This window comes from Hydrogenophaga sp. (genome assembly GCF_030651625.1).
Lineage (GTDB): Bacteria > Pseudomonadota > Gammaproteobacteria > Burkholderiales > Burkholderiaceae_C > Hydrogenophaga.
In genome coordinates this window covers 112902-168158 of the sequence record NZ_JAUSCF010000023.1, presented here as the reverse complement: position 1 = coordinate 168158, position 55257 = coordinate 112902, and the positions used below count along the sequence as shown (strand labels likewise).

Sequence of the window (55257 nt, the reverse complement as noted above, 5' to 3'; positions counted from 1 at the left end):
CCCCGGCCGGTGTTTCAGGTCGATCATCCCGTACAGGCAGAACACCTCGGTGAGGGCCATTGGTTCTTCGATTTTGGACAAGCCCGATTCGGACAGGCCGTGATCGTCTGGCCCGAAGCGCCCGCTACCACCGTGCGCATGCACCTGGGCGAAATGCGCAGTGCACAGGGACAGCTGGAACGCCAGCCACCCGGCACCGTGCGCTACCAGGCGCACGATCTTGTGCTGGAGCCTTCCCCCACCCTGCGCCAGCCGGTGCTCCAGTGGCAACCGCCGCCCTGGCTCAAGAGCGGCTTCATCGCCACGCCGCCCGGCACCGGCGAAGTGATGCCCTTCCGCTTTGTGGAGCTGGAAGCTGCGCCAGCGGGTTTTCGCCCTGAATACCTGCGGCGACACGCACTCGCCCTGCCCCACGATGCAACGGCGGCCCACTTTCGCTCGTCGTCGCCAGATCTGGACGCCGTCTGGGACCTGAGCCGCCACACCGCGCTGGCCACCACCTTTCTTGGCATCTACGTGGACGGCGACCGCGAGCGCCTGCCCTACGAGGGCGACGCCCACATCCACCAGCTCTCTCACTACAACCAGGACCGTTCCTACGCCACCGCGCGGCACACGCTGGAGTTCCTGCTGCAACAGCCCACCTGGCCGCTTGAATGGCAGGTGCACCCTTTGCTCATGGCCTGGGAAGACCTGCTGCACACCGGCGATACCGCATTGATCTCAGTGCACCAGGAGCGGCTTGCGGCCAGCACCCTGACCGCACTTGCCCGATCGGACGGACTGATCGTCAACAGCGCCGAGCGCCAGACCGCAGCATTCAGAGAAAGCCTGGGCCAGGGCAGACGTCTCCATACACTGGTGGACTGGCCACCGGGCGAGCGCGACGGGCATGTGATCACACCGGTGGACGCGGTCGCCAACGCCTACCACCACCGGGGACTGGTGCTCATGGGTCGCATCGCTCTGGCCCTGGGGCAGATGGAGGAGGCCGAGCAATGGCAGGCCAGGGCCGAAAAGGTCCGCAACAGCTTTCACCGCGTTTTTTTTGACACCGAAATGCAACGCTACCGGGATGGTGAGGGCGTGGACCACCATTCGCTGCACGCGAACCTGTTTGCCTTGCGCTTTGGTCTGGTGCCCGAGGCCCATCGGTCCGCCGTGCTGGGCTTCGTCCACTCACGCGGCATGGCCGCCAGCGTGTATGGTGCACAGCACCTGCTGGACGCCCTGTACGAACACGGCGAAGCACAGACTGCCCTGGACCGCATGCGCGCCAGGGGCCCTCGCACCTGGTTGAACATGCTGGAACAGGGTTCGACCATGACCCTGGAGGCCTGGGACCTCTCAGCGAAGTCCAACCTGGACTGGAACCACGCCTGGGGCAGCGCGCCAGCCAATGTGATTCCCCGGCGCCTGGTGGGTGTCAGGCCTTTGTTGCCAGGGGCTCGGCACGTCCTTGTGCAGCCCCAGCCGGGCGACCTCGACTGGTTTGACGCACGGGTTCCCACCCAGCGTGGCCCGGTGGATGTGCAGTGGCAACGCCGCGTCGATGGCCATCGGCTGATGGTTCAGGTGCCCGCCAATACCCGTGCCGAGTTGCACTTGCCTGCGAGCACGGACGACACGATCCGCACCCAGGAGAGCACCCTGCAGGAGGTGCCGGACATTCGCGTGCTGCGCCGGAACAACAGCGCGGTTGTGCTGGATCTGCCGGCGGGGCGGCATGAATTTGATGTCTCGCGACGCTCTGGCGATTGAGAACGCCAGCGAAAGCCACGGGTCGATTGGTCTTTCACGCCGAAGCGACGAAAAAAAAGCCACCTTGCGGTGGCTTTTGAAAGTCCTTGGAAGGACGTCGTTGGGAGATCGGTTTCAAATGATCGTTTGCAAGAACGATTGCTGGCCCTGAATTCAGGCTTGCTGTGACAGCAGCGCGATTCGATTGTCAGACGTGGCCCGTCTCAGGCACATCCCCCAAATGGGGGATGCGATTCCGAAGTCAGGCGAATCGAACCCTCGCGGCCATCCGTGCCTGAAGCCAAACATCGTCAGATCGGCAATTCCACGACAAATCGGGCGCCACCCCCGTCCCGAGCCTCGCAGCGGATCTGCCCGCCATGCCTTTCCACGATGGTCTTGACCAGCGACAAACCCAGACCAACGCCCCCCTCGCGCTCGCTGGCACCGGGCAAACGGTAGAACGGCTCAAAAATGCGGTCTCGCTGATCCGGTGGAACGCCGGGGCCGCGGTCTTCCACGCTCACGATCGCCATCGCACCACTGGCAGCGGGGTTTCTGTCCGACCGCCTGCCTGCGGGCGCCATGGAGGCGACCGAAATGTGCAGACGCACCTCGGCAGCACGCTCTTCCACCCCCTGCGTGCCATAGCGTCGTGCGTTCTCCAGCAGGTTGCGCAGCACGCGCCGCAACAGGCGGGCATGCCCCTGAACCAATACCGACGGCGCGCCCGGCTCGATGTCCAGATCGGCACCGGAGCGCGCACATTCTTCGGCTGCGAGTCCCACGAGATCAACCTCCTCCTTGGGCCCCAGGGCAGAGGCGTCACTGGCGTCGCGCATGTCGAGCCGGCTGGCCAGCAGGATTTCGTCGATCAGCTGGTCGAGTTCGTCGATGCTTCGGACGATCTCGCTGCGCTGGGCGGCCGACGCGCTGTCTCGGCCCAGCAGTTCCAGGCCCATGCGAATGCGCGCCAGTGGCGAACGCAGCTCGTGCGACGCATTGGCCAGCAAGGTCTTGTGGGACTGCAGCAAGGTTTCCACACGCTCGGCGGCGGCGTTGAAACGTGAAGCCAGAAAAGCCACCTCGTCCTGCCCCTGAACCGGCAGGCGGGTCGAAAGGTCGCCGCTGCCCCAGCGTTCGACGCCCTTTTGCAGACCTTCCAGTCGTTTGGTCAGACGGCGGACAATGGGATAGGCGCCCATCGCAACCGCCAGCGCCACCAGTCCGAGCAGCCAGGCGAATCCCGTGGGGGAAGTCAGCCAGGCCGAAGCACCTCGGTTGTTTCTCCGGCTGGCGCCATCGGGCCGGTTGGAACGGGGCAACTGCACATAGAGCGTCTGCCCATCCTTCATGGTGACCTGAAACTCCAGCCCTTCGCCAGGCACCCGCACGGCCATGGCGGGCGCCTGACCCAGAATTTCGCCGCCGCTGCTGCGAATCACGATCGAACGGCTGCTGCGGTTGGCGTTCTGTTCGCGCTCCTGATCCAGCGCCATCTGCCAAAGCCACCCCACCACCAGCGTGATCAAGGCCACCGCAGCCACCACCGCCAGCCAGATGCGCAGATAGAGTTTCTGGCCCAGCGGACTCATCATGACCCGCTGGCCGCCGCAGCGAGCCCTAGGAGCCTGCGCGGCAGAAGGCATCGAAGCGAAACGCGTGGGAAAAGAGCCCAGTTCGGCGCCGATTTTGAGGACTGTGGCCGTAGCCACAGCCGGAAAAACGGGGGCGAAGTGGGACTTTTCTCCATGCGTAGCAGCCGATGTCGTTCTGCCGCGCAGGCTCCTTGGGGTGCAAAACCCAGTGTCAAGGAAAGAAATGCGCAGGAAAGGTTCAGCAACATGCTTCAGTCCTGCTGCTTGGCAAACACATAGCCCACACCACGCACCGTCAGTATGCGCTTGGGGTCCTTGCTGTCTGCCTCAATGGCGTTGCGGATGCGGCCGATGTGCACGTCGATCGAACGGTCAAAAGCCTCCAGCTCCCGGCCGCGAACGGCCTCCATGATCTGGTCCCGCGTGAGCACACGACCGGAACGCTCGGCCAGTGCCACCAGCAGGTCGAACTGGTACGAGGTGAGCTCACAAGGTTGGCCGTTGACCTGCACAGTGCGGGCGTCGCGGTCGATCTCCAGCGAACCGAAACGCAAAGCCTGCGATTCGCGCACCGCGCCCGCAGCACCGTTGTCGCCCCGGCGTCGCATCACCGCACGCACGCGCGCCAGCAGCTCACGCGGCTCGAAGGGTTTGGGCAGGTAATCATCGGCGCCAATCTCCAGACCGATGATGCGGTCCATGGGGTCGCCCTTGGCGGTGAGCATGATCACGGGCACGCGCGCCATATCGCCCTGCATGGATCGGATGCGGCGGCACACTTCCAGGCCATCCATGCCTGGCATCATCAGGTCGAGAATGACCAGTTCGGGCTGCAGGATCTGCAACTGCTCAAGGCCCGCCTCGCCATCGGCGGCGTGGGTGACCTTGAAGCCCGACTGACCAAGGTACTCCACCACCATCGACGCGAGTCGACCGTCGTCTTCAATCATCAGCAACTGGGATGTCATGGAATTCAGTGTAGCGGTGTCCTTCATGTCCGTCATGGTGGGGCCGGTGCATGAAGTCTCGGTGAGGCTGGCGTAAAGTTGCGTGAATGTCGTCGCTCACTCCCCCGCCCTGGCCCGTACCGGCCCCGCTGCCCGCCCTCCCGGCTGAATCTTTCGATGAGCTCCTGGCCCTCATCGCAGAGAAGCGCCCATGCTTGCCCGTGCTGAGTGGGAGCGAATCGCAGGACTTTGAACCCCGGTGGACATATCTGAGCGGGCGCGATCTGCAACAACAGGTCTATTCGGTGGCAGCCCTGCTCGGACAGCATCTGGGCGTGGTGCCGGGCGATCGTGTCGCGTGGCTGGGCCTGAACCATCCGACCCAGATTGTGCTGCTCTTTGCCCTGGCCCGGCTCGGTGCCATCTTCGTGCCGCTGAATCACCGCCTTTCGCCGGACGAATGGGTGGCGGTGATGGACGACTGCACCCCCAGCGTGCTGGTGTGCGACGAAAGCCTGCAAGACCCTGCCCAGGACATGGCGGGCCGCTGTGCGTGGTTGCCCCTCGTATTGCCGGTGCAGGTGTTGCAGGTGGGCGAGCGGCTTCCATTGCCACCGCCGTCTGAAACCGTTCAAAAAGCACTGCTAAACGCGCTGCAAACACCCCTTTTGCTGGTCTACACCTCCGGCACCACCGGCAAGCCCAAGGGCGCGGTGCACACCCAGGGCAATCTGCTGGCCAACATGGCCATCGCCGCGCAGGTGCAGGGCATCACGCCAGACGATGTGGTGGTCACGGTGCTGCCCCTGTTCCATGTGGGCGGGCTTTGCATCCAGACGCTGCCCGCCCTGTCGGTGGGTGCCCAGGTGCTGCTGTTCGACCGCTTCGACCCGGGCGCCACCTTGCGCTGCTTCGAAACGCAGCGCCCCACCCTCACCCTGCAGGTACCAGCGACCTTGCAGGCGCTCATTGCGCATCCTGGCTGGACGGAGACCGATCTGTCGAGCCTGCGAGCGGTGTGGGCCGGATCCAGCCTGTTGCCGGCGCAGCCGGTGCAGGCGTTTCATGGGCGCGGAATCCCTGTCTGCAATGTGTACGGCAGCACCGAAACCGGTCCGTTTTCCATTGCCCTGCCGCCCACACATGCGCTCAGCCACGATGGCTCTTGCGGCTGGCCGGCGCCGGGTGTTGAAGTGCGGCTGTGCAGCCCCCAGGGCACCGAGGTGGCGTCAGGCGAGGTGGGCGAGGTCTGGGTGCGCGCGCCCAATGTGGTGACACGCTACTGGCCCGATCAACCCACCTGCGACGCCGAGGGCTTTTTCCACAGCGGAGATCTGGCGCGGCAGGCGCCCGACGGCAGCCACACCGTGGTGGGACGGTCCAAGGACATGATCATCTCGGGCGGCGAGAACATCTACCCGGCCGAGATCGAGAACCTGCTGATCCAGCACCCCTGGGTGGCCGAGTGCGCCGTCGTGGGCATGCCCGATGCGCGCTGGGGCGAGACCGTGGTGGCGGTGCTGGTGTTCACGGAAGCAGCGGCACCCGATGAAAACTGGGTGCAGCAACTGCGGGCGTTTCTGGAAGGGCGCCTGGCGCGCTACAAATGGCCGCGCCAATGGTTGCAACTGCCGGCCTTGCCACGCACAGCACTGGGCAAAGTGCAAAAGCCGGAACTCCAGCGCCAGATCAGCGCCCGACCGGCAACAACCGCTTGGCCAGGAGCACCAGCACCAGAACCGGCAGGCCCATCAAGGTCGTGAGGGTGAAAAATCCAGGGTAGCCCAGCACATCCACCATGCCCCCCGAATAACCGCCCAGGCTCTTGGGCAGCAGCGTCATCAGCGAGCTGAAGATGGCGTACTGCACGGCGGTGAACGATACGTTGGTCAGGCTGGACAAGAAAGCCACGAACGCCGCGCTGGCAAACCCTGCGGCCAGATTGTCGGCCGCGACCACGGCGTACATCAGGTGCAGGTCGTGCCCGGCGAACGCCAGCAACACAAAGCCCAGATTGGTCAGCGCAGCCAACACCGCACCCCAGAACAACGAGCGCATCACGCCAATGCGCGTGGTCAGCAAGCCCCCCACAAAACCGCCGGCAATGGCCACCACCACACCAAAGGTCTTGACCGCGTAGGCAATCTCGGTCTTGGAGAACCCCATGTCCTGGTAGAACACGTTGGAGATCACACCGAGCACGATGTCCGAAATGCGATACAGGCCAATGAGTGCCAGCAGCAGCCAGGCGGTCCGGGTGCCGTAGCGGCGAAAGAAATCCAGCACCGGCATCACCCAGGTCTGGCGCGCCTGCTCCCGGCTGGCCAGGCCGGCATGCACCATCAAAGCGCCCACCCCAAAGGCCGCCCCCAGGGCAGCCCCCATGCGCAGCGCCTCCACCAGCAGGCCCAGAAAGGGGCCTGGCGCGGTCGGCGACAGCCAGTGCCCCCAGGCCCAGAACACGCCCACAAAAGCCAGCACCGCGCAAACAAACACCGCCAGCAGGCGGGCGTGAGCACCGGAAGGCTCCGGCTCTCGCTCAGCCACAACCGGCTCGCGAACCAGAAAGGTGGTGATTACCCCCACACCCATGGCCAGGGCCATCACCAGGTAGGCCTGCTGCCAAGCGGTGTACACATACACATCGCGCGCAGACCCCCAATGCGCAGCCAGAAACAGCGCGCCCGCACCGGCCACGATCATGCCGATCCGGTAGCCCGCGATGTAGGCCGACGACAACACACCCTGCTGCTCGGGCGGCGCGATCTCGATGCGGTAGGCATCGATCACGATGTCCTGCGTGGCCGACATGAAGCCCAGCATCACCGCGAACAGGGCCATCGCAGTCAGGCTGGCACCGCCGCTGGCCGGGTCGGTGCTGGCCATGCCGACGATGGCCGAGATCACGCCAACTTGCGAGAGCAGCAGATAGGCGCGGCGCCTGCCCAGCCAGCGCGTGAGCAGTGGCAGCGGCAGCCGGTCCACCAGCGGCGCCCAGATGAACTTGAACGAATAGCCCAACGCCGCCCAGCTGAAAAAGGTGACCGCCCTGCGTTCCACCCCGGCCTCCACCAGCCACAGCGACAGCGAAGAGAAGATCAGCAGGATCGGCAGACCCGCCGTGAAGCCCAGGAAAAGCATGGCCAGCACGCGGCGGTCCCACAAGGAACGCAAGGTTTCGCGCCACGACGGGCGGGCTGGCTGGCTGTTGGGCTCGCCCTCGATGCCGGCGACGGGAGCGTTGGGGGAGTTGTCGGCGACAGCACTGGAAGTGGGTGGGGACATGCCGCCATTGTGCCCACGCGCAAGCAGCATCGCCCTATCATCCTGTAACGGCGTTCGAACTCGCGAATTGACGCAAAGACTGCCGGAAACAGGGCGAACTTCGCCAGGAAGAGGGCCTCTCAGGAGGAACTGCTCCAAAGTCTTCGACCCGCTTCCGTTTTCTGGATCATTGCGCCATGTGCCTTCTCTGCGATCTCAAATCAGCCCATGCGTCCGGGTCTGCGGAAAGCTCCAGTCATGTCTGGTCGTCCCGCCGCGCCTTCGTGCTGGCCGGCGCAGCGGCCGCTGCAGGCGCTGCCCTGCCAGCAGCCGCACAGGTGGAGGTGGGCAAGTCATCGTCTCTGCGGAGACTGGTGCCGGCGGACCAGCTTGAAGCGGCCGCCAGCCAGCAGTATCTGCAGGTGATGCAGGCAGCCCAGAGCAAACAGGTGCTGTTGCCCAACAGCCACCCGCAGGTGCAGCGCCTGCAGACCATTGCACGGCGCATCATCCCGCACACGCATGCGTGGAACCCCCGCGCAAAGGAGTGGAAATGGGCCGTGAATCTGATCCAGAGCGATCAGATCAATGCTTTCTGCATGCCCGGCGGCAAGATCGCGTTCTACACCGGCATTCTGGACAAGCTGCAGCTTACCGACGACGAAACCGCCATGATCATGGGTCACGAGATGGCCCATGCGCTGCGCGAGCACGCCCGCGAACGCATGGCCAAGAGCGGCGCCACGAATCTGGGTTTGCGCCTGGGGGCGCAGCTGCTCGGCCTGGGTGATCTCGGCGATCTGGCCGCCGGCATGGGCGCCCAGCTGCTCACACTCAGATTCAGCCGCGAAGACGAGTCCGAAGCCGACCTGGTGGGGCTGGAACTGGCTGCAAGGGCCGCCTACCTGCCCCGGGCCAGCGTGAGCCTGTGGCAGAAAATGACCAAAGCCGGTGGTGGCGCGGGCCCGGGTTTTCTGTCCACCCACCCCAGCGGGCCGAACCGCATCCGCGAACTGGAGGCGAATCTGCCGAAGGTGCAGGGGTTGTACGAAGCGGCCAAGCGGGGCTGAGGACTCAGCGCACAGCGCACAGCGTGGAGCGTTCAGGCTTTCACATACGGATTGGACCGCCGCTCCTCACCAAACGTGCTCTCCGGTCCATGCCCTGGAATGAACACCGTCTCATCCCCCATGGGCCACAGCCGCTCCTTGATGCTGCTGATCAGTTGGGCGTGGTTGCCTTGGGGGAAGTCGGTTCGCCCAATGCTTCCCGCGAAAAGCACGTCGCCCACAAAAGCGCGCTGGGCTTCGGGCGAGTGAAACACCACGTGACCGGGTGTGTGGCCCGGGCAGTGGCGCACGTTGAGCGAGCTGTGGCCAATCTGCACTGTATCTCCGTCGGCCAGCCAGCGGGTGGGCGTGAAGTGGCCGGCGGGTGGGAAGCCGAACATGGCGCTTTGCTGGGGCAGACCGTCGATCCAGAACTGGTCGCCGGGGTGCGGGCCAATGATCGGCAGGTCGAGCTTTTCAGCCAGCTCGGCCGTGCCGCCAGCGTGATCGATGTGGGCGTGGGTGAGCCAGATCGCCTTGAGGTTCAGCCGCAAGCGCTGCACCTCCGCCAGCAAACGATCCAGATCACCGCCCGGGTCGATGATGGCGGCGTCAAGCGTTTCATCGCACCAGACGATGGAGCAGTTCTGGGCGAAGGGCGTGACGGGGACGGTTTGGTACTTCAGCATGGTCGAAACGGCAAAGGGGACTGCCAGGGATTATCCCCAAGGCCACCCCATGCGCCCGGGAATGCCAGATGGCACTAAAGTGGGCAACCCAATCTCAGGACACCACATGAACCGACCTGTGCTCGAAGCGCCGTTTCTCCACCCCGCCATCCGAGACAAGGTGGCCAACCTCCACCGCGACGTCCTGGACCAGGTGCAGGGCGCCATCACCAGCCACCCTGTGGTGGTGGTGGGGATGGCAGGCAACCCGTTTGTTGCCAAGGCCCGCAAGGCACTGGCACGGGCGGACATTCCGTTCCAGTACCTGGAGTTCGGAAGCTACATCTCGCAATGGCGCCGCCGCAACGTACTGAAGATGTGGACCGGCTGGCCCACATTGCCCATGGTGTTCGTGCGCGGCGTGTTGATTGGCGGGGCCGAAGACCTGAACCGGCTCCTGGCTTCTGGCGAACTGAAAGAACTGCTGGCGACATGACGAATCGATCCGGAGGCCCTCAGGTGGCCGAGCATTGGCGCTGCGATGTCGGCGGCGCTTCGGTTGCCGTCATCGACGTTCCCGCATCGCTGGACCGGCGTCGCACATTCGATGTGGATGTCACGCTGGTGGTGCGCGCGCCGCTGGAGCATCCGCAACCCTGGCACGAGCTCACTGTGGAGCTCGACGGCAAGCGCCAATGGCAGCGCCGCGTGCCCAGCCACAGCCCCGGTCAAACCGACGGTCTGGACTACCACTGTCGCGTGCAACTGGAGTCAGGGCGGGCGCTGCGCATCCGTGCCGTGGCTGCCACGCAGGGGGCTGTCGTGCAGCAGTTGCTCATTGAAGCGCGGAAAGAAGTGGCGGCCTGAAGGCGCTCAGAGACTGAAGTCGTACTCGATGGTGATGGGCGCGTGGTCAGAGAACTTCTCCGCCTTGTAGATCGCTTCCGAACGCGCCAGCCCAGCCAGTGCCGGGGTGGCCAGGTGGTAGTCCAGGCGCCAGCCCACGTTGTTGGCGTACGCCTGACCGCGGTTGCTCCACCATGTGTAGCAGGCGTCAGTGGTGTCGGGTCGCAGATGGCGGTAAACGTCCACCAGGCCGCCGTCGGTCAGCAGCTTGGTCATCCAGGCGCGCTCTTCGGGCAGAAAGCCGCTGTTTTTCTGGTTGCTGCGCCAGTTTTTCAGGTCGATCTGCTGGTGCGCGATGTTGATGTCACCACACAGGATGAAGTCGCGCTGGGACTTGAGGGCCGTCAGGTGCGGATAGATCAGGTCGAGGAAGCGGTACTTGGCCAGCTGCCGTTCCTCGCCAGACGACCCGCTGGGGAAGTAGGCACTGATGAGGCTGAACTTGCGCTGCGGCGTGTCGAAGCGCAGTTCGAGGTAACGTCCCTCGCCGTCGAACTCTCCGCGATCAAACCCCACCAGCACCTCACTGGGTTCGTGCCGCGTGTACACACCCACGCCCGCATAGCCCTTTTTTTCAGCGCAGTGAAAATGGCCTTTGAGGTCACCGATTTCCTCGAACCGTCCCGCCATGTCTCCCGCCTGGGCCTTGATTTCCTGCACGCAAATACAATCCGGCTGGTGTGCGGCCAACCAGGGTTCCAGCCCCTTGTTGCTGGCGGAACGAATGCCGTTGAGATTGAGGCTGGTCAGTTTGAACAAGGAAATCCCCATGGTTTTGGAAGTGGGCGCAAAAGGCGCCTCTGCAGGAGTGGTTGCCGGCGAGGCACTGGCACAGGACTTCGTGCAGTTCTGTGTCGACTCTGGCGTGCTGCGATTCGGCGAATTCAAGACCAAGGCCGGACGGCTTTCGCCCTATTTTTTCAATGCCGGCCTGTTCGATGACGGTGCCAAGCTGAGCCGGCTGGCGCAATTCTATGCAAAAGCACTGATCGACAGCGGCATCGAATTCGACATGATTTTTGGCCCGGCCTACAAGGGCATTCCCCTGGGTGCAGCGGTGGCGATCGAACTCGCCCGCCTGGGCCGCAACGTGCCTTTCGCCTACAACCGCAAGGAAGCCAAGGACCATGGAGAAGGCGGTTCACTGGTGGGCGCACCACTCAAGGGCCGGGTTCTGATCGTGGACGACGTGATGTCGGCTGGCACGGCGGCACGTGAGTCGATCGCGCTGATCCATGCGGCAGGTGCCACGCCCTGCGCCGTGGCCATTGCCCTGGACCGGCAGGAAAAGGCCACCGAGGCAGGCCCGGGCGGCCAGGTGCGTGATGTAGACCACAGTGCGGTGCAGTATGTGCAGCAGCAATTGGGCCTGCAGGTCTGCGCCATTGCGAGACTGGCCGATTTGCTGCAATATCTGACACAACACACCGGGGCGGAACTCGACGCGCACCGCCAGCGCGTGCTTGCATACCGCGAGCGCTACGGTGTTGCCTGAAGAGTCTTAACGTGCCCCTTGCTGATCAACCGTCTTCGCGAAGCCTGCTGTCATGGCGCTCGGTGAGCCTTTGCGTGCTGCTGGGTACCGCCGGATCGCTGGGCGCCCAGACGCCGCCCGCCACCCAGAGCATCTTCACCTGCGTCGACGGTACCGGTCGGCGCATCACCTCGGACCGCCCGATCAAGGAATGCCTGGACCGGGAGCAGCGCGAACTGGGCAGCAGCGGTACGGTGCGCCGTGTGGTGCCACCGAGCTACACCGCAGAAGAACGTGCGCGCCTGGCCGCTCAGCGCAGGGCCGAAGAACTTGAAATCTCGCGAGCCAATGAAGAGCGTCGTCGAGAACGGGCGTTGTTGGTCCGCTACCCCAACCAGACCGTGCACGATCGGGAACGGGCTGAAGCCCTGGCGCAAGTGGACGATGTGATGGGCGCTGTGAAAAAGCGGGAAGAGACGCTTGTCGATCAGCGCAAGCAGATCGATGCCGAAATGGAGTTTTACCAGGGCGATCGCGAGAAGGCGCCCAGCTGGCTGCGCCGCAAGCTCGAAGACAACGAGGAACAGGTGTTCGTCCAGAAGCGCTTTCTGGACGAACAGGCCAAAGAAAAGCAGCGCATCAACGCGCGCTTTGACGAAGAGCTGGGCAAGCTGCGCCAGCTCTGGGCCACCGGCAGTACCTCCGGCAGCGCCACGCTGTCGCGCTGACCCGCACCCAGCAACCGATCACTGCAGCTTCTGCCGCAGCACGTCGTTCACCTGCTGGGGGTTGGCCTTGCCCTTGCTGGCCTTCATCACCATACCCACCAACGCGTTGAAGGCCTTGTCCTTGCCGGCGCGGAACTGCTCGACCATGGGGGTGTTGGCGGCCATCACCTCGTCGATGATGGCTTCCAGAGCGCCGCTGTCGTTCATCTGTTTGAGGCCTTTGGCTTCGATGATGGCGTCGATTTGTGCAACTCCGGAAACGACGGCACCCTGACCTACGGCGTCGCCCGAAGCTACATGCACCACCGGCCCTCTTGGCGCTGATTCAGACCACATAAGCTCAAACACTTGTTTGGCTGCGTTGTTGGAGACTGTTCCGTCTGCAATTCTCTGCAGCAGGGCTGCAAGTTGCTCTGCGCTTACCGGCGCGTTCTCGATTTCACGATCTTCAGCATTAAGCCGTCGCGAGACCTCGCCCATGATCCAGTTGCTGGCCATCTTGGCCTGCCCGCTGGCCTTGGCTGCGATCTCGAAGTAGGCCGCCATCGCGGGGCTTTGTGTCAACGTGGTCGAGTCGTATTCCGGCAGTGTGTACTCACGCACAAAACGCTCTGCCATCTGGCGGGGCAGTTCGGGCATGGTGGCCTTCACCTCCTCCACCCACTCCTGCGCAATCACCAGCGGCGGCAGGTCGGGGTCAGGGAAGTAGCGGTAATCGGCTGCGTCTTCCTTGGTGCGCATGGCACGGGTCTCGCCGGTGTCGGGGTCGAACAGTACCGTGGCCTGCTGGATGCTGTGGCCGTCCCCGATCTGCTCGATCTGCCAGCGCACCTCGTAGTCGATGGCCTGCTGCATGAACTTGAACGAATTCAGGTTCTTGATCTCGCGCCGCGTGCCCAGCGGCTCGCCAGGCTTGCGCACCGACACGTTGGCATCGCAGCGGAAGCTGCCTTCCTGCATGTTGCCGTCGCAGATGCCGATCCAGGTCACGATCTTGTGGAGTTCTTTCGCGTAGGCCACGGCCTCGGCGCTGGAGCGCATGTCGGGCTCGGTCACGATCTCCAGCAGCGGCGTGCCGGCGCGGTTCAGATCGATACCACTCTGCCCTACAAAATCTTCGTGCAGGCTCTTGCCCGCATCTTCTTCCAGGTGCGCACGCACGAGGCGCACCGTCTTCTTTTCTTCACCCAGAAAAAACGACACCTCACCGCCCTGCACCACCGGTATCTCGAACTGGCTGATCTGGTAGCCCTTGGGCAGGTCGGGGTAGAAGTAGTTCTTGCGCGCGAACACGCTGTGTTCGGCAATGTGGGAGCCCAGTGCCAGGCCCAGCCGAATGGCGTGCGCCACCGCTTCGCGGTTCATCACCGGCAGCGTGCCCGGCAAGGCCAGGTCCACCGCGCAAGCCTGCGTGTTGGGCTCGGCGCCAAAGGCGATGGGCGCTCTGCTGAAGATCTTGCTTTTGGTCGCCAGCTGAGCGTGCGTCTCAAAGCCAATGACGACTTCATAGCCTTGCACCAACAGCGACGCTTCTTTTTTGACTGTGTTCATCTCAAAAACCTCTTTCAATTCGCGATGCAAGAGCGCGAGACGCCTTATTCGCGAGTCACCGCGGAACTGGCTTCGCCAGGCCGCTGGTGACGCTCCCTTGAGGGGGCGACGCCGAAGGCGGCGCGGGGGTGTTCTTCAGTACCCCTCCGGCGACTTCTTGTGCCAATCCGTCGCACGCTGAAACGCGTCGGCTGCCTGCAGCAGCTCGGCCTCCTTGAAGTGATTGCCGATCAGTTGCAGGCCCACCGGCAATCCGCCCTCACCAAAGCCGGCCGGCACGCTCATGCCTGGCAAGCCAGCCAGCGAGCCGGGCAGCGTGTAGATGTCGGCCAGGTAGTTGGCGACCGGGTCGTCGCTTTTTTCGCCGATCTTCCAGGGCACGGTGGGCGCGACGGGGCCGGCGATCACGTCGCACTGCTCAAAGGCGTTCTGGAAGTCCTGCGCAATAAGGCGGCGGATTTGCTGCGCCTTGAGGTAGTAGGCGTCGTAGTAGCCGTGGCTCAGCACATAGGTGCCGATCATGATGCGGCGCTGCACTTCGGGCCCGAAACCTTCGCTGCGCGACTTCTTGTACATGTCGGTCAGGTCGTCGTATTGTGCGGCGCGGTGGCCAAATTTCACACCATCAAAGCGGCTGAGGTTGCTCGACGCTTCGGCGGGCGCAATGATGTAGTAGACGGGGATGGCGAGTTCGGTTCGCGGCAGGGAAATGTCGACGAGCGTGGCGCCGAGCTTTTCGTACTGATCGAGCGCGGCGCGCACCGCAGCGATCACATCGGGCGCACAGCCTTCGCCGAAAAACTCCTTGGGCAGGCCGATGCGCAGCCCCTTGAGCGGCTGCGCGGCTGTGGCACCCTCGCGGGGCTGGCCCAGCAGACGGGTGTAGTCCTCGGCGGGGTGGTCGAGACTGGTCGAATCCCGGTCGATATCCGGGCCAGCCATCACGCTCAGCAGCGTGGCGCAGTCGGCGGCGCTGTGCGCCATGGGGCCGGCCTGGTCCAGGCTGGAGGCGAAGGCGATCATGCCGTAGCGCGAGCATCGGCCATAGGTGGGCTTGATGCCGGTGATGCCGCAGAAGCTGGCAGGCTGCCGGATGGATCCGCCGGTGTCGGTGCCGGTGGTGGCGGGCACCAGGCGCGCTGCCACGGCCACGGCCGAACCGCCCGACGACCCCCCAGGAACGCGCTCGACATCCCAAGGGTTGCGCACCACGCCATAGGCGGAGTTTTCGTTGCTGCCACCCATGGCAAATTCGTCGCAATTGAGCTTGCCCAGGGTCACGGCGCCTGCCGCCGCCAGCTTGCTGACCACGGTGGCGTCGAACGGACTCTGGTAGCCCGCCAGCATCTTGCTGCCAGCGGTGCTGGGGAAGCCCCGGGTGACGAAGATGTCCTTGTGCGCCAGCGGCACGCCCAGCAGCGGCCCACGCCCCCCGGCGGCAATGCGCGCATCGGCGGCTTTGGCCTGGGCGAGCGTCTGCTCTTCATTGAAGGCGAGGAAGGCACCGAGATGGTCGTGCTGCTTGGCGCGAGCCAGCAATGCCTCAGCGACTTCAACAGACGAGGTTTTCTTCTCGGCAATGGCGGCGGCCAGGTCGGCCACGCCCAGGCGGTGGAGGTCGTTCATTCAATCACCTTGGGCACCAGGAACAACCCGCGCTCCACCACCGGGGCACTTCGCTGGTTGGCCTCTCGGTTGTTCGGCTCGCTGACCACGTCCGGGCGCAGACGCAAGCTGACGTGGTCGATCACGGCGGTGGGGTGGGCCAGTGGCTCTACGCCGGTGGTGTCCACCGCGTTCATCTGTTCGACGATGTCGAAGAAGCCATTGAGCTGGGTACGCATGCGTTCGCTCTGGGCTTCGGAAAGCGCCAGACGGGCGAGGTTGGCGATGCGCCCGATGTCGGACAGGGTCAGGGACATGACAAGAACCGGTGGCGGTTGCGGTTGCAGATGGGGAGTAACGGGAAAGCTGGGGAAAGCCTGCCGGATGCCGCACAATGCGCGCTGAAACGGGAGGTAACCGCCTGATTTAGCCCCATTTCACAGGCTGTTGCGTACAGGGGATACGGTATTATCCAAGGTTTGGCGACAGTGCCCGTGCACACGCGGTTTTTTTGCCATCGAATCAAATACTTAGAACCGGCCACCACCCACGCCGCCCAACATTGGCGACGACCGCACGAGGCGGCGGATCGTGCCACACAGGATTTTTGCACCATGTTTGAAGCGTTTCGTCGCCAGTTCTCCACCGACCTGGCCATCGACCTCGGCACCGCCAACACCTTGATCTACGTTCGACACAAAGGCATCGTGCTGGACGAGCCTTCGGTTGTGTCGATACGCCATGAAGGCGGTCCTCAGGGCAAGAAGACCATCCAGGCGGTGGGCCACGAAGCCAAGGCCATGCTGGGCAAGGTGCCTGGCAACATCGAAGCCATCCGCCCCATGAAGGACGGCGTGATCGCCGACTTCACCGTGACCGAGCAGATGCTCAAGCAGTTCATCAAGATGGTGCACCCGCGCTCGATGTTCAAGCCGAGCCCGCGCATCATCATCTGTGTGCCCTGCGGCTCCACCCAGGTCGAGCGCCGTGCCATTCGTGAATCGGCCCTGGGCGCTGGCGCCTCCGAGGTCTACCTGATTGAAGAACCCATGGCCGCAGCCATTGGCGCCGGCCTGCCGGTGTCCGACGCCTCGGGTTCCATGGTGGTCGACATCGGTGGCGGCACCACCGAAGTGGGCGTCATCTCTTTGGGTGGCATGGTCTACAAGGGCAGCGTGCGCGTGGGCGGTGATCGCTTCGACGAAGCCATCATTGCCTACATCCGCCGCAACTACGGCATGCTGATCGGCGAGCCCACCGCCGAGGCCATCAAGAAAGAAATCGGTTCCGCCTTCCCCGGCTCCGAGGTCAAGGAAATGGAAGTCAAGGGCCGCAACCTCTCCGAAGGTGTGCCGCGCAGTTTCACCATCTCCAGCAACGAGATCCTGGAAGCCCTGACCGATCCGCTCAACAACATCGTGACGGCGGTGAAAATGGCGCTCGAACACACGCCCCCTGAACTGGGCGCCGACATTGCCGAGCGGGGCATGATGCTCACCGGCGGCGGTGCGCTGCTGCGCGACCTCGATCGCCTGCTGGCCGAAGAAACAGGCCTGCCAGTCCTGGTGGCCGAAGAACCGCTGACCTGCGTGGTACGCGGTTGCGGCATGGCTCTGGAGCGCATGGAGCGCCTGGGCACGATCTTCACCAGCGAATGATCCTGCGCCGGTCGCAGGCCTGATCACAGGCCCGTTCAAAAGCGTTTGCCGACATGCCACTGGGCACCCTGGACCGGACCCCACCGCCCTTCTTCAAGCAGGGTCCGTCGGCCCTGTCCAAGCTGCTTGTGTTCAGCGCCATGGCGCTGTTTCTCATGGTGGCCGACGTGAGGTTTCAGGTCACCGGACCAGTGCGCTCGGCCATGGCGACCGTGCTTTACCCTGTTCAATGGCTGGTGATGCAGCCGATTCAGGCCGCCTCCACTGCGGGCGGCTATCTCACCACGCTGCACGAGGCCCGGCGCACCGAACGCGAGGCACTCGAGCGGCTCTCCGCTCAGGCCGCGCGCAGCCTTCAGGTGGAACAGTTGCTGCAGGAGAACCAGCATCTTCGCGAGATGCTGACCATGCGCGAGCGCAGCCAGTCGGTCGCCACCGGCGCACAGGTGTTGTACGACACCGCCGACCCGTATTCACGCAAGGTGGTGATCGACCGCGGCCAGGCCCACGGCGTGGTGGCCGGCTCGCCGGTGATCGACGAGCATGGCGTGCTGGGGCAGATCACCCGGGTGTACCCGCTGCTCTCGGAGGTCACGCTGTTGATCGACCGTGACCAGGCCATTCCGGTCGTCAACGCGCGCACCAGCCTGCGCGGCGTGGCCTTCGGGCAGCCCTCGGCCAGCGGAGACGCACTGGAGCTGCGTTACACGCTGGCCAGTGCCGACATCGAAGAAGGCGACCTGCTGACCACCAGCGGGGTCGACGGCGTCTATCCGCCGGGCCTGCCGGTGGCACGGGTGACCCGGATCGAGCGTCGCTCTGAATCGGCGTTCAACCGGGTGGAATGTGAACCGGTGGCACGGGTGCTGGGCGCCTTGCATGTGCTGGTCCTGACCCCCGTGGGCCTGACCCAGCCGCCCCCCCCGGAGCAGGAGCCCACGGGTGTGCGGCCACGGCAAGGCGGCCGGGGCGACCTGCCTGGCAGACGGGGTGCAGCGCCATGATCATGCGCCCTGGCCAGCAGTTGCTGCTGCCCGCCAACCCGGTCTTCATCTGGTTCACCCTGCTGAGCGCGCTGGCCATCAACATGTTCATGAACATGGGGCTCTTTGGGCGTGAGGCCTGGACACCGGACCTCCTGGCCGTGGTGCTGGTGTTCTGGAGCGTGCATCAGCCCCTGCGCATCGGTGTGGGTGTGGCGTTTGCATTCGGGCTGGCCATGGATGTGCACCAGGGCGCCCTGCTCGGGCAGCACGCGCTGGCCTACACCGTGCTGGGATTTTTCGCGATTTCCATGCACCGCCGACTGCTCTGGTTTGCGGTGCCCACCCAGGCGTTGCAGGTGCTGCCCCTGTTCGTGTCCGCTCATGTTTTACTGATGCTGGTGCGCCTCATCTCTGGTGGGGTGTTTCCGGGTTGGGCTTACTTCCTGGCACCCGTTCTGGAGGCGGCGTTGTGGCCGGTGGTGAGCGTGTTCCTGCTCGCGCCCCAGCGCCGTGCGCCGAATCCTGATGACAACCGGCCGCTGTGAGCACGTGCCCCCACGCTCCGCCGTTTCACGGGTCGCTGCCCCCCGAGGGGGCTGACCTTGCTTGGGGCGGCCCTGCGCTGCAGTCTCCTAGAAAGGAAGCCCGATCCTGCCCCCCGCCGTGTGGCCGGGCTGAGCAGCGCAGGGGCGCGGGGATTAGAAATTCGCATGTCCGAAAGCCGCGCAGCGGACAAGTTTGCGATTTTCCCCCACGACGCGAGCAGCGCAAGGAAGCCCGAAGGGCCCCGGACTTCGGCTCGCCTTTCTTTGGCCTACGTTTCTTTGGCGAAGCAAAGAAAGGTAGGTCGGCCGCCGGGCCGAAACCCGGCCAAATCAAGCTTCCGGAGAAAAAGGTGTACGCGGGGAGAGACCCCTCACCCCAACCCTCACCCCAACCCTCTCCCCAGAGGGGCGAGGGAGCAAGAGGGAGCCCGGCTCACCTGTGTGGTCGTGCCTGGGAGAGGGGAAGTCCGCTTTCGCCCCTGCTGTCGCACCTTGAAGACCACCGCAGCCTGCTACGTGAAACCTTTCGCCTGTCGGTGGGTCCATCCCACTCACCGCACACACGCCTCGGCGCCGGTCTGGGCGGATCAAGGGCGCCGGAGTGGCAGGGAGCAGCATGACCGAATTCCGCAACGTTGAAGCCGATCTGGCCCAGTTCCGCAACCGGGTGGTCGTGGCTGGGTTGGCGGTGTTGGTTGCTTTCGGGTTGGTGGCTGCGCGCATGTACTACCTCCAGGTGGATCAGCATGACAGGTTGATGGCGCAGGCGGAGAGCAACCGCACGGCCGTGTTGCCGGTGGTGCCGAATCGGGGTGAGATCCTGGATCGCCATGGACGTGTGCTGGCCACGAGTTTTTCTGCCTACACCCTGGAAATCAATCCATCCCGGGTCGCAGATCTCGAGGCGACCATCGAGGAGCTGGGGAAAATCGTGGAAATCCAGCCACGGGATGTCCGGAGGTTTCGCCAGTTGCGCTCCGAGTCTCGCCGTTTCGATTCGCTGCCCCTTCGCACCCGCCTGACCGACGAGGAAGTGGCGCGTTTCACGGTCCAGCGCTACCGTTTTCCCGGCGTGGATGTGCGTGCACGGCTGATCCGCCAATATCCGAACGGCGACGTGGCCGGTCACGTGATCGGCTACATCGGGCGTATCAACCAGCGCGAGAAAGAGCAGATCGAGGAATGGCCGGAAGAGGAGCAGGCCAACTACCGCGGCACCGAGCACATCGGCAAGCTGGGCACCGAGCAGACCTACGAGAAGGAGCTGCATGGCATCACCGGATTTGAACGCGTGGAGACGTCGGCGGGTGGCCGTGCGGTGCGCCTGCTCGCCCACACGCCGGCAACGCCGGGATCCAATTTGCGCCTGTCCATCGACATTCAGCTGCAAAAGCTGATCGAGGACATGTTTGGCGAACGGCGGGGTGCGCTGGTGGCGCTCGACCCCCGCAACGGCGAAGTGCTCGCTTTTGTGAGCAAGCCCACCTTTGATCCGAACCTGTTCGTGGAAGGCATCGACGTCGAGAACTGGCGTGCCCTCAACGAGTCGATCGACAAGCCGTTGCTCAACCGTGCATTGCGGGGCACCTACCCGCCCGGCTCCACCTACAAGCCCTTCATGTCGCTGGCGGCGCTGGAAACCGGTACGCGCACGGCGAACACGATGGTCAACGACCCGGGCTTCTGGATGTTCGGCAACCACCGCTTTCGCAGTTATGGCAACAACGCACTGGGCATGGTGGACATGCACCGAAGCATCGTCAAATCCAGCAACACCTACTATTACTCACTGGCCAATGAAATGGGCGTGGACAAGATGCACGACTTCATGAAGCCGCTGGGCTTCGGGCAGGTCACCGGCATCGATCTGCGCGGCGAGTTGCGGGGGGTACTGCCCAGCCAGGCCTGGAAGCGCAACGCCTACAAGCGGGCGGATCAGCAACGCTGGTATCCCGGCGAAACCATCTCGCTGGGCATTGGTCAGGGCTACAACAGCTTCACCATGCTGCAGCTTGCCCATGCCATGACCACCCTGGCAGGAGGCGGCATTCGGCACACGCCCCGCCTGACGCTGGGGATTGAAGACGCTGTCACCCGCGAGAGCCGTCCACCGCCGGTGGCGCCGTCGGTCGATCTGGGCTACAAGCCCCAGCACGTGCAGATCATCCTGAAGGCCATGCATGCGGTCACGATCGAAGGCACCTCGGCACGGGTGTTTGCCGGAGCGGGCTACAACAGCGGCGGAAAGACCGGCACGGCGCAAGCGGTCACCATCGGCCAGAAAGACCGCTACGACGCCAAAAAGCTCGAAGAGCATCAGCGCGATCACTCACTCTACATCGCGTTCGCACCCGTGGAGGAGCCGCGTGTGGCGCTGGCCATCGTGGTGGAAAACTCTGGCTTCGGGTCGGCCCACGCCGCACCCATTGCGCGTCGGGTGTTCGACTATCTGTTGCTGGACCAGTACCCCAATGCCGAGGATCTGGCTGCCGTCCAGAAGGGTTTGGCGGCGGCACCGATTGGCACGCCCTTGAAGGCAAGCAGCCTGCCATGGCCACCCGAACCGCCTTCGCTATCGCCTGCCGCCGCGCATTGAGCGTCATGCCTTCCCGGCTCAGCCGCCGGGAGGGCCGATGATCCTGCCGGCGCGCAGGCGTCCACCCACACACTGCATGGATGGCGTGACCCGTCGACGCTGGTGGAAGCCCTCTGATATTTCATTAGCCACGCTGATGAACCTATCGATTCAGAAGGAACAGGCTAGAATTAGGGTTAACCCTAGTTTTATCCATCATGACACCCCGCGTTTCTGTTTTCTCGGCCTTTTTCTCCCGCGCCATTCAGGCCTTGTGCACCCGCCTCGACCGCACCCACGAGGGATCCGATGGTCTTGAGGCTTACCTCAGCACAGCCACCAGCCTCCACCAGCTGGAAGACATGCAGCGCCGCTGGGACCGCAACCAGCGCGGCGCCCAGTCGATGGTGGCTCATTGAAGGCCTTTCCATGTTCAAACTGATCCAATCCCTGTTCCAGAGCCCGAGGTTCAACCCCGGCGTCCGTGTCAATCGCTTTCACAAAGGCAGCATCGACCGCGTGGACGGTCGGGTCGTGGCCCAGACGGCTGAAGGTGTGCTGGTCGAATGGCCGCGCTTTGGCACAGGCTGGGAGCGTCCTCAGACGCTGTGCCAGCAGGTGTAACCCTCGGCGGCACGGGAGGGGGGTCACATCCACGCGTCATAGGTGGTCTTGAGAATCAGCGCGCTGACCACCACGATGAACACGCTGCGCACGAACCCGCTACCGTGCTTGAGTGCCAGCCGTGTGCCTACCAAGCTACCGATCACGTTGGCCACGGCCATCACCACCACGAAATGCCACCAGACGTGCCCTTTCCAGGCGAACAGCATGAGTGCGGCCAGGTTGGAGGTGGTGTTGAGCAGTTTGGCGCTGGCACTGGCATGCAGGAAGTCGTAGCCCAGCCAGCGCACGAACAGAAACACAAAGAAGCTGCCAGTGCCCGGGCCGAAGAAACCGTCGTAGAACCCGATGGTGACGCCGAGCACACTGGCGGCCAGTGCTTCCCGGCGTCCGTAGAAGCGCGGCGCGTGGTGCCTGCCAAGCTCCTTGCGGGCCAGGGTGTAGGCCAGCACGCCAAGCAGCACCAGCGGCAGCACGCGGCGAAGGAAATCAGGCGAGATCTGTGTCACTGCCCATGCACCGAGCATGGAACCGGCAAAACACACGCCTGCTGCCGGCAGCAGGGCTCGCCACGGCAGTTGCACGCGGCGGGCGTATTGCAGCGTGGCAGCGGCGGTACCCCAGATGGATGCGCCCTTGTTCACACCGAACAGGGTGGCCGGGTGGGTGTTGGGAAACACGGCGAACAGTGCTGGCACCAGAATCAGGCCACCACCCCCGACGATCGAGTCCACAAAACCGGCGACCAGTGAAGCAGCCGTGACGAGCAACAAGTCCATGAAAGGATTGTCACCGCCCTGCGCCGCTGCGCGGCTTCCGCCCAGGGGGACCACGCCCTTGGACCGGCAGAGCCGGATCTTCGGCGTGCGCTGGGCTCAGGCACGCGCTTCGGTGAATGAATGGTCTGCGTCACTGGGCCTTGGGAAGTTCCAGCACGAACTCTGCCCCACCGCCCTCGGCGTTGCGTGCGCTCAGGCGCCCGCCGTGTTGCTCGACGATCCCGTAGCTGATGGACAGGCCCAGGCCTGTGCCTTTTCCTACCGGTTTGGTGGTGAAGAAGGGATCAAAGATCCGCAACAGGTGTTCAGGTGGAATGCCCGGTCCGTTGTCGCGCACGCTCACGCGCACATGCGTGCCTTCACAAGCCATCGCCAACCAGACGCAGGGCGCTTCCGCGCCGGAACTTCCCACGGCATCGAAGGCGTTCTGCAGCAGGTTCATCATCACCTGCTGCAACTGACCCGCGCTGCCCATGACGGTGCAGGGTGCGTCCGCCTGCCAGCGCACATCCACCGACGTTGACCGCCCTTTCTGCACCCAGTGGATGGCTCGGTCGATCACCTCGACCAGATTCACATGCGTGCGTTCTTCCGGGTCCATCGCCGAGAAACGCTTGAGACCGTGCACGATGTCAGCGGTGCGCTGCGCGCCTTCGAGCGTGCCTTCGATCAGCGAGGGCAGATCGCCCATCAGGTGTTCGATGCGCAGCTTCTGTCGCAGCGCCTGCAGCACCGGCTCGGGCTCGTGTGCGTGCAGCGCGGCCATGTAGGTCTGCAGCCGGTCGCAGTACTTGCGCAACGCGTGCACATTGCCGAGCACAAAGCTGATCGGGTTGTTGAGCTCGTGCGCCACCCCGGCCACCAACTGGCCGAGCGAGGCCATCTTTTCCGAATGCAGGAGTTGTTGCTGGGTGCGCTTCAGGGCCTCGTGCGCGGCACGCATCTCGTGGTACGCACGCTTGAGCTCGGCCGTGGGCCGGCCCACCCACACGGTGCCCACGCGCCGGCCGTTGCTGCCAATGCGCGGCGTACAGTTCGCGTCCACCGGCACCGGCTGGCCTTCGCGGTCGAGCAGGTTGAGCTCGATGCCCTGCCCGGCGCGCGGTGCGTCGGAGCGGTCCATCGCGGCGCGCGCCGCGTCGACGCTGGCGGCGTCGGCCAGAAGGTCGGCCAGGCTGCTGCCGCGCAACTGTTCTTCACTGCGACCCACCAATTCGCACAAAGCTGCGTTCGCCTGCTCGATCAGACCGCGCTCGTCGCACACCACCAGCACGTCCGACATCGATGTCAACACGCTGAAGATGAACTGCTGCGACTGCTCCAGCTCGGCGTTCTTCTTCTCCAGTTCCACCTCGTCGTCGATCAGCCGCGTGTAGACCTCGTCCATCTTCTGGATCACGTCCAGCCAGGTGGATTCGTCCACGCCTTCCATCGGCACGGTGGGCAAAGGGCTGGGGGCTCGGTCTTTGCTCATGACGAAAAATGGCAATCAAAGCACGTGCCGTGGCTCCGCCCAGTCGCGCAGCGGCGCGGGGGGCAACACCCTCGGTCCAGCCGGAGCGCGTGCACCAACCCAGGGGTGCCGCGCAACCGGCTTTGCCGGGGCGCAGGCGCCGTCCCCCTGCCCAGCGCCGAAGGCGCGCCAGAGCGGGGGGAAGACGCGAAGCGGCGCAGGGGGGTGTTCATCAGTGTACGGTGCAGACCATGCAGGGGTCGAAGGAGCGCACGATGTGCTGGACGGAGACGGGTGTTCTTTCCCCTTCTGGCACTGGCGCATCCACCAGCGCCTGTTCCAGCGCGCCGGGCGTTCCCCGCGCATCGCGGGGCGAAAAATTCCAGCTGGTGGGCGCGACGATCTGGTAGTTGGCAATGCGGCCGCGCCGGACCACCAGCCAATGACCCAGGCTGCCGCGTGCGGCCTCGCTCAGACCCACGCCGTTGCCTTCGTCGGGCAGCGTCGTCGGCACACAGAAGGCCTCGGTCGGCCGGATCGCCTGCAGCCAGCCTTCCATCAGCGGTACCACGCGCGCGAGCTCGACCAGCCGCGCCAGCACGCGCGTGTAGACCGTGCCGCCGTGGCGCGCCACCGCATCGCGCACCAGCGGCTGGGCGCTGGTGAGCTGGCGTGCGATGGCGCCAGTCTCGACCACTTCGCCACCCAGCCGCGGTGCCTTGTTCCAGGTGTAGGCGCCGGGTTTGTCGGGTTCTGGGCGGGTGATGCCGTGCAGTGGGTGCAGCGGCTCACGCGCGTGGGCCAGCCAGGCGTGGGTGGCGTCTTCGGTGATCGCGCGCGGGTTCAGCGGTTCGACCGCGCCCGCCTGCGCGCGCCACAGCCCGCCGGGCAAAGCCCAGGCACCGTCCGACTGTGCATAAGCGCCATAACTCAGGTAGCGGCCAGGCCCGGGGCCGAGTCGGTCCAGTTGCAGGTCGCGCACCAGCGTGAGGAAGAAGCGCAGATCGCCGCCCAGCGGGTCCTGCGCGTGCCAGTCCCAGAGCGAAGCTTCGGTCTCAAGCGCAGCCACAGCTTCGAGCGGAGCGGCGAACAGCTGGCGCTCCAGAAAGCTGCGGAACTCGCGCACTTTCGCCAGCAGGCGCACACGCTCGGCTGCGTCAATGGCGCGGGTGGACCCCCCCGGCTCGACCGACTGCGTGTGCGGCCACTTGCCGCCCAGCGTGCCCAGCAGCGTGAGCCAGCGCTGACGCGCCGCCGTGGCGGCACGCACCTGCTCGCCGTGGTCGGGCGCAAAGCGTCGTTGCGCCTCGGCGTGCCACGGGTGGCCCGCGTAGACCGGGCGGGCAAAGTCCGGCATGAAGAACAGGTAGAAGTGCGTCAGGTGATCGGCCAGGTTTTCGGTGGCCAGGATCAGATTGGTCGCGTGCTGGCCGTTGGCTGGCATGCTGATGCCACCCAGGTTCGCCAGCGCACGCGCTGAGGCCACCGACTGCGAAACCGAGCAGATGCCACAGATGCGCGGCACATAGACCAGCGCGTCGTGCGGCACCTTGCCCTGCAGGATCTGCTCGAAGCCGCGGTACATGGTCGCGTTGACCTGGGCCGACGTCACGCGACCGTCGGCGATGTCGAGCTGGACTTCGAGATCCCCTTCGACGCGGTTGAAGGGGCCGACAAGCAACCTGCTCATACAACGACTCGCCAGAAGTGGAGCCATCCAGGAACACCGCGGAACTGGCTTTGCCAGGCCGCTGGTGTTGCCCCCTTGAGGGGGTCGCGCGAAGCGCGGCGGGGGTGCCTCACCGAGCTTTTCATTTGAGACGCGTCTTTCTCACAGCGGGTTTGACAATGAGATGGTCCGCCACCGCATTGTTCTTCACCCGTTTCGGCGTGGCGCTCTTGGACAACGAAGCCAGCGCCACGAACCAGGCCTTGGGCATGTCGGTCGGCAGGCCGACCGGGATGCCGGCGATCTTGGGCGTTTCGTGAAAGGGGTGACCTGGCTCCTGGAAGCCGGGCTCGGTGCAGGCGATGCAGGCGTAGCCGCCGCGCGTGCAGCTGCCCTCGCCGTTCCAGGGGCGGATGTTGCAGTCGGCGTGCACCTGCGTGCCCTTGCAGCCCATGTGTTCCATCATGCAGCCCAGGTCCGAGGGTTTTTCGGCGCTGGCCTTGAACTCGTAGTACTCGTTGCGCGTGCAGCCGTGGTGCACCAGCTGATCGGCGTAGAAGCGCGGGCGGTTCAGCGGGTCGAGGTCGTCGGCCGCGAAGCCGTTGTCAGCCAGGGCCATGAGGGTGTCGATCACCCAGCTCGGGTGCGTGGGACAACCCGCGATGTTGATCACCGGCAGGCCGCTGGATGAGCGAAAGTCCGCGCCGAGCAGGCCCCCAATGCGGTCGTCTTCGTACTGCAGGCCGCAGGCGTCGGTGGGGTTGTCGCCGCCGGCCGTGATGCCGCCCCAGGCTGCGCAACTGCCCACGGCCAGCACGTGTTGCGCCTTCGCGGCGAGTTCGCGCACCCAGTGGATCATGGGCAGGCCGGTGCCGGCCAGCATGTGGAAACGCCCGCTGCCGTTGGGGCCGCGCAGCAATGAGCCTTCGACGCACAGCGCGTCGAGCCGGGTGTCGCCGTCCAGCACCGAGTGCAGCAGCGCGATCACCTCTTCGCCGCTCGCCATTGACAGCGAGGGATGCCACAGCAAGTCCACGCCCCCATCGCGCAGATGGCCCTGGAAGTCGGTGGTGTCGGCGCACAGCAGCGACATGCTGCAACCGCCGCAACCACCACTTTGCAGCCAGAGCACATTCATGTCAGTGGCGCCCGGCCGCCCGAAGCCACTGACGTGCCCCCTCGGGGGGCAGCGAACAACGTGAGCGTGGGGGTTGTTTCATGTCAGTAGCGCCCGGCCGCCCGAAGCCACTGACGCGCCCCCTCGGGGGGCAGCGAACAAAGTGAGCGTGGGGGTTGTTTCATGTCAGCATCTCCTCGGTCTGGCGGGTCCAGGCCAGCGCCCAGTCCAGCGCCAAGGCCAGATCGGCCAGCGCCTGCTCGCCCGGCGCTTCACCGAGCTCGAAACGCTGGGCGCGGATGGCGAGCAACGTGCATGGCGGCGGTTCGGCTCGCTCCAGATCGCGGTAGACCTGCAGCAGCGCCTCGGGTGCCAGCGCGTGGGTGGTGAAGCCAGCGACCGATGCGGGGGTCACGGTGCTCACCGCGAACGGCCTCTGCAGGCCGATGGCGGCATCCACAAACAGCACACGTTCACGGCCCACGAGGTCCAGCGCGTGCTCGACCTGCAACTGGAAGTCGGCGAGGCATTCGAGCTGCCCCGCCGGCAGCTGCACCTGCGCCCGTTCGGCCAATTGCTCGACCAGCAGCGGACCGAGCGCGTCGTCGCCCCGGCTCGGGTTGCCCCAGCCGAACACCAGCAGCGGCGCAACTTGACGACTCACAACGCCGCCTCCGCCGAATGCGGCCGTGTGCCGCGCACGGTGTCGCCGCTGGATGAGCGGTGCACATGGTCGAGCACCTCGCCGCGGGCGTTGCGCAGCGTCACCGCCAGCGGCATCTGGCCCAGCGCGTGGGTGGCGCAAGACAGGCAGGGGTCGTAGGCGCGGATGGCAACTTCGATATGGTTGAGCAGCGGCTCGGTGATGGTCTGGCCATCCAGATATTGCAGTGCCACCGAGCGCACCGCCTCGTTCATGGCCTGGTTGTTGTGGGTGGTCGAGACGATCAGGTTGCAGCGCGTGACCAGGTCGTCGTCACCCACTTCGTACTCGTGGATCAGGGTGCCGCGCGGCGCTTCGATGATGCCCACGCCGCTGCGCTGGCGCTCGCCGGTGGCAAGCAGCGGCCCACCGAGGATGGCCGGATCGTCCAGCAGGTCGGCCACCACTTCCACACCGTGCAGCAACTCGATCATGCGCGCCCAGTGGGTGGCCAGCACCGCGTGCACCGGCCGGCCACCGTGCGCGGTCACGAAGGCCTGGCGCCGTGCTTCGGCGCGGGGCGTGGCAATGAAGTCGCAGTTCTGCACCCGCGCCAGCGGACCGACGCGGTACCAGCCCACTTCGGGCCCCAGGGCCAGGCGGTAGGGGAACTTCATGTAGGTCCAGGGCTTGACGCCCTCGCCGATCAGCTCGCGGTAACGCTGGTCCTCGAAGCCGTCAACGGCGATCTGCCCGTCAGCCTCGCGCACGCGCAGCGTGCCGTCGTAGAACTCCATCGCGCCGCCGGGACCGACCAGCGACATCATGGCCGCCGGAGTCTCGGCAAAGCCGACCAGGTGTGTCGGCAAACCGGTGTGCAGGCGCTCGGCCAGATCCACCGCCGCCTCGGCCCAGGCCAGCAGCTCGGGCAGTTGGGCGCGCAGCACATCGCGTTCGGCCGCGTCGACCGCGCGGTTCACACCACCGGGGATGGAGCCGGTGCCGTGCACCCGCTTGCCCGCCGTGATGCGGATCACCTCCTGGCCGAACTTGCGCAGCATCACGCCCTGGCGCGCGGCCTCGGGGTGCGCCATCGCCACGCCGACGATGTTGCGCTGCGCGACGTCGGCGTCGAAGCCGAACAGCAGGTCGGGCGAGGACAGGTGGAAGAAGTGCAGCGCGTGGCTCTGCACGATCTGCCCGTAATGCATCAGGCGGCGGATCTTGTCGGCGGCTTCGGGCACGGGCCAGCCGCCAACGACGCGGTCGAGCGCCTTGGAGGCGGCCAGGTGGTGCGACACCGGGCAGATGCCGCAGAGCCGCTGCACCATCACCGGCACTTCCCAGTAGGGCCGGCCGACGATGAACTGCTCGAAGCCCCGGAACTCGACGATGTGCAGGCGCACCTGCTCGATGCGGTTGTCCTCGCCCAGCAGCAGCGTGACCTTGCCGTGGCCCTCGACGCGCGAGACCGGGTCGATCACGATGCGGCGCAGGCCCTGAAGTTCGGCTGCGGTTTCCAAAGAAGAAGGGGTCATTTCAGTTGCTCCACCGCGCCGGAGCGCGACCCGTGAGGCATGCAACAACACCAACCGGGGACACCGCCGGGCCGGCTTGCCGGACGGCTGGTGTCGTCCCCCTCCCGCCGAAGGCGAGAGTGGGGGAAGCCGTGAAGCGGCGCAGGGGGTGCTTACTGTCAGTCATAACGGATCAGGCCTTTAGACAAGTCGGGTTCGCGCCCGGCAATGGTGTCCTGCAAAAACTGCCAGAACGCATCGGCCGATGGCGGGCAGCCGGGCAGTGAGTGGTCGATGCGCACCACCTCGTGGACAGGGTGCACCTTGTTGAGTGGCAACGGCAGTTCGGGGTCATTGGGCACGGTGCCGTACACGGCCTGCAGCATGTCCCCGACATCGAGGTGGTTGCGCAGGGCGGGCAGTCCACCGGAGATGGCGCAGGCGCCCACCGCCACGAGCACACGGCAGTTGGCCCGGAACGCCCGCAGCACCTCGACGTTCTCGGCGTTGCACAGGCCGCCCTCGACCAGGCCGATGTCGCACGGCCCCACGGTCTTGATGTCGGTCAGCGGCGAGCGGTCGAATGTGATGTGCTCGATCAGTTCGAACAGGCGCTCGTCGATGTCGAGAAAGGACATGTGGCAACCGAAGCAGCCGGCCAGCGAGACCGTGGCGACGCGCAGCTTGCGGGGGATGGGTGTGTCTATGCTCATCCGCGCGTCTCCCCGTTGTCAAACGTCCGTTGACCGATGGGCACCGCAAAGCCGACCCGCTTGGGCAGCAGCGCGCCGACCGGGCAGATATGGGCGGCGCGGTCGTCCACCGAGAGCGCGCTGTCGCCGAGCCGGCCGCTGTCGCTGTTGATCAGCAGGCGGGTGCCGATGCCATGGCCGCCGATGGCGAAGACCTGCTTGCCGTCGAGTTCGTCGCTGGCGCGCACGCAGAGCTGGCAGAGGATGCAGCGGTTGGGCTCGAACAGCACGTCGGGGTGGCTGGCGTCGACCGGGCGCTCGGGATTCAGGGTCTCGAAATGCAGGTCGGTCATGCCGGCGCGTTCGGCCTGGTGCTGCAACAGGCAGTCGCCGCTTTTTTCGCAGCCGGGGCAGAAGTGGTTGCCTTCGACGAAGAGCATCTGCAGCAGGCGCAGGCGCTGCGCGCGCAGGTCGGCGGTGTGGCAGTCCACGCGTTGGCCCGCGGCGGCGGCAGTGGTGCAGGCTGCCACGGGCCGGCCGTCCACGTGCACCGTGCAGATCCGGCAGGAAGCGCTGGCCGAGACCTCGGAGTGCCAGCACAGGTGGGGCACCTCGTGGCCGGCGCGCTGCGCGGCCTGCAGGATGGTGTCGCCGGGCTGCAGGGGCACGGGCTGGCCGTCGAAGCTGAAACTGTTGACCGATCCGGCGCCGGGCCGCCCCAAGCCGGGATCAGCCCCCTCGGGGGGCAGCGACCCGCGCAGCGGCGGAGCGTGGGGGCTGTTCATGACTTGTGCTCCGTATCGAGATGTGCGCCAGAGTCGGTGCGACCGGTAACACGCCGGGCCGCCGAAAGCTCGGCGTCGAGATCGAATTCGGGCTCGAACTGCGGCGTGCCCGTGCGCGATGTGTAGACCTCTCCGAAATGGGCCAGCGTGTCGCGCAGCGGGTTGCAGGCCGAGGCGCCGAGGCCGCAGTGTGTGCCGCTGTGCAACAGCTCGTCCAGCTCGTGCAGGCGTTGCAGGTCGAAGGCCGAGCCGCGGCCGGCGCCGCGTGCCAGCGCGAGCTTGTCCAGCCGCCGCACCACCAGCTCGGTGCCCACGCGGCAGGGCGTGCACAGGCCGCAACTCTCGTGTGCGAAGAAGCGGGCAAAGTGGCGCGCCACCTCAAACAGGTCGCGCGTGCCGTTGAAGACCATGAAGGCGCCAGCGCTGGGCACGTCGTCGAAGGCGATGCGCCGCTGAAACCCCGACGCGGGCACGCAGGTGCCCGAGGGGCCGCCCACCTGCACCGCCTGGGCATCGTGGGCGCCGCAGTCGGCCAGGATGCGCGCGATCGGCGTGCCCAGCGGGTATTCGTAGAGGCCCGGGCGCTCGCAGTCGCCCGAGACCGAGTGGATCTTGGTGCCGGTGGACGACGCGAGGCCGATGCCGGACCACCAGTCGCCACCACGCCGCGCGATGTGCGCCACGGCGCAGAAGGTCTCGACGTTGTTGACGACGGTCGGGCGCCCCAGGTAGCCGCGCTCCACCGGAAACGGCGGGCGGATGCGCGGCGAGCCGCGCTTGCCCTCCAGCGATTCGATCAGGGCCGATTCTTCGCCGCAGACGTAGGCCCCGGCGCCGAGGTGGATACCGATGTCGAAACCAAACCCGGCCAAGCCGGCGGCGTTGGCGCCGAGCAGCCCGCTGGCGCGGCGGCGCTCCAGCACCGCCTGCAGCTGTGGCAGCAGGTAGCGGTATTCGCCGCGCAGGTAGAGCCAGCCCTGCTGCGCGCCGATGGCGCGCGCGGCGATGGTCATGCCATCGAACACCGCGTCGGCGTGCTCGCTGAGCAGGGCGCGGTCCTTGAAGGTGCCGGGCTCGCCTTCGTCGGCGTTGCAGACCACGCAGCGCTGCGGGCCGCTGGCATCGCTGTCAGCGTCTCGGCAAGCCTGCCACTTGCGCGCGGTCGGGAAGCCAGCGCCGCCGCGGCCGCGCAGGCCGGACCGGGCCAGGTCGTCCAGCAGGGCCTGCGGTTCGCGCGCGATCACGGTGGACAAGCCCGGCGCGTCCGCCGGCAGCCCGGTCAGCAGCGCATCGGCGCGGTGCACCGTGTTGTCCACGCGGAACCACTCGGTGGGCCAGTCGTCCACCGGCACTTCGGACAGCATGAGCGCGGCAAGCGCCTCGATGCGGTCGGCATCGAGGCGGGTGATGACCTGGTGGTGGTTGATCAGCAGTGCCGGACCCTGGTCGCACAGGCCGGTGCACGACGCCCGGTCGACGCTGAACCGGCCCTGGGCATCGATCTGGCCGGGCACCACGCCCAGCCGCTCGCAGAGCCGGGACAACAAGGCCTCGCTGCCGAGCAAACGGTCGGTGATGTTGTCGGAGAACAGCACCCGCAGCCGACCCACGGGCCGCGTGTGGAAGAAACGGTAGAAGGTGGCCACGCCTTCAACCTGGGCCAACGGCAGGCGCAGCGCCTGCGCGATGTGCGCCAGCAAGTCGCGTGGCAGCCAGTGGGTCTGTGCCTGCGTTTCGCGCAGCACCTGAACGAGCGCGTGCGGGTCGTGGCCCCAGCGGGCGAGCACCGCATCGGCAGCGTGGAAGGCAAGGGGCTGGTCGAATGCGGTCATGGCTTGTCGAGACCGAAGCGTTGCATCTTGGCGCGCAAACCCACGCGCGAGAGCCCCAGCTCGGCGGAGGCACGCGTCTTGTTCCAGCGGTGGCGCAGAAGGGTCTCTCGCAGCAGCATGGCTTCGATCACGTCCAGACGTTCGCCCAGCGTGCCGCTCTGCGGAATGGCGGCCGTGAGGTCGCTGGCCGAGCCCGAGGTGCGGCCCTGCAGCACGCGCGGTGAAAACGCAGCGGGTGGTAACTGCGCGCCGTCGTGCAAGGCCATGGCGCGCGCGATCTCGTTGCGCAATTCGCGGATATTGCCGGGCCAGGAATAGGCCAGCAGACAGGCCAGAGTCTCGTCGGGCAGCATGGCACCCGGGTGACCGAGTTCGACCGCCACGTCCAGGGCCAGCTGGTGCGCGATCGACGGAATGTCGGCCACGCGCTCGCGCAGCGGCGGCACGGTGATGGTGATGCCGGCGATGCGGTAGTACAGGTCTTCGCGGAACAGGCCATCGCGCACGCGCTGCTCCAGCTGGCGGTGCGTGGCCGCGATCACGCGCACGTCCACCGGCACCGGGCGCGCACCGCCCACGGGTCGCACTTCCCCCTCTTGCAGCACGCGCAGCAGCTTGACCTGAAAGGCCGGCGAGGTCTCGCCTATTTCGTCAAGAAACACCGTGCCGCCGTCGCCGCGCTGGAACAGGCCCAGGTGGTCTTCGAACGCGCCGGTGAAGGCACCGCGCTTGTGCCCGAAGAGTTCGGATTCGAGCAGGGTGTCGGGAATGGCTGCGCAGTTTTCCACCACAAAGGGTCCGTTGAACCGGGGTGATGCGTAGTGGATGGCGCGCGCCAGCAGCTCCTTGCCGGTGCCTGACTCGCCCAGCACCAGCACCGGGATGTCGTAACGGGCCACACGCTCAGCCATGGCGCACACATGATCGAGCGGGCTGCCCGGTGCGCGCACGATGCGCTCAAAACCGAAGCTGTTGCGGGCCTGCGCCATCTGCGTGGCCGTGCGCTGGCGCAGCACACGGTTGCTGGTGCGCAGCTCCAGGTCGAGCCGGCTGGTCTGGCGCTGCAGGCTCTGCGCTTCCACCGCGTTGCGCACCGAGTCGAGCAGGTGGTCGGGCGCCCAGGGCTTGAGGATGTACTGGTAGATGCCGGCCTCGTTGATACCGGCGATGATGTCTTCGGAATCGGTGTAGCCCGAAATCACCATGCGCACGGTTTCCGGCCACAGCTCGCGCACTTCCTTGAGAAAGGTCACGCCTGTCATGCCCGGCATGCGCTGGTCGCACAGGATCACGCTCACCGCCTGGCGCTCCAGCAAGCCCCGCGCCTCTTCGGCGCTGCTCGCGGTGAAGACGGTGAAGTCCTCGTCCAGCGTGCGCCGCATCGCGTCCTGCGAACGCACCTCGTCGTCCACCACAAGCACGGTGGGCAGCACATCATGAAGCGGTGGTGGTGTCACGGTGGCAGGTGTCGGGGTGATGGGTCATTGTAGGAGTGCAACTGGCAATGAGGTCGCTCCCGTCCAGTGGCGCCGCAAGTCAAGAAGCACACCCCGGAGCGCGTGCAGCGCAACACCCAGGGCACCGAGGAACCGGCTTCGCCGGGCCTCAGGTGCCGCCCCCTGGGGGGTGACGCCGCAGGCGGCGCGGGGGGTCAACAGATCCTCGGCAGTTGCTCACCGCTGAGCCAGTCCACCACCCTGCGACCCCCGAAGCGCGTGTCCATCTGCACAAAGTGGTGCGGATCGGTGATCACTTCGCCGATGCGCGCCGCGTCCTGGCCCAGCGGGTGCGCGCGCAGCGCGGCGAGCGCAGCGTCGGCCGCCTCGGGCGCGACGATGGCGATCAGCTTGCCTTCATTGGCCACATACAGCGGGTCCAGCCCCAGCAGCTCGCAGGCCGCGTCCACCTGCGGCTTCACCGGGATGGCCGCTTCCTGCAGCCGCATGCCCACGCCGGACTGGCGCGCGATTTCGTTCAACGTGGTGGCAAGCCCACCGCGCGTGGGGTCGCGCAGCACGCGCACCGCGCCGGGCACCGTGGCCATGAGATCGGCCACCAGCGTGTGCAGCGCGGCGGTGTCGCTCTCAATGGTGGTCTCGAATGCCAGCGACTCGCGCTGCGACAGCACGGCCACGCCGTGGTCGCCAATGGTGCCGGAGAGCAGGACCACATCGCCCGCGCGCGCGTGGCGCCCGCTGACGGACACACCCGGCGCCAACACGCCCACGCCGGTGGTGCTGATGAACACGCCGTCGCCCTTGCCTTTTTCCACCACCTTGGTGTCGCCCGTGACCACCGGCACACCGGCCTCGCGCGCGGCACGGCCCATGGACTGGACGATGCACTGCAGGTCGACCAGCGGGAAACCTTCTTCGATGATGAAGCTCGCGCTCAGGTACAGCGGTGTCGCGCCCATCATGGCCACGTCATTCACCGTGCCGTGCACCGACAGGCAACCGAGGTCGCCGCCGGGAAAGAAGATCGGCGAGACCACGTGGCCGTCGGTGGCCATCACCAGCCGCCCTTCGGCGGGATCGAAGGCCGGCAGCGGCAGCGCGGCGCCGTCGTCGCCCTGTCGCAGGAAAGGGTTGTCCAGCGCGGGCAGGAACAGCTCCTCGATCAGCTGCGCCGCGGCCTTGCCGCCGGCGCCGTGGCCCATGTCGATACGGCCGTGTTTGATGTCCAGCGGGCGGGTGTAGTTCTTTTTCACCGTGGCCTTGGCGGGTGGGTTGTCGTGGTCCACTTTCATGCGGCCTCCTCTGCGGCAGCAACCACCGGGATATCTCTGAAGCGGCCGTAGGTGTAGTGCGCGGCGCAGGCGCCTTCGCTCGACACCATGCATGAGCCCACCGGGTTCTCGGGTGTGCAGACGGTGCCGAAGATCTTGCAGTCGCGCGGCTCTTTCACGCCGCGCAGGATGGCACCGCATTCGCAGGCCTTGTTGTCCGGCACAGCCTTGTAGACCAGATGGAAGCGATGTTCGGCGTCAAACGTCTGGTATCGGTCACGGATGCGCAGGGCCGAGAGTGGCATGGTGCCCAGACCGCGCCATTCGAAGGCTTCGCGCAACTCGAAGATCTCGTCCATCAGCGCCTGCGCGTTGCGGTTGCCTTCGGGCGTGACAGCTCGGATGAACTCGTTCTCCACCTCGGCGCGGCCATCATTCACCTGACGTACCAGCATCAGGATCGCCTGCAGCACATCGAGTGGTTCGAAGCCCGCGATGACCACGGGCTTCTGGTACTCGGTCGCGAACTTCGCGTACGGGTCGGAGCCGATGATGATGCTCACATGCGCCGGGCCGACGAAGCCTTCAATCTCGGCGGTCTCATGCGAAACATCACCCCCACGCTCCCCCGCTTCGCGTGGGTCGCTGCCCCCCGAGGGGGCTGACCCCTCTTGGGGCGGCCCGGCGCTGGGTCGGCCACCATCGAGGATCGCGCGGATCGCGGGCGGGGTCAGCACGTGGCTGCACATCACGCTGAAGTTCTGCAGGCCTTCGCGTGCCGCGTCGCGGATCACCAGCGCGGTCGGGGGCGTCGTGGTTTCAAACCCGATGGCGAAGAACACCACCTGTTTCTCGGGGTTCGCGCGTGCCAGCTGCAGTGCGTCGGCGGCGGAATAGACCATGCGGATATCACCCCCGCGCGCCTTGGCTTTGGTGAGCGAAAGGTTGTCGGACGCCGGCACCCGCATGGTGTCGCCGTAGGTGCAGAGGATCACGTCGTGCTGCAGCGCGAGCCGAATCGCCAGGTCCACCCGGCCGATGGGCAGCACACAGACCGGGCAACCCGGGCCGTGGATCATGCGCACGTTGGACGGTAGCAGCTCCAGCACGCCATAACGGCTGATGGCGTGTGTGTGGCCGCCACAGAACTCCATGAACCGGTATGGGTGATCGGGTCGGACCTCGGCTGCGATGCGCTCGGCAATCTGGCGCGCCAGCGCGCCGTCGCGGAATTCGTCGATGTATTTCACGAAAAGACCTCCGCCCCCACACTCCCCGCTGCGAGTGGTTCATTGCCCCCCGAGGGGCCTGGCCCCGCTTGGGGCGGCCCGGCGCTGGGCTCTGCATGCGCCCCCACACTCCCCACTTCGTGTGGTTCGCTGCCCCCCGAGGGGGCTGGCCCCGCTTGGGGCGGCCCGGCGCTGGGTCCTTCCTCCACGCTGGCCGCCAGCTCGGCAAAGAGCGTCAAGGTGCGTTCAGCTTCTTCGGGGTCGATCACGCCGATGGCGTGGCCCACGTGGACGATCACGTAGTCGCCCACCTGCACGTCGGCCAGGAGCGCGATCGAGATTTCCTTGCGGATGCCCCCGAGGTTGACCACGGCCTGGTCGTTGGGACGCAGCTCCACCAGAAGCGCGGGAATGGCTAGGCACATGGTGCGGTTTCCTTCGTGGTTGTTTCTAGTGAGGTGGTCGCGGTCAGTTGCTGTGCCACGACGCAGGCCTGGCCGAGCGCGAGGCTGGCGTCGCCGCAGCCCTTGTCGAGCGGACAGAACACGGCGAGTCCCGCCGCCTGCAGGCGCGCGGTCAGGCGCTCGCGCAGGATGGCGTTGAAGAAGCAGCCACCACCGAGGCAGACGGTAGCGCTGCCTTGATCACGCGCAGCGCGGATGGCCCAGTCGGCCAGCGCGTCGGCCAGCGCGAGATGGAAGCCCGCAGCAGCGGCGTCCACGCCATCGGGAGCGGCGTTGAACAGCGCGGGCATGAGGCCGCGCAAATCGAGGCGGTTCTGGGTGTCGATAACTGCGCCGGGTAGCGGCGCGGTGTGGGGGTGTCGTGCGAGCCAGCGCGCTGCGGCAGCTTCGAGCGCGATAGCGGCTTGTGCCTCGTCGGTCTGACGTACGCTCAGGCCCAACGCGCCGGCTGCGGCGTCGAACCAGCGGCCAGTGCTGCTGGTGGCCGGGCAGTTCAGGTTCTTGGCCAGCATCTGCTGCACGCCCGCAGCCACGGCTTCACCGACCTGCGGCGCAAAGCGGCAAGGGATCTGATCGCCACGGCCGAGTGCGTGCAAGGCGCTGGCCGCCATGCGCCAAGGTTCCTTTGCGGCGCGGTCGCCACCAGGCAAGGCCAGCGGCACCAGATGACCCAGGCGCTGCCAATGTGCGCCGTCCAACCAGAGCAGTTCACCGCCCCAGGCTTGCCCGTCTGTGCCCAGGCCCACGCCGTCGAGCGCGAGGCCGATGACAGGGCCTTCGATGCGGTGTTCTGCCACCACCGCCGCGATGTGCGCGTGGTGGTGCTGCACGCCGATGGCGGGCACGCCGAGCGCAGCGGCGAGCTGCACCGCGAGCTGGGTGCTGAAGAAGTCGGGGTGCAGGTCGTGCGCCACCGCCGCGATGGGTGCGCCGTGTTCGGTCAGCAGGCGCTGCACCGAAGCTTCGAGCGCGGCGCAGGCCACCGGGTCGCTGAGGTCGCCATGCACCACCGACCACAGCGGCGCGCCGTCCACCAGCAGGCAGGCGGCGTTCTTCAGCCAGGCGCCGCAGGCGAGCACGGTGGGCAATGCGGCTCGGTTCATCGTTGGGCCAGTGTCAGAGCGTGGCGTCTGTTGACAACGCTGCGCGCGCTTGCGCGAGTTCAGCTTCGAGCTGCGCCACACGATCACGCAACGCGGCTTCCGATGCCGATGGCACGGGTTCTTCGCGGCGGTGATGGCCGTGGCCGGTTTCGCCGCCGGGCCGCCCCAAGGCGAAACCATCCCCCTCGGGAGGCAGCGACCCGCGCAGCGGCGGAGCGTGGGGGCGATGGATTTCGTGGTCAAGCCAGTGCAGCCAGGCGTCCATGCCTTCGCCGGTGGTGGCCGAGACCTGGAGGATCTCGATGGCGGGGTTCACACGCCGCGCGAGTTCGATGCAGCGCGTCACGTCAAACTTCACGTGCGGCAGCAGGTCGATCTTGTTGAGCACCATGAGTTGGGAAGCCGCGAACATGTCGGGGTACTTGAGCGGCTTGTCTTCGCCCTCGGTCACCGAGAGGATGGCCACCTTGGCGGCTTCGCCCAGGTCCCACACGGCGGGGCAGACGAGGTTGCCCACGTTTTCGATGAACAGCAGGCTGTGTTCGTCACCGTGATGGTGATCGTGATGCCCATGCGCGTGGTGGTCGTGGCCGTGATGACCGTGGTCGTGCAGCTGCGCAAACGCTGCGCTCACCATGGGCGCGTCGAGGTGGCAGCCTTTGCCGGTGTTGACCTGGATCGCGGGCGCGCCGGTGGCGCGGATACGGTCGGCGTCGAAGCTGGTCTGCTGGTCGCCCTCGATCACCGCGACGTGCAGGCCGGGCGCGTGGGTCTTGAGCGCTTCGATGGTCGCGCAGAGCAGCGTGGTCTTGCCCGAGCCCGGACTGGACACGAGGTTGAGCGCGGTAACAAAGTGCGCTTCAAAGTGCGTGCGGTTCTGCAACGCCACACGGTTGTTGGCGCCGAGGATGTCGGTCTCCAGCTTGATGGCGCGCGCCTGGCTCATGCCAGGCACCGAGACGCGGGCCGCGCCGGCACCGAAGTGCAGGTCGCCGTTGCCGGGGTTCGCCTGCACCACACCGGCCTCGCCCGCGTGGGTCTGAATATGCCGGGCATGGGCCGGGCTGTTGTCACTGCATCCGCATACGACACACATGTTGGTTCTCCTGATTGAGGGTCATGGTAGTGACCGAATGCGCTGCGCGCCACCCGAACCACTCGAAGCGAAGGGACGCCCTCCAGCGCCCCCGTGGAACTGGCTTCGCCAGGCCACAGGGGGCGTCCCCATCCCGCCGCAGGCGAGAGAGGGGGCTGAGGACCGCGGCTCCCAAGCCTGCCTGCGCAGGCTTGGACGGGACGAAGAGGCATCGCCTCCGGCGATGTCGCGGCCTGCAAGGCGAGCGAAGCGGCGCAGGGGGTGCTTCCTATCCATCATCACTGACTTGCATGTCGATGACACGCAATTCCATGCCGCCCGTAGGTTGCAACTGGTAGCCGCCGCAACTCGGGCAGGCGTCACCGCGCCGGTTGATGGCCACGGTCTGGGCGCAGCCCATGCACCAGGCCTGGCCGGGCGGTTCTTCGATATCGATCTGCGCACCGTCGAGCACCGTGCCGGGCGCCAGGCTCTCCAGCGCGAAACGCAGGGCGCGCACGTCCACACCCGCGAGCTGGCCGGCTTCGAGCCGCAGCGACAGCAGGCGCGAAAAACCTTCGCTCACGGCCGTGTCTTCGACCAGCCGCAACACGCCACCGGCGAGGCTGGCTTCATGCATGTTGCACCTCCTGACCGGCGGGCAGCGTGTGCATCACGTCAAACGGCACACAGGGGTCGAACGCGACCATGAGCAGGCGCACGCGGCGCTCTACAATGGCGGCGGGCCCGGTAGCGTCCAGATCGGCGATGCGTCGCGCCACCACACCCTGCGGGTGGAAATTCCATTCGGTCGGTGCGAGCACACGGCAAGCGGCCACGCGCGGTTCGCGATCCGCGCCTTCGATCTCCACCTGGTGCACGAGCAGGCCACGCGCCATCTCCACCCAGGCCATGCCCTGGCGCGGCCCGGTGCTCAGCGAGCCAAAACACAACCAGCCCGCGCCGCTCTGGTCCGGTGCGTCGGGTTGGCACAGGCGGATCAGTTCGGCGATGCGGCTGCCCAGCAGCGCCCAGGGCGTGAGCAGCAAGTCGGCAGACGGGTCGTTCAGGCGCGTCCAGCTGCCGGTGTGTGCGCTCGCGCCCTGCCACAGCGGGTGCAGCGCGAAGCCGGGTTGGAGCGCCAGCGCAGTGGACAGGATGCGTTGACCATCGGCGTCCGCATGGGCGCGCAGCGCAATGGCCCGATCCAGCGGACCGGCGAAGTCGGCCATGCGAGCGGCGCGCAGCAGCGCGGCGAGCCAGCCCTTGTGGCGGTGGCTCCAGTCGTGCAACCAGTCGGCGCCACAGGCCTGCCAGGCGCGTTGCCAGGTGGTGGCCGGCATCTGCAGCAGTTGATCTTGCAGCCAGGTCAGCGTGTCGGGCCAGGGGTCGGCCGGCAGCGTGGCCGCTGGCAGCAGCAGCGGGCAGCGTTGCAACGCGGCGTGTGCGGCGTCGACCCAGGCGGTAGCCGCGGCGCCGGATTCGGCGGCCAGCAGGCGTGGCCAATCCAGGCCAATGCGCCGGATGTGCTCCTGCGCGGTCTCGGTGCGCAGGCGTTGCGCCACCTGCTGAGGCGCGGGCAGCAGGCCGGGTTCGGCAGCTTCGATGGCGAGCTGGGCACACAGCCGGTGCGCGTGGCTGCAGAGGTTGAACAGGCTGGCCATCAGGCCGGGCAAGGCGCTCACCGCCTGACCGCGGGCCAGGCGCGGCGCCCAGTCTTCGCGGCTACTCTGCAGGGCCAGCGGCAGCGGCGCGCCCGGTGCCACGCGCAGGCTGCCTGCCAGTGAGGACAGAACGCTGGTCATAACGCGGTTCCCGCGTCTGGCCGACGGGCCATGAAGAAAGCGCGTCGCGGTGGCAACGGCTCGGCTGCGATGGACGCCACCTCGGGTGCATCGCGCGTGGGACGGACCAGCGCCAGCGAAGCCATCGCAGTTTCTCGCGCCAGGTCCTGGCTGGGGAAGCCGTTCATGGGGGAGAACAACGCACAGGTCTCGTGGTAACCGACGGCGGGGTCGTGGGCGCCGATGAAATCGAAGCATTCGCTGCCGAAGTCGCGCACGGCTTTGCGACCCACGCGGTTGCCGTGCGGCAGGTGGATCGCGGGCAGGCGCAGCAGGCTCATGAACCAGGGGGTGATCAATATGCCTTCGGCGACGGGTTCGGCGGCTTCCTCAAGAGCAAAGGCCCATTCGAAACCGACCGCCTCGACCTGCAGTACCGGGTTCATCAAGGGGATGCCCTGCATGCGTTCGTGTTGCACGTGGCGGTAGAAGTCCACCAAAGATTGCACTCGCGCGGCCAGTTGGGCGGGCGACGCCGAGGACATGTCCTTGCGGTCGAGCGGGCTCATGGTTTTTTTCTGTCTTGCGGCGCATGGCTTGCGACGGAGGTGGTTGGCGCGGCTGGCCCCTCACCCCAACCCTCTCCCCAGAGGGGCGAGGGAGTGAAGCCCCCTCTGAGGCTGGCGGCAGAGGCTGGGCCCACACCGAGCAGGTCGAAGGCCGGTGTGGGCCCAAAAGCGCTGCGGCGTCGGGTGTGTTCCATGTCCATCATTCCAGCATCAGGAACTGCTCGGCATCGCCATCGCAGTTCGGGCAGCGCCAGTGCGCGGGCAAATCGGCGAACGGCGTGCCGGGGGCGATCTGCCATTGCGGGTCGCCGAGCGCCGGATCGTAGACCCACCAGCAGATCTTGCATTCGAGGCGCGAGCCGGGGCGGAGCACGTCGCGGTTGCCCAGGTACGAGCCTTCAAAACCCTCGAACCCCGTGGACTGCGCCGATGCAAGGTCTGCATGCGCCCGATCCGGCGCCGGGCCGCCCCAAGCCGGATCAGCCCCCCCGGGGGGCAGCGACCCGCGCAGCGGCGGAGCATGGGGGCTCAAAGACCGCGGCGCCAGGCCACCCCAAGCCGGATCAGCCCCCTCGGGGGGCAGCGATCCGCGCAGCGGTGGAGCGTGGGGGTTCATGCCTGTTCCAGGTAGTTCATCACGTCGGCCAGGCGCTCGTGTGAATCGCGCAGGTCTTCGGGTGCGGCCATGGCCACTTCGGGCATGTCCACCACCTCGACCGTGTTGAGGATCACCTTGTCCATGGAGTTGTAGTACACCACGCGCCAGCAGTTGGCCAGGCGCGTGTTGGAGATGCGGCAGTTGCCGTACCCTCGTGACAGCATCAGCACGCGGCCGGTGCCCAGGTGGTGGTCGAGAAAGCTGATGTCTTCGGGCGTGACCGGCAGCAGCGTGAGGTTGACCACGTGCGGGGTCTGGCCGGGCTTCCAGCCAGACACCTGGTCGCGGATTTCTTCCACCAGCAGGGGCGCGTTCTGCACGTTGGGTGGCAGCGGGCCGGCCCACTGCGGCTGGGCGCCCTGGGGCCACACGTCGTCCACCGCGATGGCGCGCAGCAGCGCCGGCACCGGGCCGACCTCGATCACGTCGTCGATCAGGCGGCGCTCGCCGTCCACGGTGCGGAAGGTGATGAGACGCCACACGCCCGCGAGCACCGACTCCTGGATGCGCACTTCGAGCGCGCCGTCTTCCTCGCGCACCAGGGCGCTGGCCTCACCCTCGCCCATGATCTGGTTGACCAGCCGCAGGTCGGCCGCGGGCAATGCGGTCAGCGACAACTGGCCGCCCGGGCCACGTTCGGCCGTGCGGTCCAGCAACGCCAGCACCTGGGCCAGCACCGCACGGGCCGCATCGCGGCCGGCCAGCTCTTCGGGCTCGGGCAGCAACGGCGGGCGGTAGGTGTCCATGTCTTTCGGCATGGGCAGGTAGTCCAGCAACTCGTCTTCGGACTGGGTGCCCGGGCCGAGGGCGACGAGCGGGATGGGGAAGTCTTTCATGGGGTGTCCTGGGTGGTCTGACGGTTCAATGGCAGCCGCCGTCAGTGGCCGCACCGGTCTGGCTCACGACCGGGATGCCGATGGTGGGCGGGCGCGAGGGTGGCATGGTGAGCGCGGCGGCCACACCGTTCAGGTACACGTCCCAGTCCTGCATGCCGGCGATGGCGGTGACGTACTGGCCGTCGCGGAAGAACAGCAGAGTGGGCCAGCGTTGCGAACCGTAGCGGCGCGCCACCGCGTCTTCATGGTCGCGCGGCACCACGGCGATCTGGAAGCGGTTGGCGAAGCTCTTCATGAGTTCGGGCAACACGGCCGCGACGTCCTGGCCTTCGGGAAAGCGCACCGGGTCGCCGGCGAGCAGCACGACGCGGTCGCTGCCGCCTGCGCTCCACGCGGCCACCGTGGTCTCATCCACCCAGGCGGCGCCGAAGTCGCGCGCCAGGCGCATCACCAGCGGGGGCGCGGGGTTGGTGTCGGGCACGGGCAGGGCAAAGGCGCGGCTGGGGGTTTCTGTGGCGGTATTCATGGGGTCTCCTGTGTGTGGAAATTCAGGTCTGGCCGGACAGCTGTTTCAACTGCTCGGCGGTCATCTGGGAGGGCAACGAAAAGCCCGCGTCGCCGCTGGCTTCGAAGCCCTGCATGGCGCCGAGCACGAGGTTCAGCGCGCTGTTGACTTCGGCCGCGCGGGTGGCGTCGATGCGCTCTCGCGCGTCGCCCAGGAACACCAGCAACCAGTCGCCCGGCTCCAGCGGGCCGACCAGCGCGGTGGTCACACGGCGGCGCTCGCCGCGGCCTTCGCACCAGGCGTGGCCGGGCTCGGTGGACGTGACCTGCATGGGCATGCCGATGCACATGGCTCAGGCTTCCTTGGGCATGAAGCGGTCGTCGCCAATCCGGCAAGCTTCTTGGGCTGCTGGGCGCTGCGTCTCGTAGGCGGCCAGGGCGAGTTCGTCCATGGTCACGGCCTCGCGCTCGCCCAGCGGCGTGCGGCGCGGCGCGGGCTCGCCGCCCCAGCGCGCGATTTCGGAAACGCCCAGGGCCAGCGCCTCTTCCATCGCGGCCTTGACCACAGGGCGCAGGCTGCCGCCGTAGTCTTCCAGCTCCTGCGGCTGGCAGCCGATCAGCAGCACCTGGGCCGGGTACTTGCCGGTGAGCTGCGCGAGCGAGAGCACTTCCTGGAAGCCGGTCTGGTGCAGGCTCATCTTCTTGGCGCCCATGAAACGCGGCACGGCATCGTCGCGCACTTCTTTCAGCGTGCCGGGCTCCAGGCCGTAGTCGATGGCATCGAAGATCAGCAGCGCGTCGGCCGCCTGCACGTGCTGGATCAAATACAGGCCCTGCGTGCCGCCGTCGATGAGCGACACGTGGTCGGCGAACTCGAAGCGGCGTTGCAGCGCTTCGATGCAGCGCACGCCAAAACCTTCGTCGGCCCAGAGCAGGTTGCCGATGCCGAGCACCACGATGGTCTGTGGCCGGGCGGGGGTGTCACCACAGGGGTGACAGGTGGATTCGGACGGATGGGCGCTCATGGTGGGTGGTCCCGAAAAACTCAGTGGGAGGCGGAAGGGGTGACCGAACCGGAACACAGGCGCTTCCAGGCGTGGAAGCTGTCCCAGGCGGCCTGGTGCGCGAGCCAGAAGCCGGCGTCGATGCCGAACTGGCGCGCGCAGCGGATGGCGGTGTCGGGCGACATCGCGCGCTGGCCGTGCACCAGCTCGTGCAGCCGGCGGCGCGACAGGCCCAGCACCCGGGCCGCCTCGCTCTGGCTCAGCCCCAGCGGCGCCAGGCAGGTGCGCGCCAGCAGCCGCCCCGGGTGCATGGGCGTGCGCACCGGAACGCCCCGCGGCGGGATCACCGACGCGATGGTGTGCAGACGATGTGGAGCAAGACGCGACATGATGGGCAAGCTGGTGGAGCGAAGGGATGGAAGTTCAGGGCGCCGAGGAACCGGCTTTGCCGGGCCTCCAGCGCCGCCCCTGGGGGGTGACGCCGAAGGCGGCGCGGGGGGGTCAGTCCTTGAACGTTCTACGGCCGGAGATCATGGTCGAGACGATGGACTGGCGGCCCATGATGTCTTCGCGGATCGCGGCGTACACATGCAGGACGATGAAGATGATCAGCGCCCACATGCCCATGCGGTGCCAGGTGTGCACGTCCTGGCTCTGGCCGAACAACGGGATCACCCAGCCGAACATGCGCTCCTGCCACGAACCCACCTGAGCCCCTTCGCCGTAGAGCGCGAAGCCGGTGACGATCATGAAGATCGAGAGCATCAGGAAGCCCGAGAACATGGCCAGCCGCGCCAGCGGGTTGTGGCCCACGTAGCGGCCGGGCCGGGGAATCAGAAAGGCGTACCACTTGAGCATGGTGAACACCTCATGCCAGTAGGCTTTCTGGAAGATGGGCACCCAGAACATCTCGCGCGCGTGGTGGTTGCCAACGATGGCCCAGTAGGCACGACCCAGCAGGCCCACGGCCAGCAGGTAGCCCGCGGTGAAGTGGGCGAAACGGATGTAGCCCATCAGGTAGTGGTCGCTGGCTTCACCGGGCATGGTGGGCAGTGGCACGCCGATGAAGTAGCCAGTGACTGCCAGCACAGTGATGGACGCCGCGTTGATCCAGTGCCAGAGGCGCACCGGCGCTTCGTACACGTAGACGGACTTGGTGCTCTGGCCGTGCGAGACGGCACTCTCGTCGATGCCGGTGACATCGGCGAGGCGTTCGGGGGATGTGGTGGACATGGTGGCCTCCAAATAACGGTTGCCGTGGATCGGGGTGGCCGTCAGGCCGACAGCTGACCGAAGAGCACCAGGCCCGATGCGCCCAGCAGCGCGCCCAGGCCACCCAGCGCCCAGCCGCTGCGTTCGGCCAGCGCGCGGCGGATGCCGAGGCCGGCGAACACGCCGCCGATGTGCAGCGCAGCGGTGGTCAGCAGAAAGCCCGCGGCATAGCCCGCGAAGCCCGTGGCCGGTGTTTCAGCGCCGTGCGCCAGACCGTGCAGCGAAGCCGCTGCGGCCACCAGCCCCAGGCCGACGGCGGCCGGCATCGGCTGGCGGGCCAGCACCAGCATGGCGCCGAACAGCACCACCGACAACGCCACGCCCTGCTCCAGGAACGGCAGGCTCACGCCCGCTGCGCCCAGCGCGGCGCTGATGACCAGCGCCAGCAGGAAGGTGGCCGGGCCCTGCCAGGACTTGCCTTTCGGCAGGGCCGAGACCGACCACACACCCACGGCCACCATGGCCAGCAGGTGGTCCAGGCCGAAGGGGTGCACCAGGCCTTCCATGAGGCTGGTGGCGCCGTGGCCCGGATGGGCCTGGGCCGCGCTGGCGAGACCGGCCAGCAGCACGGCCGCTGTGACGCGACGGATGTTTTTCGATTGCATGTGTTTCTCCTCGTGTAGGTTCAGAACAGTTCAATGGTCCAGAGACATTGCGAGCGCGACGGGGCTTGTCCAGGGCACCCGTGGAACCGGCTTTGCCGGGCCACTGGGTGCGTCCCCCCTCCGGGGGGAAGACGCGAAGCGGCGCAGGGGGGTCACCTCACCGTGACCCGTGCCATCTCCTGCCCGTCTTCGCTCATCACGTGAGTCGAGCAGGCCAGGCAGGGGTCGAAGCTGTGCAGCGTGCGCAGGATCTCCAGCGGCTGCTCGGGATTGACCATGGGCGTGTTCATCAGCGAGGCCTCGAAGGCGCCGATCTGGCCCTTGGTGTCGCGTGGCGATCCGTTCCAGGTGGTGGGCACCACGCACTGGTAGTTCTCGATCTTGCCGTCCTTGATCTTGATCCAGTGGCCCAGCATGCCGCGCGGCGCAGCGACCGTGCCCACGCCCTTGGCTTCTTTCGGCCAGGTGGCCGGATCCCACTTCTCGACATTGGCGGTGCTGCTGTCGCCGTCCTTGATGTTCTGCACCATCTGGCGGAAGTCGTCCATCATCATCTCGGCGCTGTACTGGCTCTCCAGCGCGCGCGCCAGGGTGCGGCCGATGGTGGTGGGCAGCAGTTGCTTGAGCGTGTAGTTCGTCTCGGGCAGGCCCAGTGCCTTGGGAATGGCACTGTTGATGGCCACCGCCGATTCGTCCACCTGTTCCTTCACGCGCTGGCACCATTTGTTGCCCTGCACCGCGTGGGCGTAGCCCAGGATGTAGCGCGAGAGCGGGCCGACCTCGACCGCGTGACCCCGCCAGCGCGGGCTCTTGATCCACGAGTACTTGGCCGACTCGTCGATCTGTTCGATCCGGGTGCGCGTACCCTTGAAGTTCGGGCCTTCGGGGGCGTAGTTTGCTTCCGTCACGCCTTCCCAGGGGTGCAGGCCCTTGGTTTCGTCGGCGTATTTGTACCAGCTGTGGCTCACGAATTCCTGCACCTGCTCGGGGTCGCGCGGGTCAATCTCGTGGATCTTGTCCCAGTTGCCATCGAGAATCACGCCACCCGGCAGCTGGTGGGTGCTGAAGTCGTACGGCACCTTCTCATACGTGCCGTAGTCGGCCACGTTGGTGGCGCTCAGGCCGCCGCCGTACAGCCAGCCGGCGTTCTTGTAAATCGTGCCGATGGCCAGCACGTCCGGGATGTAGACGTTGTTGTTGAAATCGATCATCTCCTGGATACGGGCCTGCACAAAGTTCAGGCGCTCCATGTTGATCGGGGCCCCTGCGGCACCGTTGCCATCGATGTTGATGGCGCAGGGCACACCGCCCACCAGGTAGTTGGGGTGTGGGTTCTTGCCACCGAAGACGGTGTGCACCTTCACCCACTCCTTCTGCAGGTCCAGCGCCTCCAGATAGTGCGTCACGGCCATCAGGTTGGCCTCGGGCGGCAGCACATAGGCCTTGGAGCCCCAGTAGCCGTTGGCAAACGGGCCGAGCTGGCCACTCTCGACGAACTTCTTCAGGCGGTTCTGCACGTCGCGGAAGTAGCCGGGCGAGGACATCGGGTGCGAGGGCGAGACCAGGTGTTGCAGATCGCTGGTCTTTTTCGGGTCGGCCTGCAGGCTGGAGATCACGTCGACCCAGTCCAGCGCGTGCAGGTGGTAGAAATGCACCGCGTGGTCGTGCACCTGCAGCGTCTTGGCCATCATCTCGCGGATCAGGTGGGCGTTCAGCGGGATGCGGATGCCCAGCGCATCTTCCACCGCGCGCACCGAGGTAAGCGCGTGGCAGCCGGTGCAGACGCCGCAGATGCGCTCCACAAACGCCCAGGCGTCACGCGGATCGCGGCCTTTCAGAATCACCTCCAGACCGCGCCACATGGTGCCCGTGGACACCGCATTGCGGATGACGTTGTTGCTGTCAAGGTTGACCTCGCAGCGCATGTGGCCTTCGATGCGCGTGACCGGGTCGACGACGATGCGCCGGCCGGTGTTGTCGAGGTTGAAGCCCTGTGTTTCGTATGCACCCATGGTGTTCTTCCTGTGTGGTCTGGATCAGCTGTTGGCGGAAGCCGCTTTCTTCTCGGCGGCCTTGTCGCGCGAGCGCTTGGCCACCGAGACGGCGGCGTGCGCGGCCACCGCAGCGCCCACCACACCGGCCGTCGTGCCACCGATCTGGTCAGCGTTGGCTTCGATGCCGAAGGCGTGGATGGTGGTCAGGCGGTCGTAGAAAGAACCCTTGTCCCAGAAGCCGTCTTCCGAGCAGCCGATGCAGCCGTGGCCAGCCTTGATGGGCCAGCTGGTGCCCTCGTTCCATTGCACGGTGGAGCAGGCGTTGTAGGTGGTCGGGCCCTTGCAGCCGACCTTGTAGAGGCAGTAGCCGCGGCGCGCGGACTCGTCGTCCCAGGCCTCGACGAACTGGCCGGCGTCGAAGTGGGGCCGGCGATAGCACTTGTCGTGAATACGCTGGCTGTAGAACATCTTGGGCCGACCCTGGCGGTCCAGTTCGGGGATGCGGTCAAACGTCAGCATGTAGGTGATCACGCCCGTCATCACCTCGGGGATGGGCGGGCAGCCTGGCACCTTGATGATGGGTTTGTCGGTGATGACCTTGTGGATCGGCGTGGCCTGCGTCGGGTTGGGCTTGGCGGCCTGCACACAGCCCCACGACGCACACGATCCCCAGGCGATGATGGCCTTGGCGTCTTTCGCCACGTGCTTGAGCTTCTCGATGAAGGGCTTGCCCGACTGGATGCAGAACATGCCGCCCTCGTTCAGCGGCGGGTTGCCCTCCACGGCCAGGATGTACTGGCCTTTGTACTTGGTCATGATCTCCTCCAGGATCGCCTCGGCCTGGTGGCCGGCGGCGGCCATCAGGGTGTCGTCGTAGTCCAGCGAGATCATGGACAGCACCACGTCCTTGGCCAGCGGGTGCGCCGAGCGGATGAACGATTCGGTGCAGCAGGTGCATTCCAGCCCGTGCAGCCAGAGCACCGGCGTGCGCGGCTTGGTTTCCATGGCGTGCGCGATCTGGGGCACGAACGAGGGCGCCAGCCCCAGTGAAGTGGCGGTGAGCGAGCAGTACTTCAGAAAGCTGCGGCGCGAAATGCCCTTTCGGCGCATCACCTCGTAAAAGGTTTCCATCATGGGGGTTGTCTCCGTTGGCTGATCTGGGGCAGAACCGGGCCTCGCCCATACAGGCAGGTATGTGACCGTCTGCAATCGCCAGGCCACGACAGACCAACCGAGGGAAAACACCGATCAATGCATTCAAGGCATTGATTTCAATCATGTTTTTACGATGACATTCGTCGGCTCAAAATCCGTTCACCACAGGGAGTGGAAACTATTGTTCCATTTCATGAAACAGACCGATAAAAGAATTTCCATCTGTGAAGGCGTCAGTCGCGCCGCGCACGGACGAAAAAAAAGCCAACCCCGGGGGGTTGGCTGCTGATCTCTGGCATCTCTGGGGACGCTGAAACAGGTTGTTCTTGTTGGACTGGGTTGTCTCCTCGGTCCCCCGCGGTCACCAGCGCAGTGCGCTGTTTGCGAGTGCATGGACTGTATCCGTTCGCACCAGCGCTGTGCATCGGGGCTTTCCCGCACCCGGGACAACCCTTGGCACAGGAAATGCACTGTTCGCTCTGTCGTTGGCTGAGGTAACAAAATGCACCAAAACCGCTGGTTTCCTGCGGGCGCGGCGAGCGCGTCCGCCTTCCTGATGTCTTCCAACCTGTGGGCCCAGACGGCCACCCCGGAGGCCACACCTCTGAGTGCACCGGGTCTGGTCGCCAGCCAGGCGCTGCAGGGCGCAGACACCGCCTGGATCATGGTCAGCACCGCATTGGTGCTGCTCATGACCTTGCCAGGGATTGCCCTGTTTTATGGCGGCATGGTGCGTCGTTTCAATGTCATCAACACCATGGCCAGCGTGGTCGGCATCGCGGCGGTGGTGAGTCTGCTGTGGTTCGGGCTGGCCTATTCACTGGCCTTCACCCCTGGCTATGGCGGCCTGGGCGGGTGGGTCGGTGGTGTGGAGCGCATGGGATTTTCCGGGCTGGAATACCTGGGCAGCACGGGTCAGGTGGCGGTGAGCCACATTGCCCCGCACCTGCCCGAATCGGTGTTTGCCATGTTCCAGCTCACCTTTGCCATCATCACCTGTGCGCTGGTGGTGGGCGCGCTGGTGGAGCGCATGCACTTTGGTGCGTTGCTGCTGTTTGCCAGCCTGTGGCTGGTGCTGGTGTACGCACCGGTGGCGCACTGGGTGTGGGAGCCGGGTGGCTGGCTGGCCCAGCTGGGCGCGCTGGACTTTGCCGGCGGCGCGGTGGTGCATATCAACGCAGGCGCCGCGGCGCTGGTGTGCGCCTACGCACTGGGGCCGCGCGAGGGTTACGGCCGTGAACCTTTTGTTCCCTACAACCTGGGCATGACCATGGCCGGCACCGGGTTGCTGTGGGTGGGCTGGTTCGGCTTCAACGGAGGCTCCGCGCTCGCCGCCGACGGCCGTGCCGGGTTGGCCATCGCGGTGACGCACATCGCCGCAGCTGCGGGCGCCCTGTCGTGGATGGCTGCCGAATGGCTGGCACGCAAACGCGCCTCTTTGCTGGGCTTGTGTTCGGGCGTGGTGTCCGGGCTGGTGGCGATCACACCAGCGGCCGGTTTTGTCACGCTGCGCGGCGCAGTGGTCATTGGCCTGGTGGCGGGTGCGGCCTGCTACTGGGGCGCGACCGTGCTCAAGCGCAAGCTGCGCGCCGACGATTCGCTCGATGTGTTTGGCGTGCACGGCGTGGGCGGTCTGGTGGGTGCACTGCTCACCGGTCTGCTGGCCGACCCTGCGATTGCTGGTGTGGAAGCCAGCCTGCTGGCCCAGGTGATTGCCTGTGCCGCCGTGCTGGCCTACAGCCTGGTGATGACGGCGCTGGTGCTGTGGATCACGTCGCGCGTGACCCGGTTGAGGGTGCGCGAGGTGGAAGAACGCACGGGCCTGGACCTGGCGCTGCACAACGAAAGCCTGAATTGACCCCCTCTCGCGCCTGCGACGCTTGCGCTACCCGAGCGAAGGGGGCAAACAGCGATTCGGTGCGCGAAGGCTTCTGCCATACGGAGGCGCCATGAGCACCACGAATGACCTGTTCGCGATCGCGGCGCACTTGCATGTGGTGTTGCGTCGCAAGACCGGGCGGGTGACCGACACCGAGTGGATGGTGAACAACGCCGAGTACGCAACCGCCATGGTTGCGTATGCGCGCGCCCAGGCGGCCAGCGATGGGCACACCGAGCTGCTGCCACTGGCCGACAAGCTCGAAGCACTGATTCCGTCCATGGGCGCCGTGGCCCGCAAACCTCTGCTGCAGGCGGCCGCCGAGCGACTGCACAGTGCTCAGACGGCGGCATCGACTTCACCAGCACCTGCACAGACCGCCGCACCTGTGCCCGCACGCCGCAGCGGGTTCGCAGACTCGGTGCCCGCCAGCGGCTTCCTGGAGTCCACGCTTTCATCCGTGTTTGGCTCTGCGCGCAAACCGGAAGATGACGAGCCCGGCGGGCGCTATGTGGGCGGAATTCGCTGATCCTGAGCGCCGAAAAGCCGTCAATGGTGGCATTGAATGGCGCAGCCAGCGGAGGTGTCCCCCATCCAGAAACACCAGGGAACCGGCGCTGCCGGGCCTCAGGTGTCGCCCCCTTTCAGGGGGTGGCGCCAAAGGCGACGCGGGGGGTTAGGGCCTGCTAGCACTATTTTTTCAAGATGGAAAAATAGTGTCAACAGGCCCTAGTCCCCGGCCAGCATCCACCGCGCCGCTTTTTCCGCAATCATGAGCGTGGGGCTGTTGGTGTTGCCGCTGGTGATGGTGGGCATCACGCCCGCGTCCACCACGCGCAGACCCGCCACGCCGCGCACGCGCAGGTGGCTGTCGACCACGGCCATGCCGTCATCGGCACGGCCCATGCGGGTGGTGCCCACCGGGTGGAAGATGGTGCTGGCGATGTCGCCGGCCAGACGGGCGAGCTCTTCGTCGGTCTGGAACTGCACGCCGGGCTTGAATTCTTCCGGCTTGTACTTCGCCAGCGCGGGCTGCGACACGATGCGTCGGGTCACGCGCAAGCTGTCGGCGGCGACGCGGCGGTCTTCGTCGGTGCTGAGGTAACAAGGCGCAATGGCGGGCGCGTCGGCCGCGCGCGCGGTCTTGATGCGCACATGCCCCCGGCTGCTGGGGTTGAGGTTGCACACGCTGGCGGTGAACGCCGGGAAGGCGTGCAGCGGTTCGCCGAAGGCTTCCAGGCTGAGCGGCTGCACGTGGTATTCGAGATTCGGCCACGGCTGTGCGGGATCGCTGCGAGTGAAGGCGCCGAGCTGGCTGGGTGCCATGCTCATTGGGCCGCTGCGTTTGAGCACATATTCCAGACCGATGCTGGCCTTGCCCCAGAGGGAACTGGCCAGGGCGTTGAGCGTTTTGGCGCCAGTGACTTTGTAGACCGAGCGGATCTGCAAGTGGTCCTGCAGGTTCTCGCCCACGCCCGGCAGGGGGTGCTGCACCGGCACACCGATCTGGTTGAGCAGCGGCGCCGGCCCAATGCCGGAGAGCTGCAGTATTTGCGGCGAACCGATGGCGCCGGCACTGAGCACCACCTCGCGGCTCGCGTTCACCTGCACGGTCTGGCCGCCACGCAGCACTTCGGCGCCGGTGCAGCGCAGCACCCCACCGGGGTCGCGCGCCAGGGTGAGTTTTTGCACATGCGTTTCGGTCCACACCGTGAGGTTGGGCCGGTGTTGAACCGGTCGCAAAAATGCCTTTGACGCGTTCCAGCGCCAACCGGCCTTCTGGTTCACCTCGAAGTAGCCCACGCCTTCGTTGTTGCCGGTGTTGAAGTCGGCCGTGGCCGGTATGCCGGCTTCCTGCGCGGCCTGGGCGAAGGCGTCGAGCACGTCCCAGCGCAGGCGCTGTTTCTCCACCCGCCATTCGCCGCCGCCACCCTGGTGGCGGTTACCATGCAGCGCGGCGAAGGCCGGGTCAGCCTGAGCGTCCAGGCGGTAGTGGTCTTCGTGGGCCTTGAAGTCTTTCAGGCAGCTTTCCCAGCCCCAGTCGTCGTCACCGGTGAGGCTGGCCCACTGGTCGTAGTCGCGCGCCTGGCCGCGCATGTAGATCATGCCGTTGATGCTGGAACAACCGCCCAGCGTCTTGCCGCGCGGGTAGCGCAGCTTGCGGCCGTTGAGGCCAGCGTCGGCCTCGGTCTGGTAGAGCCAGTCGGTGCGCGGGTTGCCAATGCAGTAGAGGTAGCCCACCGGAATGTGGATCCAGTGGTAGTCGTCCTTTCGACCGGCTTCAATCAGCAGCACGCGCCGGGCAGGGTCTGCGCTGAGCCGATTGGCGAGCAGGCAGCCGGCCGTGCCGGCGCCGATGACAATGTGGTCGAAGGTGGTGTCGCTCATGGGCTGCTTTTTTCTGGAATCAAGCGGGTGGGAGTTCGTCGTCGGGCAGGCTGAAATCGCCGCGCTGGTAGGCCGCCATCACGGCTTCGGCATCCGCCACGCGGCGCTCGGGCACCAGCACACGCACCTGTATGGCGCCAGCGAGCAGGCTGTGGGTCTGCACCAGGTGCGCATCGGCCACCACGGCGGGCACACCACCGGCCTGCAGGCAGCCACGCAGCAGATAGGCCTCGGTGGGACTGAAGAAGGTGGCCAGCGTCTGCCAGTCGCCGTCTTCGGGGTCGTAGGGGCTGTCGCCGTGCATGGGTGCGTACCGGGTGATTCAGCGCCGCGCTCGCGTGGCCCGGCGGCGGGGCTGCGTATTTGCTGGGCTGATGGTGTGTGGGCGGGGCATGGGGCGCAGTCTGCCGCGTTAGCCAGCAGAAATCCAATGAAATCGGCTGAACAGGGGTATAAGCACGGCAAATAACAGTCTCAGCCTGTTCGTCAGACAACCATGACACCCAAACCCTCGTCCCTGCCTCCCGTGGACCCGCAAACCCTTCGCGCTTTTGCCGCCGTGGCGCGCGAAGGCAGCGTGTCGCGCGCCGCGCTGCGCCTGCATCTGAGCCAGCCGGCGGTGAGCCTGCAGCTCAAATCGCTGGCGCAGACCACGGGCTTGCAGCTTTTCACCCGCACGCCGCAAGGCATGGTGCTCACACCCGACGGCGGCGCCCTCCTGCCCATGGCAGAAAGGGCGCTGGCGGCGCTGGCCGACTTCGGCCAGGCCGCTGCCGGCCTGCACCACACGGTGCGCGGCACACTGCGCATCGGCACCATCCTGGACCCGGAGTTCACGCGGCTGGGGGCGTTCCTGAAACAGCTGGTGGCGCAGAACCCGCAGGTGGGCACCGAGCTGCGCCAGGGCATGAGCGGCGATGTGCTGGTGCTGGTGGAACGTGGCGATCTGGATGTGGGCTTTTTCCTGAACCTGCCCGACGACCCGCCCGAGCCCCGCTACCGCCTGCGCCCGCTCACCCGCTTCACCTACCGCGTGCTGGCCCCCGCTGGCTGGGGACCACAGGTGGCGGGCAAAGACTGGAAAGCCCTGGCCGCCCTGCCCTGGCTGGCCACGCCCGCAGCCAGCGCGCACCATCGGCTGCAGCGCAGCGTGTTCGGCCCGGGTTCGCTCACCGGGGTAGAGCCGCACCGTGTTGCGCTGGTGGACCAGGAAACCTCCATGCTGGATCTGGTGAAAAGCGGCGTGGGCCTGAGCCTGGTGCGCGACGCCATTGCCATGCGCGAGGCACAGGCGCGCGGGCTGGTGATTGCCGATCAGGTGTCGCTGATTTGTGAGCTGAGTTTTGTTTGCCTGGCGGAGCGGGGGGGAGAGCCGGTAATTGAAGCGGCTTGGGGTGCGCTGGATGCGGTTTGGGGGTGAGGGAAGACCAGGTGTCCGTGCTTCGACCCGTTGAAGCCGTTCGCATTGCACTGCTGGCGGACCGTCCTGCAGCGACTACGGTCCTTGGTGGTCGCGCACCTGGTGTGCTGTCCCGCAAATAGTTGCATGAAATGAAGCCGATGAATTCGCGCCCAGGGCAAGGCGCAAACCGCAGCGATAGCCTG

54 protein-coding genes (1 of these 54 cut by a window edge) are annotated in these 55257 nt (G+C 66.3%); 16 read left to right on the top strand and 38 right to left on the bottom strand.

The genetic code is table 11. The features are described 5' to 3' along the window. Positions 1-1761, top strand: partial view of an alpha-L-rhamnosidase C-terminal domain-containing protein gene (locus Q7V46_RS10880; RefSeq protein WP_304913557.1) — the 3' portion only. Its footprint begins 528 nt before the window's first position; only the last 1761 of its 2289 coding nucleotides appear in the window; the start codon falls outside the window, past its left edge; the stop codon is at positions 1759-1761. A gap of 290 nt (positions 1762-2051) precedes the next feature. Here Q7V46_RS10880 and Q7V46_RS10875 read toward each other — a convergent pair whose 3' ends face one another. Next, a complete protein-coding gene (locus Q7V46_RS10875) occupies positions 2052-3389 on the bottom strand; it encodes an ATP-binding protein (RefSeq protein ID WP_370690326.1) in 1338 nt (445 codons plus the stop codon). A 200-nt stretch (positions 3390-3589) separates the two neighbouring features. After that, a complete protein-coding gene (locus tag Q7V46_RS10870) occupies positions 3590-4306 on the bottom strand; it encodes a response regulator (RefSeq protein ID WP_304913556.1) in 717 nt (238 codons plus the stop codon). A gap of 86 nt (positions 4307-4392) precedes the next feature. Here Q7V46_RS10870 and Q7V46_RS10865 point away from each other — a divergent pair, with 86 nt between their 5' ends. Next, complete coding sequence (locus Q7V46_RS10865) at positions 4393-6048, top strand: class I adenylate-forming enzyme family protein (protein ID WP_304913555.1); 1656 nt, start codon at positions 4393-4395, stop codon at positions 6046-6048. Here Q7V46_RS10865 and Q7V46_RS10860 read toward each other — a convergent pair. Next, positions 5975-7570 (bottom strand): MFS transporter, encoded by a 1596-nt coding sequence (locus tag Q7V46_RS10860; RefSeq protein ID WP_304913554.1) that lies wholly within the window; start codon positions 7568-7570, stop codon positions 5975-5977. The genes Q7V46_RS10865 and Q7V46_RS10860 overlap by 74 nt on opposite strands. Positions 7571-7746: 176 nt before the next feature. Between Q7V46_RS10860 and Q7V46_RS10855 the strand changes: the two genes are divergently transcribed. Then, on the top strand, positions 7747-8619 hold the full coding sequence (locus Q7V46_RS10855) for a M48 family metallopeptidase (RefSeq protein WP_304913553.1): 873 nt from the start codon (positions 7747-7749) through the stop codon (positions 8617-8619). A 32-nt stretch (positions 8620-8651) separates the two neighbouring features. Here the strand turns inward: Q7V46_RS10855 and Q7V46_RS10850 are convergent, their stop codons facing one another. Next, positions 8652-9287: an MBL fold metallo-hydrolase gene (locus Q7V46_RS10850; protein WP_304913552.1), complete on the bottom strand. Its 636-nt coding sequence runs from the start codon at positions 9285-9287 to the stop codon at positions 8652-8654. A gap of 106 nt (positions 9288-9393) precedes the next feature. Between Q7V46_RS10850 and Q7V46_RS10845 the strand changes: the two genes are divergently transcribed. Beyond that, positions 9394-9762 (top strand): glutaredoxin domain-containing protein, encoded by a 369-nt coding sequence (locus tag Q7V46_RS10845; protein WP_304913551.1) that lies wholly within the window; start codon positions 9394-9396, stop codon positions 9760-9762. Then, positions 9759-10133 (top strand): hypothetical protein, encoded by a 375-nt coding sequence (locus Q7V46_RS10840; RefSeq protein ID WP_304913550.1) that lies wholly within the window; start codon positions 9759-9761, stop codon positions 10131-10133. Before Q7V46_RS10845 ends, Q7V46_RS10840 begins: the two co-directional genes overlap by 4 nt. Positions 10134-10139: 6 nt before the next feature. Here Q7V46_RS10840 and Q7V46_RS10835 read toward each other — a convergent pair whose 3' ends face one another. Then, positions 10140-10931, bottom strand: coding sequence for an exodeoxyribonuclease III (locus Q7V46_RS10835; RefSeq protein WP_304913549.1), 792 nt, complete (start codon positions 10929-10931; stop codon positions 10140-10142). Between the two features lie 10 nt (positions 10932-10941). Between Q7V46_RS10835 and pyrE the strand changes: the two genes are divergently transcribed. Further along, positions 10942-11667: an orotate phosphoribosyltransferase gene (gene pyrE / locus Q7V46_RS10830; protein WP_304913548.1), complete on the top strand. Its 726-nt coding sequence runs from the start codon at positions 10942-10944 to the stop codon at positions 11665-11667. Positions 11668-11678: 11 nt separating this feature from the next. Next, on the top strand, positions 11679-12374 hold the full coding sequence (locus Q7V46_RS10825) for a DUF4124 domain-containing protein (protein ID WP_304913547.1): 696 nt from the start codon (positions 11679-11681) through the stop codon (positions 12372-12374). Positions 12375-12392: 18 nt separating this feature from the next. On the opposite strand, the gene gatB is transcribed toward Q7V46_RS10825, so the two are convergent. From gatB to gatC, 3 genes are all read right to left on the bottom strand, one after another. Next, positions 12393-13925 (bottom strand): Asp-tRNA(Asn)/Glu-tRNA(Gln) amidotransferase subunit GatB, encoded by a 1533-nt coding sequence (gene gatB, locus Q7V46_RS10820; protein ID WP_304913546.1) that lies wholly within the window; start codon positions 13923-13925, stop codon positions 12393-12395. 135 nt (positions 13926-14060) lie between these two features. Continuing rightward, positions 14061-15551, bottom strand: a complete 1491-nt coding sequence (gene gatA / locus Q7V46_RS10815; protein WP_304913545.1) for an Asp-tRNA(Asn)/Glu-tRNA(Gln) amidotransferase subunit GatA — start codon at positions 15549-15551, stop codon at positions 14061-14063. Then, positions 15548-15847, bottom strand: coding sequence for an Asp-tRNA(Asn)/Glu-tRNA(Gln) amidotransferase subunit GatC (gene gatC, locus Q7V46_RS10810; protein WP_304913544.1), 300 nt, complete (start codon positions 15845-15847; stop codon positions 15548-15550). The genes gatA and gatC overlap by 4 nt, the downstream gene beginning before the upstream one ends. 297 nt (positions 15848-16144) lie before the next feature. Between gatC and Q7V46_RS10805 the strand changes: the two genes are divergently transcribed. The 6 genes from Q7V46_RS10805 (at position 16145) to Q7V46_RS10780 (ending at position 21918) form a co-directional block, all read left to right on the top strand. Beyond that, complete coding sequence (locus Q7V46_RS10805) at positions 16145-17188, top strand: rod shape-determining protein (protein WP_304913543.1); 1044 nt, start codon at positions 16145-16147, stop codon at positions 17186-17188. 53 nt (positions 17189-17241) lie between these two features. Then, positions 17242-18192, top strand: a complete 951-nt coding sequence (gene mreC, locus Q7V46_RS10800; RefSeq protein WP_304913542.1) for a rod shape-determining protein MreC — start codon at positions 17242-17244, stop codon at positions 18190-18192. Further along, on the top strand, positions 18189-18719 hold the full coding sequence (mreD, locus tag Q7V46_RS10795) for a rod shape-determining protein MreD (RefSeq protein WP_304913541.1): 531 nt from the start codon (positions 18189-18191) through the stop codon (positions 18717-18719). The genes mreC and mreD overlap by 4 nt, the downstream gene beginning before the upstream one ends. A gap of 616 nt (positions 18720-19335) precedes the next feature. Then, a complete protein-coding gene (mrdA, locus tag Q7V46_RS10790) occupies positions 19336-21315 on the top strand; it encodes a penicillin-binding protein 2 (RefSeq protein WP_304913540.1) in 1980 nt (659 codons plus the stop codon). Between the two features lie 197 nt (positions 21316-21512). Next, on the top strand, positions 21513-21713 hold the full coding sequence (locus tag Q7V46_RS10785; protein ID WP_304913539.1) for a hypothetical protein: 201 nt from the start codon (positions 21513-21515) through the stop codon (positions 21711-21713). A gap of 10 nt (positions 21714-21723) precedes the next feature. Continuing rightward, positions 21724-21918: a hypothetical protein gene (locus Q7V46_RS10780; protein ID WP_304913538.1), complete on the top strand. Its 195-nt coding sequence runs from the start codon at positions 21724-21726 to the stop codon at positions 21916-21918. Between the two features lie 23 nt (positions 21919-21941). On the opposite strand, the gene Q7V46_RS10775 is transcribed toward Q7V46_RS10780, so the two are convergent. From Q7V46_RS10775 to Q7V46_RS10640, 28 genes are all read right to left on the bottom strand, one after another. Continuing rightward, positions 21942-22697 carry a TSUP family transporter gene (locus Q7V46_RS10775; RefSeq protein WP_304913537.1) on the bottom strand — a complete coding sequence of 252 codons (756 nt, stop codon included), beginning with the start codon at positions 22695-22697 and terminating at the stop codon, positions 21942-21944. A 130-nt stretch (positions 22698-22827) separates the two neighbouring features. Further along, positions 22828-24171 (bottom strand): ATP-binding protein, encoded by a 1344-nt coding sequence (locus tag Q7V46_RS10770; protein ID WP_304913536.1) that lies wholly within the window; start codon positions 24169-24171, stop codon positions 22828-22830. Positions 24172-24382: 211 nt separating this feature from the next. Next, positions 24383-25840: a nickel-dependent hydrogenase large subunit gene (locus tag Q7V46_RS10765; protein WP_304913535.1), complete on the bottom strand. Its 1458-nt coding sequence runs from the start codon at positions 25838-25840 to the stop codon at positions 24383-24385. A gap of 121 nt (positions 25841-25961) precedes the next feature. After that, the gene (locus tag Q7V46_RS10760) at positions 25962-26957 is read right to left on the bottom strand and encodes a HupU protein (RefSeq protein ID WP_304913534.1); all 996 of its coding nucleotides are present in this window, start codon (positions 26955-26957) and stop codon (positions 25962-25964) included. 160 nt (positions 26958-27117) lie between these two features. After that, positions 27118-27600 carry a hydrogenase maturation protease gene (locus Q7V46_RS10755; RefSeq protein ID WP_304913533.1) on the bottom strand — a complete coding sequence of 161 codons (483 nt, stop codon included), beginning with the start codon at positions 27598-27600 and terminating at the stop codon, positions 27118-27120. After that, positions 27597-29117, bottom strand: a complete 1521-nt coding sequence (locus tag Q7V46_RS10750) for a Ni/Fe hydrogenase subunit alpha (RefSeq protein WP_304913532.1) — start codon at positions 29115-29117, stop codon at positions 27597-27599. The genes Q7V46_RS10755 and Q7V46_RS10750 overlap by 4 nt, the downstream gene beginning before the upstream one ends. 158 nt (positions 29118-29275) lie before the next feature. Further along, positions 29276-29809, bottom strand: coding sequence for an NADP oxidoreductase (locus Q7V46_RS10745; protein ID WP_304913531.1), 534 nt, complete (start codon positions 29807-29809; stop codon positions 29276-29278). Further along, positions 29806-30573: a 2Fe-2S iron-sulfur cluster-binding protein gene (locus tag Q7V46_RS10740; RefSeq protein WP_304913530.1), complete on the bottom strand. Its 768-nt coding sequence runs from the start codon at positions 30571-30573 to the stop codon at positions 29806-29808. The genes Q7V46_RS10745 and Q7V46_RS10740 overlap by 4 nt, the downstream gene beginning before the upstream one ends. After that, on the bottom strand, positions 30570-32405 hold the full coding sequence (locus Q7V46_RS10735; protein WP_304913529.1) for an NAD(P)H-dependent oxidoreductase subunit E: 1836 nt from the start codon (positions 32403-32405) through the stop codon (positions 30570-30572). Before Q7V46_RS10735 ends, Q7V46_RS10740 begins: the two co-directional genes overlap by 4 nt. Continuing rightward, positions 32402-33862 carry a sigma-54 dependent transcriptional regulator gene (locus Q7V46_RS10730; RefSeq protein ID WP_304913528.1) on the bottom strand — a complete coding sequence of 487 codons (1461 nt, stop codon included), beginning with the start codon at positions 33860-33862 and terminating at the stop codon, positions 32402-32404. Before Q7V46_RS10730 ends, Q7V46_RS10735 begins: the two co-directional genes overlap by 4 nt. 194 nt (positions 33863-34056) lie before the next feature. Further along, complete coding sequence (hypE, locus tag Q7V46_RS10725) at positions 34057-35154, bottom strand: hydrogenase expression/formation protein HypE (RefSeq protein WP_304913527.1); 1098 nt, start codon at positions 35152-35154, stop codon at positions 34057-34059. After that, on the bottom strand, positions 35151-36383 hold the full coding sequence (gene hypD, locus Q7V46_RS10720) for a hydrogenase formation protein HypD (RefSeq protein WP_304913526.1): 1233 nt from the start codon (positions 36381-36383) through the stop codon (positions 35151-35153). Before hypD ends, hypE begins: the two co-directional genes overlap by 4 nt. Then, the gene (locus tag Q7V46_RS20005; RefSeq protein WP_370690325.1) at positions 36380-36787 is read right to left on the bottom strand and encodes a HypC/HybG/HupF family hydrogenase formation chaperone; all 408 of its coding nucleotides are present in this window, start codon (positions 36785-36787) and stop codon (positions 36380-36382) included. The genes hypD and Q7V46_RS20005 overlap by 4 nt, the downstream gene beginning before the upstream one ends. Further along, positions 36778-37929, bottom strand: a complete 1152-nt coding sequence (locus Q7V46_RS10710; RefSeq protein ID WP_304913525.1) for a carbamoyltransferase HypF — start codon at positions 37927-37929, stop codon at positions 36778-36780. The genes Q7V46_RS20005 and Q7V46_RS10710 overlap by 10 nt, the downstream gene beginning before the upstream one ends. Positions 37930-37942: 13 nt before the next feature. Beyond that, complete coding sequence (hypB, locus tag Q7V46_RS10705) at positions 37943-39025, bottom strand: hydrogenase nickel incorporation protein HypB (RefSeq protein WP_304913524.1); 1083 nt, start codon at positions 39023-39025, stop codon at positions 37943-37945. A 268-nt stretch (positions 39026-39293) separates the two neighbouring features. Then, positions 39294-39644 (bottom strand): hydrogenase maturation nickel metallochaperone HypA, encoded by a 351-nt coding sequence (locus Q7V46_RS10700; RefSeq protein ID WP_304913523.1) that lies wholly within the window; start codon positions 39642-39644, stop codon positions 39294-39296. After that, on the bottom strand, positions 39637-40809 hold the full coding sequence (locus Q7V46_RS10695; protein ID WP_304913522.1) for a hypothetical protein: 1173 nt from the start codon (positions 40807-40809) through the stop codon (positions 39637-39639). Before Q7V46_RS10695 ends, Q7V46_RS10700 begins: the two co-directional genes overlap by 8 nt. Beyond that, positions 40806-41357, bottom strand: coding sequence for a [NiFe]-hydrogenase assembly chaperone HybE (gene hybE / locus Q7V46_RS10690; protein ID WP_304913521.1), 552 nt, complete (start codon positions 41355-41357; stop codon positions 40806-40808). Before hybE ends, Q7V46_RS10695 begins: the two co-directional genes overlap by 4 nt. Positions 41358-41556: 199 nt before the next feature. Next, positions 41557-41745 carry a rubredoxin gene (locus Q7V46_RS10685; protein ID WP_304913582.1) on the bottom strand — a complete coding sequence of 63 codons (189 nt, stop codon included), beginning with the start codon at positions 41743-41745 and terminating at the stop codon, positions 41557-41559. Between the two features lie 224 nt (positions 41746-41969). Continuing rightward, complete coding sequence (locus tag Q7V46_RS10680) at positions 41970-42851, bottom strand: hydrogenase expression/formation protein (RefSeq protein WP_304913520.1); 882 nt, start codon at positions 42849-42851, stop codon at positions 41970-41972. A 25-nt stretch (positions 42852-42876) separates the two neighbouring features. Beyond that, entirely contained in the window at positions 42877-43377 is a 501-nt protein-coding gene (locus Q7V46_RS10675) for a hydrogenase (RefSeq protein WP_370690324.1), read from the bottom strand. Positions 43378-43399: 22 nt separating this feature from the next. Then, positions 43400-43705, bottom strand: a complete 306-nt coding sequence (locus Q7V46_RS10670) for a HypC/HybG/HupF family hydrogenase formation chaperone (RefSeq protein WP_304913519.1) — start codon at positions 43703-43705, stop codon at positions 43400-43402. A 3-nt stretch (positions 43706-43708) separates the two neighbouring features. Then, on the bottom strand, positions 43709-44380 hold the full coding sequence (locus Q7V46_RS10665) for a HyaD/HybD family hydrogenase maturation endopeptidase (RefSeq protein WP_304913518.1): 672 nt from the start codon (positions 44378-44380) through the stop codon (positions 43709-43711). A gap of 20 nt (positions 44381-44400) precedes the next feature. Further along, the gene (locus Q7V46_RS10660) at positions 44401-44748 is read right to left on the bottom strand and encodes a HigA family addiction module antitoxin (RefSeq protein ID WP_304913517.1); all 348 of its coding nucleotides are present in this window, start codon (positions 44746-44748) and stop codon (positions 44401-44403) included. A gap of 112 nt (positions 44749-44860) precedes the next feature. After that, a complete protein-coding gene (gene cybH / locus Q7V46_RS10655; RefSeq protein ID WP_304913516.1) occupies positions 44861-45592 on the bottom strand; it encodes a Ni/Fe-hydrogenase, b-type cytochrome subunit in 732 nt (243 codons plus the stop codon). A gap of 41 nt (positions 45593-45633) precedes the next feature. Further along, entirely contained in the window at positions 45634-46236 is a 603-nt protein-coding gene (locus tag Q7V46_RS10650; RefSeq protein WP_304913515.1) for a HupE/UreJ family protein, read from the bottom strand. Between the two features lie 152 nt (positions 46237-46388). Continuing rightward, a complete protein-coding gene (locus Q7V46_RS10645) occupies positions 46389-48248 on the bottom strand; it encodes a nickel-dependent hydrogenase large subunit (protein WP_304913514.1) in 1860 nt (619 codons plus the stop codon). A 24-nt stretch (positions 48249-48272) separates the two neighbouring features. Further along, positions 48273-49361 carry a hydrogenase small subunit gene (locus Q7V46_RS10640; protein WP_304913580.1) on the bottom strand — a complete coding sequence of 363 codons (1089 nt, stop codon included), beginning with the start codon at positions 49359-49361 and terminating at the stop codon, positions 48273-48275. A gap of 580 nt (positions 49362-49941) precedes the next feature. Here Q7V46_RS10640 and Q7V46_RS10635 point away from each other — a divergent pair. Both Q7V46_RS10635 and Q7V46_RS10630 read left to right on the top strand, forming a co-directional pair. After that, positions 49942-51243: an ammonium transporter gene (locus tag Q7V46_RS10635; protein WP_304913513.1), complete on the top strand. Its 1302-nt coding sequence runs from the start codon at positions 49942-49944 to the stop codon at positions 51241-51243. A 91-nt stretch (positions 51244-51334) separates the two neighbouring features. Beyond that, positions 51335-51793: a hypothetical protein gene (locus tag Q7V46_RS10630; RefSeq protein ID WP_304913584.1), complete on the top strand. Its 459-nt coding sequence runs from the start codon at positions 51335-51337 to the stop codon at positions 51791-51793. Positions 51794-51993: 200 nt separating this feature from the next. On the opposite strand, the gene Q7V46_RS10625 is transcribed toward Q7V46_RS10630, so the two are convergent. Further along, positions 51994-53652, bottom strand: a complete 1659-nt coding sequence (locus tag Q7V46_RS10625) for a GMC family oxidoreductase (protein ID WP_304913512.1) — start codon at positions 53650-53652, stop codon at positions 51994-51996. 19 nt (positions 53653-53671) lie between these two features. Further along, entirely contained in the window at positions 53672-53956 is a 285-nt protein-coding gene (locus Q7V46_RS10620) for a DUF2007 domain-containing protein (protein ID WP_304913511.1), read from the bottom strand. 192 nt (positions 53957-54148) lie between these two features. Here Q7V46_RS10620 and Q7V46_RS10615 point away from each other — a divergent pair, with 192 nt between their 5' ends. Continuing rightward, on the top strand, positions 54149-55072 hold the full coding sequence (locus Q7V46_RS10615) for a LysR family transcriptional regulator (protein ID WP_304913510.1): 924 nt from the start codon (positions 54149-54151) through the stop codon (positions 55070-55072). Positions 55073-55257 lie beyond the last annotated feature (185 nt).

Excerpts from the sequence above, each read along its gene's own strand:
- Q7V46_RS10875 (WP_370690326.1), bottom strand. The coding sequence starts at position 3,389 with ATGCCTTCTGCCGCGCAGGCTCCTAGGGCTCGCTGCGGCGGCCAGCGG.
- Q7V46_RS10870 (WP_304913556.1), bottom strand. The coding sequence starts at position 4,306 with ATGACATCCCAGTTGCTGATGATTGAAGACGACGGTCGACTCGCGTCG.
- Q7V46_RS10865 (WP_304913555.1), top strand. The coding sequence starts at position 4,393 with ATGTCGTCGCTCACTCCCCCGCCCTGGCCCGTACCGGCCCCGCTGCCC.
- Q7V46_RS10860 (WP_304913554.1), bottom strand. The coding sequence starts at position 7,570 with ATGTCCCCACCCACTTCCAGTGCTGTCGCCGACAACTCCCCCAACGCT.
- Q7V46_RS10855 (WP_304913553.1), top strand. The coding sequence starts at position 7,747 with ATGTGCCTTCTCTGCGATCTCAAATCAGCCCATGCGTCCGGGTCTGCG.
- Q7V46_RS10850 (WP_304913552.1), bottom strand. The coding sequence starts at position 9,287 with ATGCTGAAGTACCAAACCGTCCCCGTCACGCCCTTCGCCCAGAACTGC.
- Q7V46_RS10845 (WP_304913551.1), top strand. The coding sequence starts at position 9,394 with ATGAACCGACCTGTGCTCGAAGCGCCGTTTCTCCACCCCGCCATCCGA.
- Q7V46_RS10840 (WP_304913550.1), top strand. The coding sequence starts at position 9,759 with ATGACGAATCGATCCGGAGGCCCTCAGGTGGCCGAGCATTGGCGCTGC.
- pyrE (WP_304913548.1), top strand. The coding sequence starts at position 10,942 with ATGGTTTTGGAAGTGGGCGCAAAAGGCGCCTCTGCAGGAGTGGTTGCC.
- gatB (WP_304913546.1), bottom strand. The coding sequence starts at position 13,925 with ATGAACACAGTCAAAAAAGAAGCGTCGCTGTTGGTGCAAGGCTATGAA.
- gatA (WP_304913545.1), bottom strand. The coding sequence starts at position 15,551 with ATGAACGACCTCCACCGCCTGGGCGTGGCCGACCTGGCCGCCGCCATT.
- gatC (WP_304913544.1), bottom strand. The coding sequence starts at position 15,847 with ATGTCCCTGACCCTGTCCGACATCGGGCGCATCGCCAACCTCGCCCGT.
- Q7V46_RS10805 (WP_304913543.1), top strand. The coding sequence starts at position 16,145 with ATGTTTGAAGCGTTTCGTCGCCAGTTCTCCACCGACCTGGCCATCGAC.
- mreC (WP_304913542.1), top strand. The coding sequence starts at position 17,242 with ATGCCACTGGGCACCCTGGACCGGACCCCACCGCCCTTCTTCAAGCAG.
- mreD (WP_304913541.1), top strand. The coding sequence starts at position 18,189 with ATGATCATGCGCCCTGGCCAGCAGTTGCTGCTGCCCGCCAACCCGGTC.
- mrdA (WP_304913540.1), top strand. The coding sequence starts at position 19,336 with ATGACCGAATTCCGCAACGTTGAAGCCGATCTGGCCCAGTTCCGCAAC.
- Q7V46_RS10785 (WP_304913539.1), top strand. The coding sequence starts at position 21,513 with ATGACACCCCGCGTTTCTGTTTTCTCGGCCTTTTTCTCCCGCGCCATT.
- Q7V46_RS10780 (WP_304913538.1), top strand. The coding sequence starts at position 21,724 with ATGTTCAAACTGATCCAATCCCTGTTCCAGAGCCCGAGGTTCAACCCC.
- Q7V46_RS10775 (WP_304913537.1), bottom strand. The coding sequence starts at position 22,697 with ATGGACTTGTTGCTCGTCACGGCTGCTTCACTGGTCGCCGGTTTTGTG.
- Q7V46_RS10770 (WP_304913536.1), bottom strand. The coding sequence starts at position 24,171 with ATGAGCAAAGACCGAGCCCCCAGCCCTTTGCCCACCGTGCCGATGGAA.
- Q7V46_RS10765 (WP_304913535.1), bottom strand. The coding sequence starts at position 25,840 with ATGAGCAGGTTGCTTGTCGGCCCCTTCAACCGCGTCGAAGGGGATCTC.
- Q7V46_RS10760 (WP_304913534.1), bottom strand. The coding sequence starts at position 26,957 with ATGAATGTGCTCTGGCTGCAAAGTGGTGGTTGCGGCGGTTGCAGCATG.
- Q7V46_RS10750 (WP_304913532.1), bottom strand. The coding sequence starts at position 29,117 with ATGACCCCTTCTTCTTTGGAAACCGCAGCCGAACTTCAGGGCCTGCGC.
- Q7V46_RS10745 (WP_304913531.1), bottom strand. The coding sequence starts at position 29,809 with ATGAGCATAGACACACCCATCCCCCGCAAGCTGCGCGTCGCCACGGTC.
- Q7V46_RS10740 (WP_304913530.1), bottom strand. The coding sequence starts at position 30,573 with ATGAACAGCCCCCACGCTCCGCCGCTGCGCGGGTCGCTGCCCCCCGAG.
- Q7V46_RS10735 (WP_304913529.1), bottom strand. The coding sequence starts at position 32,405 with ATGACCGCATTCGACCAGCCCCTTGCCTTCCACGCTGCCGATGCGGTG.
- hypE (WP_304913527.1), bottom strand. The coding sequence starts at position 35,154 with ATGAAAGTGGACCACGACAACCCACCCGCCAAGGCCACGGTGAAAAAG.
- Q7V46_RS20005 (WP_370690325.1), bottom strand. The coding sequence starts at position 36,787 with ATGTGCCTAGCCATTCCCGCGCTTCTGGTGGAGCTGCGTCCCAACGAC.
- Q7V46_RS10710 (WP_304913525.1), bottom strand. The coding sequence starts at position 37,929 with ATGAACCGAGCCGCATTGCCCACCGTGCTCGCCTGCGGCGCCTGGCTG.
- hypB (WP_304913524.1), bottom strand. The coding sequence starts at position 39,025 with ATGTGTGTCGTATGCGGATGCAGTGACAACAGCCCGGCCCATGCCCGG.
- Q7V46_RS10700 (WP_304913523.1), bottom strand. The coding sequence starts at position 39,644 with ATGCATGAAGCCAGCCTCGCCGGTGGCGTGTTGCGGCTGGTCGAAGAC.
- Q7V46_RS10695 (WP_304913522.1), bottom strand. The coding sequence starts at position 40,809 with ATGACCAGCGTTCTGTCCTCACTGGCAGGCAGCCTGCGCGTGGCACCG.
- hybE (WP_304913521.1), bottom strand. The coding sequence starts at position 41,357 with ATGAGCCCGCTCGACCGCAAGGACATGTCCTCGGCGTCGCCCGCCCAA.
- Q7V46_RS10680 (WP_304913520.1), bottom strand. The coding sequence starts at position 42,851 with ATGAAAGACTTCCCCATCCCGCTCGTCGCCCTCGGCCCGGGCACCCAG.
- Q7V46_RS10675 (WP_370690324.1), bottom strand. The coding sequence starts at position 43,377 with ATGAATACCGCCACAGAAACCCCCAGCCGCGCCTTTGCCCTGCCCGTG.
- Q7V46_RS10670 (WP_304913519.1), bottom strand. The coding sequence starts at position 43,705 with ATGTGCATCGGCATGCCCATGCAGGTCACGTCCACCGAGCCCGGCCAC.
- Q7V46_RS10665 (WP_304913518.1), bottom strand. The coding sequence starts at position 44,380 with ATGAGCGCCCATCCGTCCGAATCCACCTGTCACCCCTGTGGTGACACC.
- Q7V46_RS10660 (WP_304913517.1), bottom strand. The coding sequence starts at position 44,748 with ATGTCGCGTCTTGCTCCACATCGTCTGCACACCATCGCGTCGGTGATC.
- cybH (WP_304913516.1), bottom strand. The coding sequence starts at position 45,592 with ATGTCCACCACATCCCCCGAACGCCTCGCCGATGTCACCGGCATCGAC.
- Q7V46_RS10650 (WP_304913515.1), bottom strand. The coding sequence starts at position 46,236 with ATGCAATCGAAAAACATCCGTCGCGTCACAGCGGCCGTGCTGCTGGCC.
- Q7V46_RS10645 (WP_304913514.1), bottom strand. The coding sequence starts at position 48,248 with ATGGGTGCATACGAAACACAGGGCTTCAACCTCGACAACACCGGCCGG.
- Q7V46_RS10640 (WP_304913580.1), bottom strand. The coding sequence starts at position 49,361 with ATGGAAACCTTTTACGAGGTGATGCGCCGAAAGGGCATTTCGCGCCGC.
- Q7V46_RS10635 (WP_304913513.1), top strand. The coding sequence starts at position 49,942 with ATGTCTTCCAACCTGTGGGCCCAGACGGCCACCCCGGAGGCCACACCT.
- Q7V46_RS10630 (WP_304913584.1), top strand. The coding sequence starts at position 51,335 with ATGAGCACCACGAATGACCTGTTCGCGATCGCGGCGCACTTGCATGTG.
- Q7V46_RS10625 (WP_304913512.1), bottom strand. The coding sequence starts at position 53,652 with ATGAGCGACACCACCTTCGACCACATTGTCATCGGCGCCGGCACGGCC.
- Q7V46_RS10620 (WP_304913511.1), bottom strand. The coding sequence starts at position 53,956 with ATGCACGGCGACAGCCCCTACGACCCCGAAGACGGCGACTGGCAGACG.
- Q7V46_RS10615 (WP_304913510.1), top strand. The coding sequence starts at position 54,149 with ATGACACCCAAACCCTCGTCCCTGCCTCCCGTGGACCCGCAAACCCTT.